Raw genomic sequence first — 45964 nt, 5'->3', positions numbered from 1 at the left:
GGCCGGGGGAGAGGGAAACGGGGGCGTTTTCGATCCCGTTTGGCGCGGATGTGGCGTGTGGGTGGGGTGCGGGACGGGAAAGGGGCCGGGGGAGAGGGAAACGGGGGCGTTTTCGATCCCGTTTGGCGCGGATGTGGCGTGCGGGTGGGTGCGGGACGGGAAAGGGACCGGGGGTGCGTGCGGGAGGGACGAAAGTGATCCCGCACGCACTAGAGGGGGATGGGGGTACCGGCGCGGGACGCGGACTCCTGCGCGGCCTTCACGATCTCGACGGTGCGGATGCCGACTCCGGCGTCGGGCTGAGGCTGACGGCCCGCGCGGACAGCCTGCACGAACTCCTCGAGCAGCAGGGCGTCGAGGTCGGCCCCGACCGGGGTCCAGGTCTCGCCGTGGGCATCGTGTCCGGCCACGCCCTTCGCGAAGGGGCTCACGGTCACGGTCCCGCGCTCGGCCACGACCTCGAGGGTGAGGCCGCCCCAGGTCGGCGAGCTCAGCGGCCAGCTCCACGAGCAGTCGATCGTGGCGATCACCCCGCTCGGGTACTGGATCGTCACGAGGCCCCCGGTCTCGACCGCGAGGTCGCGCTCCCCGTGCAGGATGCTGTTCGACACCGCGCGGACGGTCTGCGCCCGCTCACCCAGGAGCTCGTCGAGGAGGTCGGCGCAGTGCACGACGTGGTCGACCAGGGCACCGCCGCCGGCGAGCGCGGGGTCGGTGAACCAGGCCCGGTCCTGCGGGAGCTTGCCGTTGTTGATGCCGGTGACGCCGAGGATCTTCCCGAGGCGTCCGCTGCGCAGCTCGGCGACGGCGTCGCGCACCGCGGGGGAGAATCGCACCGGGTACGCCACCATGAGCAGCACGCCCGCCCGGTCGCAGGCGTCGCGCATCGCGATCGCGTCCTCGACCGTCGTCGCCAGCGGCTTCTCGCACAGCACGTGCACGCCGGCCGCGGCGGCCTGCTCGACGAGGGCGCGGTGACGGGAGTTCTCGGCGGCCACCACGACCGCGTCCGGACCCCAGGCGAAGGCCTCGTCGTAGGTCTCGACGTACGCCACCCCGAGCTCCGCGGCCAGGGTGGCACCGCGCGGAGCGTCGTCCGGGGCGGAGGCGCCGTCGGGGTCGGCCGCGATCAGCTCGACACCGGGCATCTGCTGCAGCGCGTGCACGTAGCTGAGGGCGTGCGTGTGCGCGAAGGACAGCACGGCGATCCGCAGCGGACGGGGAGCGGTCATCGGGTGGCCTCCTCGGCGACGGCGACGGCGGGGGACGAAGCGGGGAGGGCGACCGGGGCTCCGGAGGCGATCGAGGCGTAGGCGGCCTCGGCGACCGCGACCGCCTGGATCCCGTCGTCCGGGGTGACGGCGGCCTCGCGTCCTTCCGCGATGGCGGCCACGAAGTCGGCGATCTCCGCGTAGTACGGGCTCTCCTCCGGCGACATCGGCGGCAGGTAGTCGGTCGCGCCCTCGACGAGCACGGCGTCGGTGCGCAGCGTGTGGTCCTCGGCGCTGTCGTAGCGCAGGCGCCCCTCGGAACCGGCGACCTCGACGCTCGTGCGGAACGGCATGCCGGGCTGTACCCAGCTCGCGTGCACGTGGCTGATGACCCCGTTGCGGTGGGTGAGCACGACATGCGCCGTGACCGGGGCGGGCACGCGGTCGTCGACCGTCGGCGGGTTCTGCACGGCGTAGACGCTGTCGACCGGCCCGGCGAACCACAGCGCCTGATCGATGTCGTGGATCATGAGGTCGCGGATGACGCCGCCGCCCGCCGGCTCCGAGAAGAACCAGGGGGCCTGGGGTGCAGCGCCCAGGCGACGGAAGCGCTGCACGGCGGGGGTGCCGATCTGCCCGGCGTCGATGCCGGCCTTGATCCGGCCGTACTCCCCCATGTAGCGCACGACGTGGGCGGGGAACAGCCGCACTCCCGCGGCGGCTGCGGCGGCGGTCACCTCGGCGGCGGCCTCCGCGGTCGCGGCGAGCGGCTTCTCGCAGATCACGTCGACCCCGCGGGCGATGGCCCGAAGGGCGAAGTCGGCGTGGGTGCTGCTGGGGGTGACGATGTCGACGACGTCGACCAGCTCCAGGAGCGCGTCGACGTCGGCCACGACCTCGAAGCCGTACTCGGCGGCGATCTCCTCCGCGCCCTCCTTCGAGGTGACGAAGCCCTGCACGCCGAGCGCCCGCCAGGCGTCGGCGTGCACGCGGGAGATCCCGCCCGCGCCGATGAGTCCGACCTTCAACGTGCTCACTGCTTCTCCTCGGGGTCGTCGCCGGCCGCGGGGTCGTGCGGCAGGGGGGTGATCGGTGGGGCGGGCATGTCCTCGATGCCGTAGATGTCGCCCGGATGCCGCTGGAACGCGTGCACGACGGCGCCGTGGGCGGCGGCTTCCGCTCCCAGCCGCGCCTCCGCGACGGGCACCTGGAACGGCAGACCGAGATGGCCGGGCAGGGCGGCGCGCAGGGGGTCGAGCAGCTGCTCGTGCGCGGCCGAGAGCCCGCCGCCGATCACGACCATGGCGGGGTCGACCGTCATGATCAGCGTCGCGATCCCGTGGGCGAGTTCGTCGATGAAGCCGTCGAGCTCCTCCCTGGCGGCCTGCTCTCCGCTGCGCGCCAGGGCGAACACCTCGGCGGCGGTCGGGGCGGTGCGCCACGAGATCTGCCCGGTCTCGGTGTTCAGGCCCCGGAAGGCGAGGCGGCCGATGTCTCCCGCCGCGTTGTGGATGCCGCGCCGGGGGCGGCCGCCGAGGATGAGGCCCATGGCGATGCGGTTGCCGACCGAGAGATAGATCACGTCGTCGACGAGCTGCGCGACGCCGAGGTGATGCTCCGCGACAGCCGCGAGCCGCACACCGTTGTCGACCGCCACGGGGCAGCCGAACGCCTGGCGCAGCTGCGAGCCGATGTCGATGCCGGACCACTCCGGGATGACGACCGAGGTGGTGACCCGTCCGTCGTCGTCGACGATGCCGGGCAGGGAGACGCCGATCGCCCGCAGACCGGTGCGCGGCAGCGAGAGCCGGGCGAGCGTGCGTCGCACGTCGTCGATCACGGCGGCGAGCTTGGCCGGGCCGTCTGGTTGCTCCGCGACGCCGGGGAACGCCCGCTGGGCGATGACCACGCCCGCGAGGTCCGCGACGACGACGCGCACGCTCGCGACGCCGATGTCCACGCCCACCACCACACCGGCCGCGGCGTGGAAGGAGTAGCGGCGGGCCGGGCGCCCCGCGCCGCCGCCGACCTGCGCCGGGGCGTCGACGAGGAGACCGGAGTCGGAGAGCACCGCCACGGCGTTCTCGACGGAGGTGCGGGAGACCTCGAGCGAGCGGGAGAGGTCGCTGACCGTCGCCGGTCCGGCGTCGCGCAGCCGGAGTGCGGACCGCGCCACGATCGAGAGCGGACTGGTCGCGCCCATCGGGTCCCTCCTTCGTCTCCGCCGTTGGTGCGATCAAATTAGCACACCCGATTCTCAGATCGGGGATTGTTGTTCACGGCCGAGAAACACGGCCGAAACAAGGCTCTGAGAACTTGTGCTTGACGAATTATCCAAAGCCAATGTCATAATGAACCGTACTCAGCACGGTTTACGCAAAGGAGCACCATGCGCGTCAGCAAGATCACCGGCGTCGTCGCGGGAGTCGCGGCCGCCACCCTGTTGGCCGGATGTTCGGCCGGCGGAGGCAACACCGCAGAGGGCGAGCAGGACATCACGGTCTGGCTCTACCCCGTCATCGCCGACGAGGCGGTGCACAAGGACTTCTGGGACTCGACCATCGAGGCGTTCGAGAAGGAGAACGAGAACGTCAACGTGAAGTACGAGATCTTCCCGTGGGCGAACCGTGACGAGGCCCTGCAGACGGCGATCGCCGCCGGCAAGGGACCGGACGTCGTCTACCTCATCCCGGACCAGCTCGCGGCGTACCAGAAGTCGATCGCCCCGCTGAACGACCTGCTCAGCGAGGAGCGTCAGGGCGACCTGCTCCCCAACGTCAAGGAGTCGGTCACGCTCGGCGGCGACATCCTCGGCGCCCCGATCCTCACCAGCGCGCAGCCGCTGATCTGCAACGCGGCCGCGTTCGAGGCCGCCGGGGTGACCGAGTACCCGGAGACGTGGGACGACATCGCCGAGATGGCTCCGGCGTTCATCGACAAGGGCATGTACGCCCTCAACTACCCGGCGTCGGCCGAGAACACCCTCAACCTCACCTACTACCCGCTGCTCTGGCAGGCCGGCGGCGAGGTCTACACCGAGGACGGCGAGGTCGGCTTCGACAGCAAGGCCGGCGAAGAGGCGCTCACCTTCCTGACCGACCTGGCCGAGGAGGGCGCGCTCGACCCGGAGGCCCTCACCACCAACGTCCCGCTGGAGCAGACCGCCATCGCCCAGGGCAAGGTCGCCTGCACCTGGAACAACGCCGTGACCGAGGTCGCGCCGTTCTGGGGCGAGGAGAACGTCAAGGTCCTCGCACCGCTGACCGACGAGGAGTCCGTGGCCTACGGCACCGTCGGCTCGCTGTCCGTGCTCAAGGGCTCGAAGGCCCCCGCGGCCGCAGCCGCGTTCGCCGAGTTCGCGACCGGCGCCGACGTCGTCGAGCCGTACCTCAAGGCCGCCGGCTACTTCTCGGCGCTCAGCACCACCGAGCCGCTGTACGCCGACGACCCGCTCCTCGGCGAGGTCGAGAAGTACGTCCCCGACACCACGGTGGGCGAGCTCGACGCCAGCTCCCGTGCGCTCATGGGCGTGCTCTCGCCGGAGATCCAGGCCGCCCTGCTCGGCCAGAAGTCGCCGGCCGACGCCCTGAAGGACGCCGCGGCCGCCGCAGCCCCGCTGCTGCAGAAGTGACACCCCGGGGGCGTGCGGGTACCCGCCGCACGCCCCCTCTCTCCCGCCCCCCACGTGAGGAATCGACAATGACGACGGCCACCACGGCGCCGAAGCCCGCAGGACGGGTCGCCCGGGTGCTCGCCCGACGGGAAGCGCGCGTCGCGTTCCTGTTCGTGCTCCCCGCCTTCCTGCTGTTCATCGCCTTCCGCTTCGGCCCGAGCATCGCGGGTGTGGCGCTGAGCTTCTTCGACTACGACATCTCCGGCGAGATCGCCTGGCGCGGCCTCGACCACTTCCAGCGCCTCGTCGCCGACCCGCTGTTCTGGCGGGCGCTGGGGACCACCCTCATCTACACGGTCTTCGCGGTGCCGATCGCGCTCGTGCTGTCGACGATCATGGCCCTCGGCGTGCGCCGCGCCTTCCGCGGCGCCCGGTTCTTCCGCTCGATCTTCTTCCTCCCCGTCATCACCTCGCTCGTGCTGGCCGGCTCGATCTTCGTCTGGATTTTCTCCGCCAACGGTCCCTGGTCCGCGCTGATGACCCCGCTCGGCCTCGGCGGCTCCTGGCTCGGCAGCACCGTGCTCGTGATCCCCGCGATCGTCGTCGTGGGGGTCTGGTCCCGGTTCGGCTACGGGATGATGATCCTCATCGCCGCCCTGCAGGACGTACCGCGCGAGCTGGAGGAGGCGGCGCTGGTCGACGGCGCGAACGCCTGGCAGCGCTTCCGGTGGATCATCCTCCCGCACCTGCGCCCGACGTTCTTCTTCCTCGCGGTGATCGAGACGACGGCCGCCTTCCAGGTCTTCGACGTCATCTACGTGATGACCCAGGGCGGGCCGGCGAACGCGAGCTACTCGCTCGTCTACATGCTCTACGACCAGGGCTTCCGCTACTTCGACTACGGCTACGCGGCCGCGGTGGGCGTGGCCCTGTTCCTCATGACCCTCGTGGTCGCCCTCATCCAGCGCCTCGTGATCGGAAAGCAGAAATGACCGCCCTCCTGCAGCCGCCGACGCAGACGACGCCGCCCGCGACCCGTCCCGCCGCGCGGAAGCGCCGTTCGTTCCGCGCGCTCGAGCCGACCGGCTGGGGTGTCGCCGTCCGCTGGATCTGGCTGAGCATCGCCGGCATCCTCAGCTTCTTCCCCTTCTACGCCATGGTCGTGCTGAGCTTGAAGCCCGGCATGCTCGTCGAGCTCCCCGGCTCGCTGCTCCCCTGGAACGACATCTCGTTCGAGGCGTACGAGCAGGTGCTCGCCGGGCAGAACATCCTCGTCTGGCTGTTCAACACGCTCGTCTACTCGCTCGTGTCGGTCGTGGCGGTGCTGTTCCTCTCCGCGCTCGCCGGATACGCCTTCGCCAAGAAGCGCTTCCGCGGCAAGGAGGTCATGTTCTGGTCGTTCCTGGCGATGGTCATGGTGCCGTTCCACGTGACGCTGATCCCGACGTTCATCCTCATGGCGAACCTCGGCGGCATCGACACCTACTGGGGCCTCATCCTGCCGACGCTCGCGAACGCGCAGGCCGTCTTCCTCATGCGCCAGTTCATCCAGGGCCTTCCCGACGAGCTCTTCGAGGCCGCCCGCATCGACGGGGCCGGCGAGTTCCGCATCTTCCTGCGGATCGTGCTGCCGCTGTGCAAGCCGATCCTCGCGACGCTCGGGATCTTCGTCTTCCTCTGGCACTGGAACGACTTCCTCTGGCCGCTCATCATCGCCAAGTCCAACTCGATGTTCACCCTCACCGTGGGCATCTCGTCGCTGCAGCAGCAGGATGTGCCGCTCAGCACCATGCTCGCCGGCTCCGTCGTGGCGCTGCTGCCGATCTTCCTCGCGTACCTCATCGCTCAGCGGTACGTGCAGGAGGGCGTCACCGGCACCGGGATCAAGGGCTGAGAAGAAGGGAACCGCACGACCATGACGCAGTACGCATTCGCCTCCGAGGCCGAGCTCGAGGAGGCGCTGGCCACCCCGAGCGACGGGCTCGTGGCCGACCTCGCCCAGGGTTCCGGAGACCTCGTGATCCTCGGCGCCGGCGGCAAGATGGGACCGACCCTGGCGATGCTCGCCCGGCGCGGCCTGGACGCCGCCGGCCGCACGGACGACGCCGTGTACGCGGTCTCCCGCTTCGGCGACGCCGCCATCCGCGAGCGCCTGGAGTCCGCGGGGGTCCGCGTCGTGCCGTTCGACCTCATCGAGAACGACGACCTCGCCGGTCTCCCCGATGCCCCGAACGTGGTGTTCATGGTGGGCGCGAAGTTCGGTGCGGCGACCAACGCCTCCTGGGCGTGGGAGGTCAACGCGGCTCTTCCCGACCGCATCGCCCGCCGCTACCGCGACAGCGCGATCTCGGTGCTCTCCACCGGGAACGTGTACCCGTTCGTCCCTGCCACCTCGGGCGGTGCCGCCGAGGAGACCATGCCCGCGCCGATTGGCGAGTACGCGCAGTCCTGCCTCGGTCGGGAGCGCGTGTTCGAGTTCGGGGCGCAGGAGCGCGGCACCAAGGTCGCGATCATCCGCCTGAACTACGCCGTCGACCTCCGCTACGGGGTGCTCGCCGACATCGGCAGCGCCGTGCACGCGGGCGAGCCGGTCTCGGTCGCCACCGCGAACGTCAACGTGATCTGGCAGGGCTACGCGAACGAGGTCGTGCTGCGCAGCCTCGTGCATGCCTCGACCGACCCCTTCGTGATCAACCTCACCGGTCCGGAGCTGCTCAGCGTCTCCTCGATCGCCCACCGCTTCGGCGAGCTGTTCGAGCGGGAGGTCGAGATCGTCGACGAGCCGCAGCCGACGGCGCTGCTCAGCGACGCCCGCCGCTGCATGGCCCTGTTCGGCTACCCGTCCGTCTCCGCCGAGGAGCTCATCCGCATGCAGGCCGGCTGGATCCGCGACGGGTTGCCGATGATCGCCAAGCCCACGAAGTGGGCCGTGCGGGACGGGAAGTTCTGATGACCGACGCCGCTACGCGGACGGCGACCGTGCCGTCGCTGCGCCCTGAGGCCGCCGCGACCCTCGCCCGCGGTGCCGTGATCCCGGCCCATCCGCTCGCCCTCACCGCCGCGCGCACGCTCGACGAGCGGCGGCAGCGGGCGCTCTCCCGCTACTACCTCGACGCCGGGGCCGGCGGCCTCGCCGTCGGCGTGCACACGACGCAGTTCGAGATCCGCGACCCGGAGCACGCGCTCTTCGAGCCGGTGCTCGCGCTGGCCGCGGAGGAGATGGACGCCCGCGACGATGCGACCCTCGTACGCATCGCCGGAGTGGCGGGCGACACGGCCCAGGCGGTCGCCGAGGCGGAGCTCGCCCGCTCCCTCGGCTACGACGCCGTGCTGGTGAGTCCCCGCGTCGCGGGTGCGGACGAGCGTGCCCTGCTCGACCGCGCCCGCGCCGTCGGCGAGGTGCTGCCGCTGGTCGGCTTCTACCTGCAGACCGCGATCGGCGGTCCCGTGCTCGACCGCGAGTTCTGGCGGGAGTTCGCCGCGATCCCGTCGGTCGTCGCGGTGAAGGCCGCGCCGTTCGACCGTTATCGCACGCTGGAGCTCGTGCGGGGTGTGGCCGCCTCGGGCCGCGCCGACGAGATCGCGCTGTACACGGGCAACGACGACGCGATCGTCGCCGACCTGCTCTCCGAGTTCCATGTGGACTCCCCGTCCGGCCGGCGCACCCTCCGGTTCGTCGGCGGGCTGCTCGGCCAGTGGGCGGTCGGCACGCACGCGGCGGTCGCGCTGCTGGAGCGTGTGCACCGCGCGCTGGCGGGCGACGCGGAGGCCTACCGCGAGGTGGGCCGCCGTGCCTCGGACATGGTGGACGTGAACCAGGCCGTGTTCGACCCGGGCAACGACTTCCACGGGGTCATCGCCGGGGTGCACGAGATGCTCCGCCAGCAGGGCCTCCTCGAGGGCATCTGGTGCCTCGACCCGGCCGAGGGCCTCTCCCCGGGACAGGCGGAGGAGATCGCCCGCGTCCGGCAGGCGTACCCGGAGCTCAACGACGACGCGTTCATCGCCGAGAACCTCGAGGCCTGGCTGCGATGACCGCCGGGACGAGCGCTCCGACCGTGGTCGCGGCCTGCTCCGCGGAGCTGTTCGCCGAGTTCTTCTCGCCGGATGACGCAGCGCGGCTGGAGGCCGTCGCGGCGCGGCTCGGCGGGACGTTCGTGCGGGTGGACTGGCTCACAGATGCGGTGCTCGACGAGGCACGCGTCGTGGTGACGAGCTGGGGCGTGGGTCCCTTCGACCACGCGGTGCTCGCCACGCTTCCGAAGCTCGAGCTCATCGCGCACACCGGGGCCACGATCAAGCCGTTCGCGACCGACGCGCTCTTCGACCGCGGCGTGCGGGTGACGCAGGCCGGGGCGGGGATGGCCCGGTCGGTGGCGGAGGTGTCGCTGACCTTCACGCTCGCCCTGCTGCACCGGGTGCCGGAGATGCACGACGCCCTGCGCGCCGGCGACGGCTGGTGGGACGCGGAGGCCGTCGGGGTGCAGCACGAGATCCTCGGCGCTCCCATCGCGGTCATCGGCGCCTCCCGGACCGGGCGGGCGTACCTCGACCTGCTCCGTGCGCTCGGCGCACAGCCGCTGCTCGTCGATCCCACGCTCGACGCGGCCGAGGCGTCGTCCCTTGGGGCGGAGTTCGTGACGCTCGACGAGGCACTCCGCCGTGCGCAGATCGTCGCGGTGCACGCCCCGACCCTGCCGGAGACGCATCACCTGATCGGTGCGCGCGAGCTCGCGCTGATGCCGGACGGTGCGGGCCTGGTCAACACGGCGCGTTCCTGGCTGGTCGACGAGGCCGCCCTGCTCGCCGAACTGCGTCGTGGCCGGTTGAGTGCCGCGATCGACGTGTTCGACGAGGAGCCGCTGTCCGCGGAGAGTCCCTTCCGTTCGGCACCCCGCGTGCTGCTTACCCCGCACCGCGCGGCCGGGACCAGGGAGGGCCGGCTGCGGCAGGGGCGGATCGTCGCCGACGAGCTCGACGCCTTCGCCGCGGGGCGGCCGCTCGCACACGCCGTCGACCGCGCCCAGCTCTCCTCGATGGCATGAGCGCCGTGGTCGTGCGGTCGGCGCGGGCGGAGGACCAGTCCGCCCTCGCGGCACTGTGGGCGGCCGCCTTCACGCCGCCCCTCGCGCCGGACCAGTGGCTCGTGGACGACGAGAGGCTGAGCCACACGCTCGTCGCGGAAAACGACGAGGGCGTGTGCGGGTCGATCTACGGACTGCCGAAGCGCCTGCGGGAGTCGGACGGGGCGGTGGCGCGGGTGCACGCGATCGGCAGCGTCGCGGTCGCCGAGCGGGCTCGGGGCCGGGGCCTGGCCCGCCGGCTCGTGGCCGCCACCTTGGACGCGGCGGGTGACGCCGACTGGGCCCTGCTGTTCACCGGAACCCCCGAGGTGTACCGGTCGAGCGGCTTCACGACCTTCTCGATGCCCCGCACGATGGCAGGACCGTGGGCGGCGTCGGCGACGGCCGTGGAGCCCGCCTCGGTCGTGCGCGAGTCCGTGGGACTCGGCGTCCTCGGCCCGCTGCGTGCGGTCTACGAGCGCTCCCGCACCGGTGTGGTCGTGCTCGCCCCGGTGCGCGGCGACCGCGACTGGACGATGGCGGAGGTGCGACTGCGGGGCGCGACGCTGTACCGGCTCGCCGAGGCGGACGCGACGGTCGGGTACGCGGTGGCGGAGGTGCGCGACGGCGTCGGGCTGCTGCACGAGAGCGCGACCGATCCCACTGCGGCCGATCCGGCCGGGGTGCGTCACGCGGTTCTGGAGGCCGTGGCCGCGGACTGGGCCGCGGCCGGCGTCCGCACCTGCGAGCTGGCCGTCCCCGCGCTCGCCGCGGAGGAGCGCGCCGTCCGCGCGTTCGCTCCGGCGGCCGTGCGGCAGGACGACCGCACCGGGATGATCCGCCCGCTGCGCCGCGAGGCCCGGGTGGACGGCATCCGCCACTTCACGGCGGGCGACTACTTCTGAGCATCCGCTCGGAGAGCGCTGGGGATCGGGGACTGATCGGTGACCGCGATCCGGCCGAGGGCCGGACGCCTGACCGCGGCGAGGATGCCGCAAGGAGGATGAGCATGACCCAGCTGGACACCACCACCGAGACCGCGGCGATGCGCAGTCGACGGATGCTGCTCGCCGGTTTCGGCGCCGCCGCCCTGGGCGGGGTCGCCGCGATCGGCGCCCCCGCCGCGGCTCAGGCCACCGGACCCGTCGTGCCGCAGGAGTCGTCGGGCTCGAAGAACGTCGCGCACGGAGGCGTCGCCACCGCCCTCGCGACGCGCAAGGGCAAGGACGGCGACCTCGTGCGCACGAGCGGCTACGCGACCCCCGGCGACGGCGGCGACGGGCTCTACCGCTTCGTGAAGAAGGACGCCCCCGCGGCCAACGGCGGCACTGTGCTCGCGGGGCCGAAGGGCGGAGCCTGGGTGCTCGTGCACGACGGCACGGTCGACTTCCGGAAGTTCGGCATCATGGACGCCTCCGCGCCCGCGGACGACGCGCTCGATGCGATGGTGGGCGACGCCCGGGTGCGGCGCGTGGAGGCGCACACCGACCTCAACTTCGTCCGTCGTCATACCTTCTCCCGGTCGAACATCGCGTTCGACTTCGGGAATCACCTGATGACGACCGAGGGCATCGAGAACGCCGGGAAGGACGACCCCTTCGCGGCCGTCATGTTCTTCCGCGGCGAGGTGACCGACGCGGTGCAGGAGGCGAAGCTCGGCGAGGACGTGCCCGACCTCGCCGACATCTTCCCCGTCGCCGACTCGTCGTTCTTCGCGGTCGGGGAGTGGTACGCCGCCGAGGTCAACGCGCTGTCCGGTCGCTGGGAGCGCGAGCTGCAGCGGCTGGTCCAGGTGACCCAGATCGTCGACGGTCGGCACATCCGCGTGAACTACAAGAACGGCTGGCCGCTCGGCAAGGACCGCACGATGACCTGGCGGCACGTGAAGCCGGTGCAGGACGTGACGGTGTCGAACCTGAAGTTCCTCGGCAAGGGCACGGACGAGTACACGGGATCGCACCCGCTGGCCTTCGAGTACGCGGTGCGCTGCGACGTGGACCACATCGACGGCACGGCGACCTTCTGGCCGCTGATCCAGCGCCGGTGGAACACCTACTTCACCACGGAGAGCTGCACGCTGAAGAACCCGACCTCCGTCACGTGGGGCGGCGCCGGCTACCTGACGCAGCAGATCTACTGCCTGTACGGGTACGTCGCCAACTGCCACACCGCCAACGCCCGGCACCTCAACGACTTCACCGCGAGCGCCTACTGCCTCGTGGAGAACTGCCACGGCGACGGCGACGACCAGGGTCCCTTCGTCACGCACGGCCAGTACGAGCACGACCTCACCTACACGGGCAACTCCGGTCTCATGACGTTCGCGAACTCCGGCGCCGCCTGGGGGTCGGCGGCCAAGCGCATCACCGTCCGCAAGCACGTGTGCTCGTGGTTCGTGGCGCGCGTGCGCATCACCGACCTGACGCTGGAGGACGTGCAGGTGATCGGCAAGCCCTCGCTCTCGGGCTCCGGGATGCTGTGGATCAACGCGGACGGCGCGCAGCTGCGCGGCTGCACCGCGTCGGACACGCTCATCATCACCCAGGCCTCCGACAACTCCGCCCGGCCGACCGTGATCGCCGACTCGCACTTCACGTTCGTCGTTCCCGGCGAGCTCACCAACGCGACGGTGACGACGCCCGTGACCTTCGTCGACACGGTGCTGGACCGGGTGGGCGGCATGAAGATCAACGGCCCGGGTGCGGTCACCTTCCGTGGCTCGACCCTCACCGCGGCGGACGATGCCGCCCCCATCGCCTCGGCGACGGCGAAGCTGCGCGTCGAAGGCTCCACGCTCCGCAACGCCCGCATCGCGGCCGCCGGGAAGGACCGTCAGGTCGTCGAGATCGCGGGGTCCGAGGTGTCGGCGAAGGGCGGGACGACGGTGTCGCGGTCGGGTGCGGGCGAACTGCACCTGACGCTCGCCGACAGCACCTTCCGGGCCGAGGGGGCGACCACGCACGTCGCCGTGACGAGCGGCGCGACCCACTACCGCGCGGTCGGCAACCGGTTCGAGGGCGGTTCCCTGGAGCTCCGCGACGATGCCTTCGGGGCCGGCTCGACGCTGCTGCACACCGGCAACGTGGAGGCCGGCGTCACCCGCACGGCGTTCCCCGCCGAGGGCGACCGCGTCGTCGACACCGCCAACCTCGTCGTCGGCTGATCCCGCCGGGCACGACTTCGGAGCTGCGGCGCGACCCGCCGCCTCCCCGGCCCCGTCTACGGCGTGTCGCCGGGGGTCTCCGAAGTCGTGCCCGGGCGGTGCCGGGGGCTGTCCGGGTTCAGGAGCGAGTGCCGACGGCTGTAGGCGAAGTACATGACGAGTCCGATCACGAGCCAGACCCCGAACCGGAGCCACGTCTCGGGGTGGAGCTGCGAGATGAGGAAGAGCGAGAAGCCCACGCCGACGATCGGGACCACGGGCATGAACGGCAGCCGGAACGTCCGGGGCGCATCCGGCTTGGTGTAGCGGAACACGATCACGGCGATGCAGACGACGACGAAGGCGGCGAGGATGCCGATGTTCGTGAGGTCGGCGACGGCGCGGATGGGGAACACGCCCGCGAAGAACGCCGCGCCCAGCCCCGCGATCCAGGTGACCCGCTGCGGGACGCCGCGGCGGTCGACCCGCGCGAACCAGCCGGGGAGCAGTCCGTCGCGGCTCATGCTGAACCACACCCGGGTGGCGCCGAGCAGGAACGTGAGCATGACGGTGAGGATCGACACGACGGCGAACACCGAGATGACGGAAGCGACGACCGGGAGCCCCACACCCGTGAACGCCGAGGCGAAGCCCGCCTTCGGATCGACGTCCTGGTAGTTCTGCATGCCCGTGAGCACGAGCGTCGCGGCGACGTAGAGCACCATGGCGATCACCAGGGACAGGATGATCGCCTTCGGCATGTGCCGACGCCCGTCCTTCGCCTCCTCCGCGGCCGTGCTCATCGCGTCGTAGCCGAACACCGCGAAGAACACCGTCGCGGCACCGGTGAAGACGGGGCCGAAGCCGTTCGGCAGGAAGGGGTCGTAGTTGGCGGGGTCGATGAAGAAGACGCCGAGGACGACGATGAACACCACGAGGAGGATCTTGATGGCCACGGCGACGAGTTCGAAGCGGCCGAACGTGCGGGTGCCTCGGCTCAGCAGGAACGTCACGAACAGGCAGATGAGGATGGCCGGGATGTTGACCACGCCGCCTGGCTGGTCGGCGGTCTCCGTGATCGCGGTCGGCAGCTCCAGCCCGAATCCGGAGAGGAACGCGTCGAGATAGCCGGAGATGCCGATCGCGACGACGGCGACGATGGCGACGTACTCCAGGAGCAGGTCCCAGCCGATGAACCAGCCGACGAGTTCGCCGAGCGCGACGTAGCCGTAGCTGTAGGCGGAACCGGCCCGCGGGATCATGCCGGCGAACTCCGCGTACGACAGCGCGGCCGCTGCCGACGCGAGCCCGGCGATGAGGAAGGAGAGGACGACGGCGGGGCCCACGGCGGGAGTCGTCGCATCGCCGTGGGCGACGAGCCCGGCGAGCGAGAAGATCCCGACGCCGACGATGCCGCCCACGCCGATCGCGGTGAGCTGCCAGAGCCCGAGCGTCCGGAACAGACCGCTCCCGCCCGACTCCTCCGTCATGTCGCCGACGGGCTTGCGGCGCCACACGGACGTCGTGGAACGGGGTCGATCTGTCCGGGGCATCGTCGCCTTCTCTCGTCAGGAACGGGAGAACGTTACCTTCGCCGACGCGCCGTCACAAGACCGTGGATCCGGCGGCGGACGCGGTGCAGCAGCGGCATCTCCAGGTAGATCACAAGGGGGACGGCGATGGTGACGAGCACCAGCGTGCGCACGACGATCGGGAGTCCGGAAAGCGGGGCGGCGAGGACCAGGTTCAAGACGGTGAGGGTCGGGAAGACGGCGATCCAGATCATCAGCGCGAGCTGATGCTGCGTGGGCGGGGGAACGGGGGTCGCCGTCGGGGCGGGTGCTGCGGACATTGCTGTGTTCCTTCTCTCTCGGGGGTCAGGCACCGCGGTGGGTCGCGAGCTGGGCGGCGAGGTCGTCGTCGGTGAGGTCGGCGTTGAGGGCGATCGCGGCGGCGGAGCCCTGTCCGGCCGCGGTGATGAGCTGCGCACGCGGATCGGCGACGTTCCCGGCGACGGAGACCCCTGGCACGCTCGTGCGCCCGCCGGCATCGTGCCGGACCCATCCGTTCTCGTCGGTCTCGCAGCCGAGAACGTGGAGGAGGGCGTCGTGAGCGCGCATCTCGGGGCGGACGAACACCGCGGCGCGCTGGACACGGGTGCCGTCGCTCAGCTCCACGCCCTGGAGGCGGTCGGCCTCGACGATGAGGCGGGAGACCTCACCCGGATGCACCCGGACGCCGCGCGCGTCGAGACGTTCCCGCTCGTCGTCCGTGAGCGGCCGGGTGTGGGGGAAGTAGACGACGTCGGCGGACCACTGGGCGATGAGGAGCGCGTGGGCGACCGACGCAGCCGTGCCGCCGATCACCCCGAGAGCGCGATCCCGCACCTCGTAGCCGTGGCAGTACGGGCAGTGCAGCACATCACGCCCCCAGCGCTCGCGCAGATGCGGGATGTCGGGGATCTCGTCGCGCAGGCCCGTGGTGACCAGCACCCGACGGGCCTCCAGCCGTCGCCCGTCGTCGAGGGTGGCCGTGAAGCCCGGGGACAGCTCGGCGACGCGTCCGTCGATGATCGTGCCTCCGTAGCCCGCGACCTCGTCGCGACCGCTCGCGAGCAGCGCAGCGGGTGCGGCGCCGTCCCGGGAGAGGAAGCCGTGCAGGTGCGCCGCGGGGGCGTTGCGGGGCTCCCCCGCATCGACGATCGCGACCGTGCGTCGAGCGCGGAGCAGGACCAGGGCGGCGCTGAGGCCGGCGGCACCGCCGCCGACGATGAGCACATCGAATCTCTTCATGCCACGAGAGTCGCCCCGGAGGTGCCGGGGCGGCAAACTTCTTTGCTGCTCCTGGGAAATGCGGCCAGACTGAGGACGTGCAGGGGGACGAGATCGACGCGACGCTCGACGGCGTGGGCCCGCGGTTGCGGTGGCTCCGGAAGCAGCGGGGGATGACGCTGACCGCCCTGGCCGACGCCACGGGGATCTCCACGAGCACGCTGTCGCGGTTGGAGACCGGGCAACGCCGACCGAGCCTCGAGCTTCTCCTCCCGCTCGCCCGCGCCCACCGGGTGCCGTTGGACGACCTCGTCGGGGCGCCCGACGTCGGCGATCCGCGCGTGCGATTGAAGCCGCGCCGCGTGCACGGCCGGATCGTCGTGCCGCTGACCCCGCACGCCGGTCCGGTCCAGGCCTGGAAGATCCTCATCCCGGGGAGCCAGGTGACTCCGCGCCCCCGGGCGCACGAGGGGCGCGAATGGCTCTACGTGCTCAGCGGCACCATGCGGTTGATCCTCGGCACGCGCGATCTGCGCATGGCAGCCGGTGAGGTCGCCGAGTTCGACACGCACGTGCCGCACTGGTTCGGGAGCGCGGACGGGGAGCCCGCCGAGGTGCTCAGCCTGTTCGGCCGACAGGGCGAACGCGTCCACGCGGGCGAGTCGGGCGCGCAGCCCGAGGGATGACGGCGGACGCCCCCGCCTCGGGGGCGATCAGCGGACGAGCTCGGCGATCCAGTCGGTGGCGATCACCGCTTCCCGGCGCTGGAAGTCGCGGAGCGTCGTCATCCCGTTCGGCGCGGGAAGACGGCACTTCTCGAACCAGGCGCCGCCCGCGGCGGACAGGAGGGCGATGTGGTCCTCCGTGGTCGACCCGGCGAAGACGGGGTGATCGAGCAGGGGACCGACCTCGGCCGCGGCGTCCTCCACGCGGAGGTCGAGCAGGTACAGGAGGGCGTCCTCCCACCCCGCGCCGCGGGCCGCCCACGGCCAGTCGAGCAGCCGTGCGCGGCCGGAGTCCTCGATGAGGATGTTGTCGGCCCGGAGATCGGCGTGCAGGAGCCGGTCGCCCGCGACCGCCGTGCCCACGCGTTCCGCCGCCGTGCGGAGGAGGTCGACGTTCTGCGCGCACCACGGCGTGGTCGTCTCCAGGAGCCTGGCCTCCTCCAGCCGTCGCCAGGATCCGGAGTCGTCGTGCAGCTCGTCGGCGAGGCGGGGAAGCGTGCGCGGCGCCGGGGCGGTGGCCAGGGCGGCGATCGCATCCAGGACGTGCGCGGTGTCGGGCGCGGTGGCCGAGCGTTCCGGATGACGACCCTCGACGTCTTCGATGAGAAGCACCGCCCACCCGTCCGCCGTGAACGCGTCGACGAGGTGCGCGGCCGGGAGGGAGCGGGGGATCGCACCGAGCACCTCGGCCTCCCGGGCGTAGAGCGCGAACGTGCCTTCCGCCGACTCCTGCACCGCCTTGACGAACAGCCGCCGTCCGTCGGCGAAGGTCAGCCGTGAGGCCAGCCCCGCGGAGAAGCCGCCGTCCTGCGACTGCGCCCGTGCCACCGGGGAACCCGCGAAGTGCTCGACCCGGGCTCGGAGAGCGGGAGGGAGCTGGGTCCAGTCGAGGCGCGCCATCGCCCCAGCGTAGACGGCGAGAGCTCAGCCCCCGGACACGCCGACGAGCGCGGCGCTGCGCTGCCAGAGGGCCTCGGCGAGAGCGGGGTCGTGCACCTGCGGGTTCACGCGGGTGCTGAGGACGCGCTCGTCGTAGTAGCCGCCGGAGATCCAGGTCTCGCCCGGCGTGCCTTCGAGGAACCAGCGCAGCGTCGCGCCGCCGCGGTCGCTGCCGATGAGGACGAGGCGGCGCAGCGGGGTGCGGTAGACGAGGCGCATGATGCTCGACGACTCGGCGGCGAAGTTCGTCGCCACGGTGCCGGGGTGGAAGGCCACCGCGCTGAGCCCCTGCGCATGGAACTTCTCGTGCAGGCTCTTCGCCATCAGGACGTTGGCGAGCTTGGCGTCGCCGTAGGCCTTGTTCGGGGAGTACCGGCGGGTGTTGTCGAGGTCGTCGACGTCGAGATGCCCGAACAGGCGGTGAGCGACGCTGGAGGTGTTCACGACCGCGCCGCGGGCGGCGAGCAGCTGCGGGAGCAGGAGGTTCGTCAGCAGGAACGGGGCGAGGTGGTTCACCTGCATCGTCTTCTCGTGCCCGTCGACCGTCGGGGTGCGGTCGCCGAAGATGCCGCCGGCGTTGTTGGCCAGCACGTCGATGCCCGCTGCACCCACGGTGTCCGCGAGCTGGGGGGCGAGCGCGCGCACGTCGTCGAGGCGCGCGAAGTCGGCGGTGAACCACTCCGCGCCCGTCTCGTCCGCGACGGCCCGCATCTTGTCGGGCGAACGGCCCACGAGGAGCAGGCGGTGCGGGGATCCGGCGAGCTGGCGGGCGGCGGCGGCTCCGATCCCGTCCGAGGCTCCCGTCAGGACGATGGTGCGCGCGGCCACGGCGCTCACTCGGCCGACGGCGTGATGCGGCGGACGGCCCTGGTCACGTGCTCGGCGATCACGGCGCGTGCCTGCTCCGGATCGCCGGTCGCGATGGCGTCGACGATCTGCTGGTGGCTGCGCACGTGCTCCTCCTGCTCGGCGGGGTCGAGGGCGGAGTTGGCCGCCTGGATGAACCCGGCGATCCGGCCGCGGAGCTGGGCGCTGAGCTCGTCGAGGAACCGGTGCTCGGCGAGGTCGGCGAGGGTCTCGTGGAAGAGGCGGTCCTGGCGCAGGACCTCGGCCACATCGCCCGGCGCCGCCGCCGCCATGGCCTGGATGATGGCTTCCAGCCGCGCCGCCGACTCGTCGTTCCACCGCTCCTGCACCCGGATCGCCATGAACTGCTCCAGCACGATCCGCAGGCTCGAGATCTCCTCCAGGTCCTGCGCGCTGAGCTGGGCGACGCGGGCACCGCGCCGGGGCTCGCGGGTGATGAGGCGCTCCTCGGCGAGCCGGGTCAGGGCCTCGCGCACGGGGATGTGGCTGACGCCGAGTCGGTCGGCGAGCTTCCGCTCCACGAGGCGCTCGCCGGGGGCGAGCTCCCCGGAGTGGATCGCCGCCCGGAGCTCGTCCGCGACCTGCTCGGCGATGTTCTGATCCGACACGCTGCGCATCCGGGGCCCTTCTCGGTCTCGCGCGGCCCGGTGCTCGTCGAGCGGGGCTCCCTCGCTCGGTCGATGCTATGGCATACGGCCGGGACTAGACAGGAACCGTGCGGTGCTACATGCTATAGCAAAACCCGTAACCGATGACGAAGGAGTTGTCATGTCCGGCAGAGAGACGCTCGCGCAGGCGCGCGCCGCGGAGGAGGCACGGGGAGCCTCCGCCATGAAGAAGGCGATCTGGAGACTCGGTCCGTTCCTCGGCCTGCTCTACCTCGTCGCCTACATCGACCGGAACAACGCCGGCTTCGCGAAGCTGGAGATGACGGCCGCCCTCCAGATCACCGAGGCTGCCTTCGGCTTCGCGGCGGGCATCTTCTTCATCGGCTACCTGCTGTTCGAGGTGCCGAGCAACCTGCTCCTGGAGAAGTTCGGCGCCCGCAAGTGGATCGCCCGCATCATGATCTCGTGGGGCATCGTCGCGGCGCTGACCGCGTTCGTCCAGGACGCGACGCAGTTCGCGATCGCGCGCTTCATCCTCGGCATCGCGGAGGCCGGGTTCTTCCCCGGCGTGCTGCTCTACCTCACGCTGTGGTTCCCCCGGCAGTACCGCACGCAGGTGCTCGCCGTCTTCGTGCTCTCGAACCCGATCGCCAACGCGGTCGCCGCGCCGCTGTCCGGCTGGATGCTGGAGCTGCACGGGCTGTGGGGTCTGGACGGCTGGCAGCTCGTCTTCCTGCTGCAGGGCATCCCGGCGGTGCTGCTCGCCTTCGTCGTGTTCTTCTGGCTCCCCGACCGCCCGCAGGACGCGCGCTGGCTGACCCCCGCCGAGCAGCGCTGGATCACCGACACGCTCGCCGCCGAGACCCAGGCGACCGAGCAGCGGCACGGGCGCCTGCGGCTGGGCGAGGTGTTCCGCAACGGGCGCCTCTGGACGCTCATCGTGCTCTTCTTCGGTGTCGTGTTCGGTGCCTACGGGCTGGGGATGTGGCTGCCGACGATCGTGAAGAGCATGGGCGACTTCTCGAACGCCACCACCGGCTGGCTCGTGGCGCTGCCCAACCTGTGCGCGGCCCTCGTGATGCTGCCGTGGGAGCGCGCCGCCCGGAAGCAGGGCAACATCCCGCTGCAGATCGGCATCACGCTCAGCATCACCGCCCTGTCGCTCATCGCGGCGGTCGCGGCCCAGGGCACGCCGGTGCTCGCCCTCGCGGCGCTGTGCGTCGGGATGTCGGCGCTCTTCTCGACCACCCCGCTGTTCTGGAGCCTGCCGCCCATGGTGCTCACCGGCACGGCGGCGGCGGCCGGCCTCGCCTTCATCAACTCGGTCGGCAACCTCGCCGGCTTCGCGGGACCCTACGCGATCGGCTGGATCAGCCAGACCACGGGGTCGGCGGTGTGGGGCCTGCTCCTCATCTCGGGGCTCACGCTGCTCGGGGCGACGATCGCCTTCGTGCTCAGCCGCCGGGCGGACTTCACCGTCCCGGCTGCGCTGCGCGACGCGGCAGAGACCGACTCGGCGCGGCGGGAGAGGAGCACATCGTGATCGATGCATCGACGACCGACGGCCCTGTGAACGCCACGGAAGCGGCGGATGGTGCGGAGCGAGTGCGGTCCACCGGCCGCCGCGCGCTCATGGCCGGGCTCGGCGCGGTCGCGCTCGGCACGGCAGGCGCTCTCGCGAGCACGGCACCGGCGCAGGCCGCCGCGGTCGTCGCCGGCGCCAAGGACGTCACGCGAGCGGAGTCCGTCGCCGACCTCGGCCGTCTCCGGGCCCGCGACGGCGAGGTGGCGGTCGTCGCCGGGTACCGGAAGCCCGGCGATGCCGGGCTGCTCGTGTACGTGGGCAGCGAGAACGCGAAGACCACGCCCAACGGCGGGACGGTGATCGCGGGGAAGCACGACACCCGCTGGGTCCTGCAGCATGACGGGACGGTCGACTTCCGCGTCTTCGGCATCACGGGACCGGAGAAGCCAGCCGACGACGCGCTCGCCGCGATGGTGAACGATCCCCGCATCCGCCGGATCGAGGCGAGCACGGATCTCCTGTTCCAGCGCCGGCACCGCTTCACCCGGTCGTACGTCGAGATCGACTTCGGCGGACACCTCATCACGACCGACGGCATCGAGAAGAACACGCACGACAACCCGTTCGGCGCCGTGATGTTCTTCACCGGGGTGTCGAAGGACGTGACGGTCGAGCATGCGCTGGCCGAGGCCTGGCCCGAGTTGACCGACGCCGTCGCCGTGCCGGATGCCTCCCGGTTCCCCGTCGATTCCTGGTGGGCCGTGCAGTGCGATCCCGTCGCCGGAGGAGGGGCGGACGAACGTGAGCTGCAGCGGTTCGTGCAGGTGACGCAGCAGATCGACGGCACCCACATCCGCATCGACTACCTCAACGGCTGGCCGCTGGACACGGGGCGAAAGCTCGTCTGGCGGCAGATGGAACCGGTCGCGGGCGTGCGCATCGCGAACATGCGGTTCCTCGGCGCCGGACCCTTCGACGGTCCCACCGACGGCTCCTTCCCCGACTCCCGTGAGCTCACCGGCTCTCACCCGATCGCCTTCGAGTACGCGATCCACTGCGACGTCGCCGACGTGCACGCGAGCCGCACCTGGTGGCCCGTGATCATGCGGCGCTGGAACACGCACTTCACGACGGAGCGCTGCTCGGTGGAGAACCCGCCGACCGTGTTCTACGGCGGCGCCGGCTACCTGACGCAGCAGATCTACAGCCTCTATGGACGGGTCAGCGACTGCACCTCGTCGAACGCCCGGCACCTGAACGACCTCACCGCCAGCGCCTACTGCCTCGTCGAGAACTGCCACGGCGACGGCGACGATCAGGGCGGCAACCCCTTCACCACGCACGGGCAGTACGAGCACGACCTCACCTTCATCGGCAACTCCGGGCTCATGGACATCGCCAACTCCGGCGCGCAGTGGGGCACCGCCGCCAAGCGCATCACGGTGCGCGACCACGTCTGCTCCTGGTTCGTCGCCGGCACCAAGATCAGCGATCTGACGCTGGAGAACGTGCGGGTCATCGGCCGCTCGACCTTCGACCCGCAGGCGACCATGACCATCAACGCGGACGGCGCCCAGGTGCGCGGGTGCACTGCGGGACTGCTGGCGATCGGTCAGCGGTCGCAGCGCTCGTCGCGGCCGACCGTGATCGCGGACTCCACCTTCGCGCTGCCGAAGGACCAGGTGCTCGTGCAGACCCCGGTCACGGCCCCCGTGCGCTTCGTGGACTGCACGATCACCGGGATGGACGGGGTGAAGGCGCGCGGGTCGGGTCCGGTCGAGTTCGTGGACTGCCGCCTCAGCGGCCCGGCGGCGGGTGCGCCCTTCGAGCTCGGCGCCGCCACGGTCGCCATCCGCGGCGGTGCCGTGCGCGACGTGCGCCTGACCGCGACCGCGGTGCGCGATCAGCTCGTCGCTCTGGACGGCGTCGAGCTCTCCACGGAGCGGACGGACGGCGCGCTGCTGAGCAGGGCCGCCGGTGCCGGCGTCGTCACCTGGCGGGTGAGCGGCGTGACCTCGACCGTGCCGAAGGGCGCGGCGCACCTCGACATCGGGACCGGCGTCAACCACGCCCGCGTCACCGGCAGCCAGTTCGTCGGGGGACGTGTACGGCTGGCGGACGGGTTCGCCGAGCCGTCGACGCTGCTGTACAGCGACACCGTCGAGCGCGGCGTCGAGACCGCGCTGCCGGAAGCCGGACCGCGCGTCGTCATCGCGGACGTGCTGGCGAGCGCGTGACGGACGGCATCATGGACATCAGGGAGGACCACGCGTGAACGACACCGCAGCGGCGACGCACCTCGGAGACCGCATCCGCATCCCCCGCACGCGGGCGCGCATCGGCGTCGCCCGGCGCGACATCACACCGCCCGTCGGCATCCGCGCCAAGAACTGGGGCCCGGCCGACTGGGAGCGCTCCGAGGGGGCGCACCGGCCGTTCGCGTTGACCGCGCTCGCCGTGGTCGCCGCGGACGAGCGGCCGCGGGTGCTGCTCGCCGTGGACGGCACGTGGTGGCGCCGAGTCGCCGATGAGCAGGGCGTGCGCGGGGCGATCCTCGACGGCCTGGGCCTCGAGCCCGATCAGCTCATGCTCTCCCTCTCGCACACCCACGCGGGGGCCGTGCTGTGCGCCGCGGATGCGCATCTGCCGGGCGGGGAGCTCATCCCCGGGTATCTGGAGGCTCTTGCTGCCGCGGGCATCGCGGCCGGGCGGGAGGCGCTGGAGGCAGCGCGACCGGGACTCATCGAGTGGACCACGGGTACCTGCACCCTCGCGGCGGAGCGGGAGCTCGACCTCGACGGCCGCGCGCTCGTCGGCTACAACCCCCAGGGCACCGCTGACGACACGGTGACCATCGGCCGGATCAGCATCGACGGGGAGGTGCGGGCGACGCTGGTGAACTATGCCTGCCACCCGACGACCCTGGCCTGGCAGCACCGCGAGGTGTCTCCGGACTACGTCGGCGCGATGCGCGAGATCGTGGAGGCCGCGACCGGCGCACCGTGTCTGTTCGTGCAGGGGGCCTCGGGCGAGCTGGCCCCTCGGGAGCAGTACACCGGCGACGTGGCGGTGGCCGACCGGCACGGACGCTCGCTCGGGCACGCGGTGCTCGCGGCGCTGGACGGGCTCCCGGTCCCCGGCGAGGAGCTGACGCTGGACGGGGTCGTGGAGTCGGGGGCTCCGCTCGCGATCTGGACCGGGACCCCGGCGGACGGCGGCGACGGGGCGGCGGGAGTCGTCTCGGCGGTCGAGCTGCCGCTGCGCAACCTGCCCACCCTGGACGAGCTCGCCGAGGAGTGGAAGGACATCGACCCCCGGTCGCGGGAGGAGCGCCTCGGACGGGCGCGGAACCTTCGCGACGGCTACATCGAGGGGCCGACCGTGTCGCATCCGGTGTGGGCGTGGCGGCTCGGAGACGCCGTGATCGTGGGGCATCCGGGCGAGGCGTACTCGCGGCTGCAGACGACCCTTCGGGAGCGGTTCCCGGAGACGCCGATCGTGGTGATGAACCTCACGAACGGCCCGGGATTCGTGTATCTCCCGACCCGCGAGGCCTACGACCGCGGTGCCTATCAGTCCTGGCAGACCCCCTTGGCTCCCGGTGCCCTGGAGCTCCTGGAGTCCCACGCCGTGTCGGTGGTTGCCGGGTTGCTGGGGTAGTCCCCGTTCGAATCGCCCACTTTGCTCCATTTCCGGCCGAAATCGAACCAGGTGCGCGATTCGAACCGGTGTTGCCCTACCGGTCCCCGACCTCGAGGAGTTCGGGCATGGGTTTGCGCGTGCGTGCGCGCGTCACGAGCCGGTTGCGCACGGAGAGGACGAGCACAACGCCCAGCAGTGCATAGAGGGTGAGGCTGATCGGCCCCTGGACGAGGACGGAGAAGTCGCCGTTCGCGCTCATCGCGGCGTCCCGGAGACTCGTCTCCGCGAGCGGTCCGAGCACCATCCCGATGATGAGCGGCGCTAGAGGGAAGTCGAGCGCGCGCATGAGGAAGCCGAGCAGCCCCACGCCGAGCAGGAGGAGCAGATCGAAGGGCGACCCGGAGGTGGCGTAGATGCCGAGGCCGCAGAACACGGTGATGCCCGCGTACAGGTACGGCCGCGGGATGAGGAGCAGCTTCGCCCACAGCATCGCGAACGGCAGGTTCAGGATGAGCAGAACGACCATGGCGATGAAGAAGCTCGCCAACAACGACCAGACGAGATCGGGGGCGCGGTCGAACAGCAACGGGCCGGGCTGGAGACCGTACTGGCGGAACGCGGCGAGCATGATGGCCGCCGTGGCGGAGATGGGCAGGCCGAGGGCCAGCAGCGCCCCCATGGCCATGCTCGTCGTGGAATTGCCCGCGGCCTCCGGAGCCGCGAGACCACGGATCGCCCCGCGACCGAACTGGGGAACCTTCCGCCGGGCATCGAGCCGCTTCTCCAGGCCGTACGCGAGGAACGTGGGGATCTCGGACCCTCCGGCCGGGATCACCCCGAACGGAAGGCCGATCGCCGTACCTCGTAGCCACGCGGGTGCGGCTTCCTTGAGCTCTGCGCGACGCAGCCAGGGCCGGCCGGAGGGGGCGATGAGCTTCGAATCCGAGGAGTGCCGCTGGAGGCAGGCGACGTAGATCACCTCGCCGAGAGCGAGCAGCCCCACGGTGACGGTCACGAGCGACACGCCGTCGAAGAGCTGCGGCGAGTCCATCGTGAACCGGGGCGCGCCGGACACGCCGTCGATCCCGATCACCGCGATGCCCAGTCCGAGGAACAGGGCGGTGAGGCCCTTGACCGCGCTGTCGGAGACGACGGTCGAGGTGGCGGCGAAGGCGAAGACGGCCAGGGCGAAGAACTCGGCCGGGCCGAAGCGGCTTGAGAAGTCGGCCAGTGCAGGGGCGAGGAAGACGACGACGATGGAGGCGATGAAGCCGCCGATGAAGGCGCCGATCGCGGCGGTGGCGAGAGCTTGGGCTGCTCGGCCGTTCTTGGCCATCCGATGCCCCTCGAAGGTCGAGGCGATGGCCGAGGCCTGACCCGGCGTGTTCATGAGGATCCCCATCGTGGAATCGCCGAACAGACCGCCGAAGTACACCCCCGCGAACATGATGAACGCGGCTGTCGGGTCGAGGGAGAAGGTGACCGGCAGAAGGAGCGCGACAGCCATGGAGGACCCGAGGCCGGGAAGCACGCCGACGGCGGTGCCGAGCACGCACCCGATGACCACCCACAGCAGGTTCGCCGGAGTCAGAGCGCCGAGGAAGCCCTCGCCGAGCAGCTGGAGAACGTCCATGTCAGAACCCCCCGAGGACGCCGGACGGGAGCGGGAGCCCGAGCAGCATGTCGAATCCGATGTAGGCCGTCGCGCTCACGGTGAGCCCGACGGCGAGCGTCTGCAGCGGCTTGCGCGCGCCGAAGCCCCGGGCGACGCACCAGAACAGGAGACTGGCGGCGATCAGCCAGCCCAGGACGTTCAGGGCGAGCGCGAACACGGCGAAGGAGACGACCACCCACGCCATCGATCGCACGTCGATGCGCACAGCGCGCTCGGCGGTCGGGGCGTCGATCTCGCCGGTCCCCTCGGCGCGAGCGGTCGCCGTGGCGGGCGCGGCCCGGAGTTCGCGCACGGTCCCGACGACGAGAAGCGCCGCGAGGGCATACAGGCCGGCGGCGATGATCGCCGGGAAGAACTGCGGGCCGGGGAACGTGGTCCCCTCCGGCACCCGCATGGTGAGGATGCCGACGAGGAGGTAGGTCGCGAAAGCCACGAGAAGGGCGGGCATCGTGAGACCTTTGAGCACGGTGGCGACGCCGGGCCCCGACACCAGTCGGAGACGGTCTCCGACCACGGCTGAGGCGGACGTGGGATTGGCGGGGAAGGTCATAGTCCCATCTCCTCGTACAGGGCGCGGATGCGGTTCTCCTCGTCGTCGAGGAAGACCTGGAGCTCGTCCCCGGTGATGACGCGCTCCGTCCAGTGGTAGCGGTCGATGGCGTCCTGCCACTCCGGGGTCGCCACGCTGTCGACCACCAGGTCGGTCAGTGCTTCGACGTCGCCGTCGTCCAGGCCCGACGGTGCGGCCAGCATCCTCCAGTTGGAGAGGGAGATGTCGTAGCCCTGCTCGGCCGCGGTGGGGATGTCGATCCCGTCGATGGGTTCCTTCGCGACGAGGGCGAGCGCCCGGAGGCGTCCGGCCTCGATCTGATCGATGTTGTCGGGATAGCCGCCGGCGGCCGCGTTGGCCGTGCCGTTGAGCAGGGCCTGGATGGCTTCGCCGCCCCCGTCGGACGAGATGTAGGTCGTGTCGACCGGATCGATGCCGGCCGAGAGCGCGAGGTCCGTCACCACGAGCTGATCGAACGACCCTCCTCCCGTCCACGGAACGGACTTCGGGTCCTTCGTCCACGCCTCCACGAGGTCGTCGAGCGTCTCGTACGGCGAATCGGCGGCCACGACGATCACGTCGTACTCCTCGACGATCACGGCGAGGGGAGTGACGTCGTCCAGCGTGGCGGCCGAGCCGAACTGGATCGTCGCCGCCAGCAGGCCGGTACCCCCCACGAGGAGGTTGTTCGGCTGACCGCTGAGGACGGACACATTACCGAGCGCGATCGTCCCTCCGGCGCCGGGCATGTTGACGACCTGAACGTTGTTGACGAGTCCGTTGGCCTTCTGCGCCTGCTGCAGCTCGCGGGCCACGCCGTCCCAGCCGCCACCCGCGGCGGCGGGGGCGATGATCGTCATTGAGGCGTTGATCTCCTGACCGCTCGCCGCCGAGGTGATCGACCCGATGGCCGCGACGGTGACGGCGGCGACCGTGATCGCGCCCCCGATGACACGACCGACGACCTGTCGCGCGGCACCCGGACTGCGCGGACCGGCCGGTCTGGTGAGATGCTTCATTGCTGCTCCCTTCGCGCGGACGCCGTCGTCGCCGCGGGACTGACCTAGGCTGACATCACGGGCACGCACGCGGGGTGTCGAGGCGAATTGTTCTCATAAACCCACGCGCGGCGCGCCGCGGCCCGTCTGGACCCGATCGCGAGGAGGCGACCGACCATGGCCCTGTCCCCGAGCCCGCGCGTCATCCGGCTCACGCTGCTCGTGCTCCCGTCGCTGATCACCCTGTCGTCCCTGTGGATCACGGTCGCGGTGGCGCTGTCGGCGCAGGCCGGCAGCATCAGAGACGCCACCGTCGACCGGGTGCAGGGGGTGGCGTCGAGCCTCGCCGAGCTTCCGGACGTGCGGGCGACTGTGGAGGCGGCATCGGCCGCCGGCACGCCCGACGACCTCGCGGATGCCGCCGACCTGGCGCCGGCGACGGCGCAGCTGCAGCCGGTTGCCGAGTTGATCGCCCGTGCGGCCGACGTGTACTACGTGGTCATCACGGACGACGAAGGGGTGCGGATCACTCACCCTCTCGCGTCCGAACGCGGTGTGCAGGTCGCGACCACGAATCGCTCCGTCCTGGAGGGGACACCGTTCCTCGGAACCGAGACCGGACCCTCCGGCCCGGCGCTGCGGGCCAAGATTCCGGTACGGGATGACGCGGGCGCCGTCGTCGGAATGGTGGCAGTCGGGGTCCGCGAGGCCGACATCGCAGCGAGACGGGAAGAAGCGCTCGAAGACCTGTTGCCCTGGGGCATCGGTGCGCTGATCGTGGCCACGATGGCCAGCTCCTTCCTCACGGCCGCCGTCGAACGGCGCTTCCGCCGACTCGACGGACTCGCGCTGGAGCATGCGCAGATGAGTCGCACGACCCGCGGCCTTGAAGGAGCAGTCGCACGAGTTCACCACCCGGCTCCACGTGATCCACGGGCTGGTCTCGCGAGGAGACGCCCCGACGGCGCTCTCGTACATCGAGGACGTCGTCCCGGTTGGCGTTCCGCGGCCCGACACGGGCGGGAGTGTCGCGAGCGGCGACGCCGTCCGTGATGCGGCCGTGCACGCGATCCGTGCGGACCTGCTCGACCTCGGCGCCCAGGTCGAGTTCGACCTCGACACGAGGACCGGCTTCGATGACGAGCTGGTGTCGGTGCTGGCGAACCTCTGTCGCAATGCGGGCGAGGCGGGAGCCACCCGGGTGCGCTGCACGCTGCGAGAGTACGGCGGTCGCCTTCAAGGGGCCGTGGAGGACGACGGGCCAGGGGTCGATCCGCGCCTGGCCCCACGGATATTCCTGTCCGGGTACTCCTCCAAAGCCGGATCGCGCCGGTCGGGAGTGGGCCTCGCGCTGGTGCGCCGGATCCTCCACTCCCGCGACGGCATGATCGAGGTCGGGTCGTCGCCGTGGGGCGGAGCACGATTCTCGTTCGAGATGGCGGGCACGCGATGACGGCGCCGATCCGCGTCCTCATCGTCGACGACGACCGCGGGGCCCGCGCGCTGCACGGGGCGTTCGTGGCGGAGACACCCGGGTTCGTCGTCGGGGGAACCGCGGCCACGGGCGAGGAGGCGTCTGCACAGGGCTCTCGCGGCTTCGATCTGATCCTGCTGGACATGCGTCTTCCGGACATCAGCGGTGTCGAGGTCCTCCACCGACTCCGGACGCTCGGGGAATCCGGTCCGGACGTCCTGGTCATCAGCTCCTCGCCGGACAGGACTACCGTGCGGCAGGCGATGTCCGCCCATGTGATCGGCTACCTGCTGAAGCCGTTCGCTCAGGAGGCTCTGCAGGAACGCCTGGAGCGCTACCGTGCGAACCGTCGCTCGGGAGGGGACCCGGGGCGGGAGAGCCCCCTGGGGCAGAGCGAGATCGACCGGCTCCTGGCCACCGGGGGGATCGAGGTGGGCGGGCGTGCCGTCCGCACGCCGTCGCCGCACACGCCGGCGCTCAGGGGAGCGGCTCGGCTGCCGAAGGGACTGGCCGAGCCGACCCTCGCGCGCGTGGTCGCCGCTCTCGACCCTGTGGACGCGCGTTCCGCACGGCAGATCGCCGCCGCCTGCGCGCTGTCGCCGGGCACGACGCACCGGTACCTCTGCTACCTCCTCGATGCCGGGGTGCTCGACGTCGCCCACCGCTACGGTCGGCGTGGTCGCCCGGAGATCATGTACCGGATCGTTCCCTCAGGGCCTGCCGGAGTGTGCTGACGGCAACTCTCCCCTACTATTGCTATAGCAAATCCCCGAGGTAGAGGAGAGACATGACCGCGCGCCCCGTCGCCATCGTCACCGGAGGCTCGGCCGGCATCGGCTGGGAGATCGGACAGCGGCTCTCCGCGGACGGGTATCTCGTCGTCGCGACCGACCGCGTCCCCGGGCTCACCGCGGGCGAGAACCCCGCCGGCATCCTGTGGCGGGAGCTCGACGTCACCGACCATGCCGCCGTCGATCGGGTCTTCGGCGAGATCGAGGCGGAGCTCGGGCCCATCGAGGTGCTCGTGAACAACGCCGGCATCCAGCGGCATCGCGGGATCGAGGACCTCACGTGGGATGAGTGGTCCGCGGTCGTGGACGTGAACCTGCATGGGGTGTTCTCCGCGCTCCAGGCCGCAGGGAAGCGAATGCTCGACCGGGGTGAGGGCCGCATCGTCAACATCTCCTCCATCTCCTCGCGAGGCTCCGCAGGGCGGGCGCCGTATGCCACGACCAAGGCCGCCGTCATCGGACTCACCTCCACGGCCGGAGCGGAGTGGGCGTCGCGGGGCGTCCGAGTCAACGCGGTCGCGCCCGGCTATGTCGACACCGGGGTGTTCCGTCAGGGTGTCGAGCAGGGCACGCTGAGCCTCGACACGATCCTGTCCCGCATCCCCGCGAAGCGCCTAGCCGAGGCGAGTGAGATCGCCGCGGCCGTGAGCTTCCTCGTGTCGGACCAGTCGCGCTACATGAACGGGCAGACCCTGTACGTCGACGGCGGGTTCATGGTCGACTACGGCGTGCCCCTCGCGAAGAAGCCCGAATGACCGCCGTCGCCCGGATCGACACGGCCACGGCGGTCCTCCCCCTTCCGGCACCGCTGCAGCTCGGCGCGATGACCGTCACGCGGCGGGAGTACTCCGCGGTGCAGGTGACGGCGGACGACGGCACCACCGGGATCGCCTACTGCCTGTCGCGCGAGGCCCCGATGGCGGAGATCGTCGACCGCCTGGTGGCTCCGCACGCGGTGGGGCTCGACGCCGACGACCCGGCGGCCGCGTGGGACCGGATGCTCCGCGGCAGCGCGATCGTCGGACGGGTGGGACTCGTGCGGCGGGCGATCGGCCTGGTCGACATCGCCCTGTGGGACATCGCGGCCGGTCGCGCCGGTGTGCCGCTGTGGACCCTGCTCGGCACCGGTGACGCCCCGCGGGAGGGGATGCTCGTCGCCGCGTATCCGTCTCCGCAGCGCACGCCGCGGGAGGTCGCGGACGAGGTGCTCGCGCAGGCGGAGGGCTGGGCGCAGGTGAAGATCTCGCGCATTCCCGATCCGGCATACATGCGCGAGCTGCTCGCGATCCTCGGCGCGGAGCTGCCGTCGTCGACCGGACTCGTCGTGGATGTCGGCTTCGGTTGGCCCGACGCGGAGGCCGCCGTAACGGAGGTCGCGCAGTGGGGCGACCCGCGCCTGGCCTGGCTGGAGGACCCGCTGCTCCCCGAGGATGCGGCCGGCGTCGCCCGCATCCGCCGGGAGACCGGACTGCCGGTGGCGGTGGGAGACGAGGTGACCGACCCCGCCGTGCTCCGGGCTCTCGTCGACATCGGCGAGGTCGACGCGCTGCGCCTCGACGTCGTGGCGATCGGCGGCATCACCCCCGCGCGCGAGCTCATCGCCTGGGCGGCGGAGCGCGGCGTCCCGGTGTCCGGACACGTGTACCCCGAGGTCACGGCCCACCTCGGCATCCAGGTGGAGACCTTCGCCCGCGGGGTGAATCCCTACGACCCCGCGCCCTCGTTCGTCACGGGCGGGCCGCAGTTCGCCGGCACCGTCACGCCCCCCACGGCTCCGGGGCTCGGCTTCGGCCTCGATCCCGCCGTCTTCCGTTTCGAGAGGGACTGACATGACACCTTCCCCGCGCAGCGTCGTGGTCACCGGCAGCGGCAAGGGCATCGGCCGCGCGGTGGCCGCGCGGCTCACCGCCGACGGCTGGATCGTGGTCGGGCTCGAACGCTCTCCCGGCTCCGGGACCGTGGAGGAGGGCATCGTCGCCGAGGTCGTGCTCGGCGACGCCTCCGACCGCACGGCCCACGAGCGTGCCGCCGCCGCCGCGCGCGCGAGGGCTCCGCTGGCCGGTTGGGTCAACAACGCCGGCATCACGAAGCGCACGCCGCTGCACGAGCTCGACGAGACGGTCGTGCGCGAGATCGTCGACATCAACGGCTTCGGGTACCTCTGGGGCTGCTCGACAGCCGTGTCCGCGTTCCTCGATCAGAGCGTCGCGGGGGCGATCGTGAACATCGGCTCGATCCACGGGCGGTCGAGCTTCGTGGACCACGCGGCCTACGAGTTCACCAAGGGCGGCATCGACGCCCTGAGCCGCAGTGTCGCCGTGACATATGGCGGAGTGGGCATACGCGCGAACACCGTCGCGCCGGGCGGCGTGCGCACTCCGCATCTGGAGGCGCAGATCGCGCGGGCGGCCGACCCTGAGGCGGAGGAGCGCCTGCTCGCGGAGGGGCCGCCGATGGGACGCATCGCTCGTGCGGAGGAGGTCGCCGCGGTGACGGCGTTCCTGCTCTCCGACGAGGCCCCCTACCTCTCGGGGCAGTCCATCGCGGTGGACGGAGCGTGGACGGCGTCGTTCGGCGACATCACGCTCGACCCCGCGGTGCGGGAGCGGTTCGAGGCGCCCCCGGCCTCCTGAACTCCGCCACGCGGATGTCCCCGGTCCGTGCGACGATCCGCTCGTCGACGGGAGAACGGGATGCGCGGGGAAGCGACGGTTCTGCACGCCGATCTCGATGCGTTCTACGCCTCGGTCGAGCAGCGTGATGCGCCGGAGCTCCGCGGGCGTCCGGTGATCGTCGGCGGCGGGGTCGTGCTGGCCGCGAGCTACGAGGCGAAAGCGCGGGGCGTCCGCACCGCGATGGGCGGCCGGCAGGCGCGGGAGCTGTGCCCCGACGCCGTCGTCGTGCCGCCGCGGATGGAGGCCTACTCCGCGGCCAGTAAAGATGTCTTCCGCATCTTCCGCGACACCACCCCGCTCGTGGAAGGGCTCTCCATCGACGAGGCGTTCCTCGAGGTCGGCGGGCTGCGACGCATCGCCGGCAGTCCCGAGGCCATCGCCGTCCGGCTGCGGGAGCGCGTGCGCGCCGAGGCGGGCCTGGCGATCTCGGTCGGCGTTGCCCGCACGAAGTTCCTCGCGAAGGTCGCGAGTGCGGTGAGCAAACCCGACGGACTCCTCGTCGTCGAGCCCGATCGGGAGGAGGAGTTCCTCCTGCCGCTCCCCGTCGAGCGGCTGTGGGGAGTCGGCGCGGTGACGGCGGAGAAGCTGCACCGTTACGGCATCCGCACGGTCGGACAGCTCGCGGAGCTCGAGGCCGCGACGGCGGAGCGCATGCTCGGAAAGGCGACCGGAGCGCATGTCCATGCTCTCGCCCGCCTGCGGGACCCCCGCCCCGTGGACACGACCAGGCGCCGGGGATCGATCGGGTCGCAGCGGGCGCTCGGCGTCCGTCCGCGGTCGCCGGAAGAGCTCGACGTCATCCTCACCCAGATCGTGGACCGGCTCGCGCGGCGTCTCCGCGACGGTGACCGCGTGTGCCGGACAGTGGTGCTGCGGCTGCGCTTCGGCGACTTCGCGAAGGCCACCCGTTCGCGGTCGCTGCGGGCGCCGACCGACCGCACCGCGCTGCTGCTCGCCGTCGCCCGTACGCTCCTCGCCGCGGCGCGGCCCGAGATCAGCGGCCGCGGCATCACCCTGCTCGGTCTCTCGCTCACCCAGCTCGACGCGGCGGACAGCGTCCCGCCCGAACTGCCGATCGACTGCGGCGACGAGTCCCGGCTCGACACCGTGCTCGACACGCTCCGCGACCGCTACGGCTCCGCCTCGGTCTCCCGCGCCGCCCAGCTCGGCCGCGACCCCGGTTGGTCGTCCCCGGTCCTCCCGGAGCACCACTGACCCCTTTCGAATCGCTTGACTGGTCCCATTTCGGCCGGAAATACAGCCATTCGGGCGATTCGAAGCGGGTCAGGCCTTGAGCATCGACGCCCGCGAGATCACGCCGTCGACCACGTCGAACGTCGCGATGGTCTCCGTGGCGACGCCGGCGTTGATGACCCGCTCCTGTGCGACGACCCAGCGGGAGCCGAACAGGACGCTCGTGTCGATCACGCAGGAGAGCTCCGGGTTCTGCAGCCGCGGCTCGTAGAAGGCGCGGATCGCGGCCGACCCGACGAGGGGCTCCGGCGCGACCCCGGTGACCACGGCGTCGTCGGCATAGGTCGCGACGAAGGCGTCGAGGTCGTGGGCGTTGAAGGCGTCGAGCTGCGCCTGCACGGTGTCGAGGGCAGAACGGTCCTGGGCGGTGCGGTCAGTCAATGCGAACTCCTCCGTTGACGTCGTAGGTGGCTCCGGTGATGAAGCGGGCCCGCTCCGAGGCGAGCGACGCGATGATCCAGGAGACGTCCTCCGGCTGCCCGAACGCGCCGAGGGGGATGCCCGACTCGAGCTTGGCGCGGCCCTCGCCCTGGAGCTGATCCGTGATCGCGCTGGCGACCGGGCCGGGCGTGACGGCGTTGACCCGGATGCCCTCGGCGGCGAGGTGCCGGGCGAAACTGCGGGTGATCGCGAGGATCGCTCCCTTGCTGGCCGCGTAGTGGATGCCCGTCTGCAGCGCGCCGACCTGGCCGGCGATCGAGGCGATGTTGATGACGGAGCGGTCGCCGCCCGCGGCCCGGAGCAGGGGGAGCGCCGCGCGGGTGAGCAGGAAGGTGCCGCGGGCGTTCGTCTCCAGGACGAAGTCCCACTCCTCGATGTCGATCTCGGGGTACGGGGTGTAGGGGCACACCCCGCCGTTGTTGACGAGGACGTGCAGGTTGCCCCAGGCGTCCGTGATCTCGGCGATGAGCGCCGCGATGGAGTCGGGATCGCGGAGGTCGAGGCGCGACACATGGACCTCCGGGGAGCCCGCCGCGCGACACTCCTCCGCCACGCGTGCGGCTTCGGCCTCCCGTCCGGCGTAGGTGATCCAGAGGGCGACGCCCTCGCGGGCGAGTTCGAGGGCGGCGGCGGTTCCGATGCCGGAACTGGAGCCCGTGACGAGTGCGCGGCGAACAGTCATGACTAAACGCTATAGCAAGAACCAGCTCTCCGGACAGCGCTGTACGAGAGTTTGCTAGATGCTATAGCATCGCATCCATGACCGCGCCGCTCATCCTCGTCACCGACTGCGACCTCCCCGGGACCGTCATCGAAGACACCCTCCGCGCCGCCGGCCTCCGTGCGGAACGGGCCGTCTCCGGGAGCCCCGACGACATCGCCGCGGCCGGAGCCGACGCCGAGGCCCTGGTCGTGCAGTGGGCGCGCATCGACGGCGACCTCATGGACCGCCTGCCGAACCTCCGTTTCATCAGCCGTGTCGGCATCGGCTACGACATGATCGACGTCGAGGCCGCCACGGCCCGCGGCATCGCCGTCGCGAACACGCCGAGCTACTGCATCGAAGAGGTCGCCGCGCACACCGTCGCGATGATCATGACCCAGGCCCGCGGCCTCTCCGCCTACGACCGGGCCGTGCGGGAGGGCGTCTGGAAGGCCGTCGACGCCCGGCCGCTCGCCGTGCGGCCGTCCTCCACCACCGTGTCGGTGCTCGGCTTCGGGCGCATCGGATCGATCGTCGCCCGCGGGATTCGGGCGCTCGGCTTCCGCGTGCTGGTGGCCGACCCGTATGCCTCCGACGACGCCGTGCGCGACGCGGGCTGCGAGCCCGTCGACATCCCGTCGGCGATCGCCCGCGCCGACATCCTCACCCTGCACGTGCCGCTGACGGACGAGACGCGCCACCTGATCGACGCCGCGGCCCTGGCGACGATGAAGCAGGACGCCGTGATCGTGAACACCTGCCGGGGGCCGCTCATCGACGAGGACGCCCTGGCCGCGGCGCTCCGCGACGGCCGGCTCGCCGGTGCCGCTCTCGACGTCTTCGCGGAGGAGCCCCTCCCCGGCAGCTCCCCGCTGCGCGCGCTCGACACCGTGCTGCTCACACCGCACGCCGCCTGGTACTCCCCGGAGGCTCTGGCGGATCTTCCCGTGCACGCCGCCGAGAACGTGATCCGCTCGCTCGCCGGCGAGGCCGTGCCCATCGTCAACCCGGCCTTCGCCGCCGCGCGCTGAGAGGACTCCCATGGAACTGCTGCGACTCGGCGCGATCGGCCAGGAGCGTCCCTACGTCCGCGATGACGAGGGCGTGGTGCGCGATCTCAGCTCCCTGACCCGCGACATCGACGGCGCCTTCCTCGCCGCGGACGGCATCGCCCGCGTGCGGGCGGCACTCGCCGACGGCTCGCTTCCGGAGGCGGAGACCGCGGGACTCCGCGTCGGTGCCCCTGTGGCGCGGCCGACCGCGGTGATCTGCATCGGCCAGAACTACGCGGCGCACGCGGCGGAGTCCGGCGCCGAGCCGCCCGCACACCCGGTGGTGTTCTTCAAGCACCCGAACACGGTCGTGGGGCCGGACGACGTCGTGCTCCTGCCGCCGGGCGCCGAGAAGGTCGACTGGGAGGTCGAGCTCGCGATCGTCATCGGCCGGACGGCGCGGTACCTGCCCTCCGCGGAGGCCGCGCGCGACGTGATCGCCGGCTACACCATCTCGAACGACGTGTCCGAGCGGGCGTATCAGCTCGAGGTCTCCGGCGGACAGTGGTCGAAGGGGAAGTGCTCCGAGACGTTCAACCCCCTCGGCCCGGCACTGGTCCCCGCGGACGAGGTCGACCCCCAGGCGCTGCGCCTCCGATCCTTCGTGAACGGCGAGCCGCGACAGGACTCCTCCACCGCCGACATGATCTTCCCCGTGCTGCAGCTGGTGCACGAGCTCAGTCACTACCTCGTGCTCGAACCCGGCGACGTCATCAACACCGGCACCCCGCAGGGCGTCGCGCTGTCCGGCCGCTTCCCGTACCTGCAGGACGGCGACGAGATGACCATCGAGATCGAACGGCTCGGCCGCCAGCACCAGCGCACGGAGCGGGTCCGTCTCGGGTGAGGCCTGTGCCCGGGGCACGGTTCCTTTCGCTGAGTGCAACCGTGTCCCGGGTAGAGGTCTCTCCCGTGCGCCCGCGCGGGCTCAGGCATGCGCGTGGGCTCAGGCGGCTGGAGGGAGAGGTGCCTGCTTTCGCGCGACAGCCTGGTGCCGCGAGCGCCCGGCGGCTCAGGCATCCACGTGCACGCAGGCATCCGCGCGGGCTCAGGCGGCTGGAGGGAGAGGTGCCTGCTTTCGCGCGACAGCCTGGTGCCGCGAGCGCCCGGCGGCTCAGGCATCCACGTGTACACAGGCATCCGCGCGGGCTCAGGCGGCTGGAGGAGAAAAGTGCCTGATGCCGCGCGAGCGCCGGACCCCGCGCGCGGGTCAGCCGGCGAAGGGGAGGACCGGGAGGCCGTGCACCCCGGGACGCACCGCGAACACCGACCCCGCGGCGGTGCCGTGATCGGACGGCAGACCCTGTGCGGAGGTCGTGATGAAGAGCGTGCCGAGGTCGTCGCCGCCGAACGTGCAGGCACTGACCTGCGGCACTGGCAGCACGATGTCCTCGCGCACGGCCCCGGACGGCTCGAACCCCCGCACGCGGCTCCCGCCCCACAGCGCGACCCAGACACTGCCGTCCGCGGCGACCGTGAGGCCGTCGGGCACGCCGTCGTCTTCGGGGATGTGCGCGAACACCCGGCGCCCGCGGAGGTCGCCCTCGGTCACGTCGAACACGTCGATCCGGCCCGTGTCGGTGTCCACGTAGTAGACGCGGCGGCCGTCCGGGGAGTAGCTGACACCGTTGGACGAGGTCACGCGGGGGAGCACCGTGGTCACGTCGAGGGCGGCGTCGATGCGCAGCACGGTCCCGGCACCCGCGGTGGAGTCCGTGGACATCGATCCGGCCAGGAGTCGCCCTCGCGGGTCGCAGCAGCCGTCGTTCATGCGTACCGCGCCGTCGTCGAGCAGGGTTGCGACGGGACGGGCCTCCGCGTCGGGACCGTCGGCGAGGTACAGGGTGCGCGCGCCCACCGCCACGAAGCCCCCGGACGTCCGCGGGCGGAAGAACGCGAGGTACTCGTCGTCGATGTGCTGGCGGACGATCTCGTCGCCGCGGAGGGTGAGCAGGTCGCCCGCGTCTCCGTCGACCCAGCGCAGGCCGCCCCACCCGGGCCACCAGACCGGGGCCTCGGCGTGGACGGCGACCGGGCCGGTCACGTTCTCGGGAGTCATGCGCCCTCCGCCGTCCGTCGAGGGTCGGTCACGGGCAGCGGCTCCGGGACGGGGTCGGCATGATCCGCCGAGGCGGCAGGGGCGGACGGGAGCTCCTTCGCGACCTGCTTCTCGAGCACGGTCACGGCCTCGTCGGAGAGCAGGATGAGGCCGTCGAGCTCCTCGCGCACCCGCTTGTAGGCGATGTTCCGCTCCGATTGCGTCGCCGACTCGTCCACGGCGACCTTGAGGAGCTGCTGCGCGCGGTCGAGGCGCTTGCGCTCGACCTCGGTGAACGTCGAGTCGCGCAGGCGCCGGGCGTCCTTCTCCGCGATCTCGAACGCGACCGCGTAGTCGCCCACGGCCTGCAGGTACTCCGCGATCTGCTGCTCCGTGAGCTTCGCGTCGGCGGCGGCCGGACGCAGCGCGTCTGCCCTCTTCTTCGCGCGAAGGAAGGCGGCCGTCAGCGGCTGGCGGCCGTCGCTCATCGCGGGGAAGGCGATGAGCTTGGCGACGTCGAGCTCGTAGTCCAGCCATCGCGCGGTGATCTCGTCGTGCTCGGCGAAGAGGCGGGCGAGCAGGTCGTCGGGCGCCACGGAGGCCGTGGTGCGACGACGGTGGGACCCCCGTGCTTCGCCTGCCGGGCGGCCGCGCGCGCCTCGATCTCGGCGGTCTTGACCTGCGCCTTCATGCGCAGGGCTTCCAGCCGGCGCTCGTGCCGACGCTTGGAGCCGCGCTCCCAGGCCTTGGCGACCCCACCGGCCATGCCCATGATCGGGAAGACGAGCCACCAGTAGTCACCCGCGAAGTTCCAGAAGCCCCGGATGAACTCGTCCATGATGGGTTCAGCCTACTGCGCGACGGCGGGTCGCCGGGGGCCCGCACGAGAGGGAGGGCGGCCGCATGAAGAGCGTCGGCATCGTCGGGATCGAGAACAGCCACGCCACGGAGATCGTCCGCTTCCTGAACGTCGAGGCCACGGACGTGCCCGTGCGGATCACGGCCCTCGTGGCAGGGGAGCCGGAGCGCACGAGGGAGCTGGCGGCACTCGGGGGCATCGAACGCGTCGTCGACGAGGCGGGCGCGCTCCTCGGCGCGGTGGACGCGCTCATCGTGACCGCCCGCGACGGTGCCGATCACCGCGCCCTCGCCGTCCCCTTCCTGGAAGCCGGGGTGCCGGTCTGGGTGGACAAGCCGCTCGCCACAGGCGTCGTCGATGCCGACGCGATCCTGGCCGCCGCGCAGCGGGGGCGGGCACCCGTCACCTCATCGTCCACGCTCCGCTGGCTCGCCGACACCGCCGAACTCGTGGCGGAGGCGGGCCGCATCGGGGAGGTCCAGGCGGTCACGGTCACCGGTCCCGCCGATCCGGACAGCCCGTACAGCGGCATCTTCTTCTACGGCATCCACCTCGCCGATCTCGCCCAGGTTCTGCGGCCCGGCATCAGGGAGGACGTCGAGGTGCAGTTCCTGCCGGCGGGTGTCGTCGCCCGCTACCGGGTCGGCGGGGTGCCCGTGACGCTGGAGTTCGTGCGGCCGGATGGTGATCGCCAGGTGCCGTTCCGGGCGACCGTCGTCGGCCGGCGGGGCATCGCGAGCCGGGAGATCCCGATCGGCCCCGGGTATGTGCAGCCCGGCGTCCGCGCCTTCGCCCGGATGCTCGAGACCGGCGAGCCCCCGGTTCCCGCGTCCGAGATGCGCGCTCCGATCGCCGTGCTCGAACAGGTCACCGAGGCCCTCGCCTCCCGCTGACCCGGGCACAGCTTCGGAGATCGCACCCGGCGCGCCGTCGACGGGCCCTGCGCGGCGGCGTGTCGCCGGCGGTCTCCGAAGTCGTGCCCGGGTCGCGCGCGGAATCAGGCTGTCGTGAGGTCCCGGTCGTTCGCGACGCCGTGCACGGGGCGGCTGTTCTCGAGGTGATGGCCATGCCCGCGATTGTCCGGCGTCAGCGACCCAGCTTCTCGGCGCAGGCCACACAGTACTCCGCGAACGGTCGCACCTCCAGGCGCTCCGGGGGGATGGGCCGCCCGCAGTGCGCGCAGATGCCGTAGGTCCCGGCGTCCATCCGCATCAGCGCCTCGTCCACCTGGCGGAGCTCCGCCTGCGCCGCCTCGGCGAGCCCCGACAGCCGGGACCACTCCGATGAGAGCGTCACCCCCTCCGGGTCGTGCTCGTCGTCGTCGTTCGAGCCCTCGCGGTCGTGCATGAGCTCTGCGAGGGTGGCCGCCGTCGCCGTGACGCGGGTTTCGGCCTCGGCGCGGCGCTCTTCCAACAGCGCACGCAGGTCCATGAGCCCCACTCTAGGCCCGCCCTGCGACACGGGCGTCGTCGCCGGACCAGGCATCCGCGCGAGATCAGGCGACACCGGCTGCAGGTGCCTGAGCTCCCGCGCCTGCCTGTCCTCTCCCGACAGCCTGCCGCCGCGACCGCTCGCGCAGGATCAGGCGTCCGCGCGGCATCAGGCGACCCTGGTGACAGGTGCCTGAACCCGCGCGAACGCCTGTCCCCGCGAACCAGACTCAGCCGCGACGGGTACGCGGGGGCTCCACGGTGGGGACCGAGTCGGTGTGCACGCTGGGGTGGTCCCGCTCCAGCGCCGCGCCCTCCATGTCGACGTTCGGGATGATGCGGTCGAGCCAGGTCGGCAGCCACCAGGCCGAGCGTCCGAGCAGGTGCATGAGTGCGGGCATCAGCAGCATCCGCACCACGAACGCGTCGAGCAGCACGCCGAACGCGAGACCGAACCCGATGGACCGGATGATGGTCGACTCCGAGAACACGAACCCGCCGAACACCGACACCATGATGAGCGCGGCCGCGATGACCACCGAGCGCCCGGCCCGGAAGCCCTGCGCCACGGCATCGCGCGCGGAGGCGCCGTGCACATAGGCCTCCCGCATCCCCGACGCGAGGAAGAGCTGGTAGTCCATCGCGAGTCCGAACAGGATGCCGACGAGGATCACCGGCAGGAAGCTCAGGATCGGACCGGTGCTGTGCAACCCGATGAGGTCGGCGCCCCACCCCCACTGGAACACCGCGACGATGAGCCCGTACGTCGCGAACAGCGACAGCACGAACCCTCCTGTGGCGATGAGCGGCACGAGCAGCGAGCGGAACACGACGATCATGATGAGCAGCGACAGGCCCACGACGACCACGAGGTACAGCGGGAGCACGCTCGCCAGGGCCTCGGAGATGTCGATGTTGGTGGCGGCCTGACCGGCGACGCCGAGGGTGATGCCGCCGTCGATCTCGGGGAGACCCCGCAGATCCTGCACCAGCTTCTCGGTGGAGGCGCTGTTCGGGCCTTCGGCGGGCAGCACCTGGAAGGCGAGGAGCGTGTTGTCGTCCGACGTGGCGATGGGGGCCACTGCGACCACGTCGTCCTGCTCGGCGATCCTCTCCGCCACGGTCACCTGCGTGGCCAGCAGGTCGTCGTCGCTCACGGCATCGTCGAGGGTCGCGGTCACCAGGAGCGGCCCGTTCGCGCCCTCGCCGAACTGCTCGTCGACGGTCTGGAACGCGCGGTAGCTGGTGGAGTCGGCGGGTTCGCTCGACCCGTCAGGGAGGCCGAGGCGCATCGACATCGCGGGGATCGCGATCACGAGCAGCGCGACCACGCTGACGAGCGCGGTGACGACGGCGCGCAGCGTCGACATCCGGCGCACGGGCTTCCCGGCCGCGTGCTCCTGGCCGATGGTCGCGCGCGCCTTGCGGCCGAGCAGGCGGGTGCCGACGAGGCCGAGGATCGCCGGGGCGAGGGTCACGGCGACGAGCACGGCGACGGCGACGCAGACCGCGCCCACCGTGCCCATGAGGCCGAGGAACGGCACGCCCGTCACGTTGAGGGCGAGGAGCGCGACGATGACCGTGGTCCCCGCGAACACCACCGCGGTCCCGGACGTGCCGGTGGCCAGACCGATGGACTCGCGCACAGGCGACCCGGCCAGCAGCTGCTTGCGGTGCCGGTTCACGATGAAGAGGGAGTAGTCGATGCCGACCGCGAGCCCCAGCATCACGCCGAGGACGGGAGTGACCGAGGCCATGTCGACGACGCCGGAGAACGCGAGCGACGCCGTGACGCCCACGCCGACGCCGACCACGGCCGTGACGATGGGCAGGGCCGCACCGATCAGCGAACCGAGCATCACGATGAGCACGACCGCGGCGAACGCGAGACCGATGGCCTCGCCGACGCCGAAGATCTCGGGTACGCCCTGGGCGATGTCGGTGCCGAAGTCGACCGTGACGCCGTCGATCTCCTCGTCCTGGAAGTGGGCGATGGTGCTCTGCTTGGTCTCTTCGGCGAGCTCCAGCCGCGGGTCGACGAAGGAGACGTTGACGATCGCCGTGGAGCCGTCCTCCGAGACGACGCCGATGCCGTCCGCGAGGTCCAGAAGAGTCGTGCCGAGCTCCAGCTGCTCCGCGCTGTCGGCGAGCCCCGCGCGGTTCTCGTCGATGGTGTCCTGCTGCGCGTCGAGCTGCGCGAGCTGGGCGTTCAGCTGCGCGAGCTGCGCGTCGAGCGCGGCGGTCTGCTGCGGCGGCGCGCCGGCGGCCTCGGCCTGCGCGCGCGCCCCTTCGAGCTGGGTGATCCCGGCCTCGAGCTGTGCCCGGCCCTCGTCGAGCTGGGCCTGGCCGGCGTCGAGCTGTGCGCGGCCGTCGTCGAGCTGTGCCTGGCCGTCCGTCAACTCCTTCGCCTGCTCGTCCTGCTGCCGCTGGGCGTCGAACGGGTCGACGACGGAGGCGACGCCGTCGAGGTCTTCCGCGCTCGCGGCGAGGTCGGAGATCGCCTCCTTCTGTTCGTCGGTGAAGGGCTCCCCGTCGTCCGTCCGGTAGACCACCGTCCCGGTGCCGCCGGCGGTGTCGGGCAGCTTGTCGGCGAGCTGATCGGTGACCTCGCCGGAGGCGGTGCCGGGGATGTCGAAGCTGTTGCTCAGCGTGCCGCCGAAGGTGAGGAAGGCGCCGACGCCGAGCCCGAGGATCAGCACCCAGGAGACGATCACCGTCCACGCCCTGCGCGCAGCGAAAGAACCCAGACGGAACAGCAGTGAAGCCACGTGATCTCCTTCAGACGAAAAGAGCATACGGCACGTCTCGTCTAGGGATCTGTGGCTATCCTGAACGCATGGTGAACGAGCATCGCAGTGGCCCTGTGCGCAGCACGGCGGCCCGCGAGGCGATCCTCGACGCGACGGCCCGGCTCTTCCACAATCAGGGGTACGACCGACTCACGATCGAGGGCATCGCCAAGGAGGCCAGGGTCGGCAAGCAGACCATCTACCGCTGGTGGCCGTCGCGCGGCGCCCTCATCGGGGAGTGCCTGGCCGAGGGACGCCTCATCCCCGTGGACTTCGTCGTGCCTGACACCGGAGACCTCTCCGCCGACGTGGAGACCTGGCTGCGCAGCGTCCTGTCCATCCTCGAGAAGCCCCAGGGCGGCGTGCTGCTGCGGTCTCTCGTGGCCGCGGCCACCGAGGATGCCTCGGTCGGCGCACACCTCGGCGAGAGCCTCGGGGTGGAGAAGTATCTGTCGGAGCGTCTCCGCGGCGGCATCCGCGACGGTCAGCTGCCGGAGGACGCCCCGGTCGAGCAGCTCGGTCGCGCCATCCTCGGGGCCATCATCGTGGAGTCCCTCGGCCGCGAGGCCCACGATCCGGGTTCCGTCGTCGCCCTGACCCGCTACCTCTTCGCTCGCTGAGGTCGCGGATCCACGCGAGGTCGCACGGTTTCGTGGAATCCCTGCGACGCAGGTGTGAATCTGCGACGCGACGCCAGGTCAGCCGAGGAGCAGGGTGAGCACGGTCGCGCCGCCGCCACCGAGGATCAGTGCCACGATGACCGTCCACGCGATGATGCGGATGCGCCGGTTGCGCTTCTCGCCGAGGTCGCCGTAGTCCTCGCTGAGGCCGTCGTTGCTCATCAGGCCACCGGCTCCGTGACGGTCGGACCGAAGTACGACGGCAGCGTGGCCTGCGAGCGCTCGCGGAGCTCGGCGGCCGAGACGGTGAAGACGTCCTGCACCTCGAGCTGCGGCTCGCTGTCCGTGACGCCGATGCGGGCGACCGGGTAGCCGCGGCCCTCGCAGAGCCCGCGGAACTTCACGTCGTCCTCGCGAGGAACGGTCACGATCACGCGGCCGGTCGACTCGGAGAACAGGGCGGTCGCGGCGTCCACGCCGTCGCGCTCGATGATCTCGTTGAGCCAGACCCGGGCGCCGACGCCGAAGCGCATGACGCCCTCGGCCAGGGCCTGCGCGAGACCGCCTTCGGAGAGGTCGTGCGCCGAGGAGATGAGCCATTCGTCCCGGGCCGCGGCGAGCAGTCCGGCGAGGCGCTTCTCGCCCGCGAGGTCGACCTTCGGCGGGCGGCCGCCGAGGTGCTGGTGCACGACCTCGGCCCACGCGGAGCCGGAGAGCTCGGTCGACGTGGTGCCGAGCAGGTAGATGTTCTGCCCCTCGTCCTGCCAGCCGGACGGGATGCGGCGGGAGACGTCGTCGATGATGCCCAGCACGCCGACGAGCGGGGTCGGGTGGATCGGCACGTCACCGGTCTGGTTGTAGAACGAGACGTTGCCGCCGGTCACGGGAGTACCCAGCTCGTAGCAGCCGTCCGCGAGGCCGTCGACGGTCTGCCCGAACTGCCACATGACCTCGGGGTTCTCGGGAGAGCCGAAGTTGAGGCAGTCGGTGATGGCCGTCGGCACGGCACCGGTCACGGCGACGTTGCGGTAGGCCTCGGCGAGCGCGAGCTGCGCGCCCGCGTACGGGTCGAGCTGGCAGTAGCGGCCGTTGGCGTCGGTCGCGACGGAGAAGCCCAGGCCGGACTCCTCGTCCACGCGGATCATGCCGGCGTCGTCGGGGAAGCTCAGGGCCGTGTTGCCGAGCACGTAGTAGTCGTACTGGTTCGTGATCCAGCTGGTGTCCGCGAGGTTGGGGGAGGCGACGAGGGCGAGGAACTGCTCGCGCAGCGTCTCCGCGTCGTTCGCGCGCGGCAGGTTCTCGGCGGCGTCGGCCTGCAGGGCATCGATCCACGTCGGGTAGGCGACGGGGCGGTCGTAGACGGGGCCATCGACCGCGACGGTCGAGGGGTCGACGTCGACGATGCGCTCGCCCTGCCAGTCGATGATGAGGCGTCCGTCGCCGGTGACCTCGCCGAGCACGGAGGTCTCGACCTCCCACTTGTTCACGACGGCCAGGAAGGCGTCGAGCTTCTCGGGGGCGACGATCGCCATCATGCGCTCCTGCGACTCCGACATGAGGATCTCCTCGGCCGTGAGCGTGGGGTCGCGCAGCAGCACGTTGTCGAGCGAGACGTGCATGCCGCTGTTGCCGTTGGCGGCGAGCTCGCTGGTCGCGCACGAGATGCCGGCGGCGCCGAGGTCCTGGATCGCCTCGACGAGCTCGCCGCGGTAGAGCTCCAGGCAGCACTCGATGAGCACCTTCTCGGCGAACGGGTCGCCCACCTGCACCGCGGGGCGCTTGGTCGGGCCGCCGTCGGCGAACGTGTCGGAGGCCAGGATGCTCGCACCGCCGATGCCGTCGCCACCCGTGCGGGCGCCGAACAGCACGACCTTGTTGCCGACGCCGGTTGCGTTGGCGAGCTTGAGGTCTTCGTGCCGCAGCACCCCCACCGCGAGCGCGTTCACGAGCGGGTTCGCCTGATAGACGCTGTCGAAGACCGTCTCGCCGCCGATGTTCGGCAGGCCCAGGCAGTTGCCGTAGAAGCTGATGCCGCTGGTCACGCCGTGCACGACGCGGGCGGTGTCCGGGTGGTCGATCGCACCGAAGCGCAGGGCGTCCATCACGGCGACCGGGCGGGCGCCCATCGAGATGATGTCGCGGACGATGCCGCCGACACCGGTCGCCGCGCCCTGGAAGGGCTCGATGAACGACGGGTGGTTGTGCGACTCGGCCTTGAAGGTGACGGCCCAGCCCTCGCCGACGTCGACGACGCCCGCGTTCTGGCCCATGCCCACCATGAGGCGTTCCTTCATCTCGTCGGAGACCTTCTGGCCGAAGCGGCGCAGGTAGTTCTTGCTCGACTTGTAGGAGCAGTGCTCCGACCACATCACCGAGTACATCGCCAGCTCGCCCGAGGTGGGGCGGCGGCCGAGGATCTCCTTGATGCGCGCGTACTCGTCGTCCTTGAGCCCGAGGGCGCCGTACGGCTGCTCCTTCTCGGGCGTCGCGATCGCGTTCTCGACGGAGT

43 protein-coding genes are annotated in these 45964 nt (G+C 71.4%); 23 read left to right on the top strand and 20 right to left on the bottom strand.

The window, feature by feature from the left end:
* Positions 1-209 precede the first annotated feature (209 nt).
* From AUV07_RS01800 to AUV07_RS01790, 3 genes are read right to left on the bottom strand one after another with little or no spacing between them, the layout of a single operon-like run.
* Positions 210-1232, bottom strand: coding sequence for a Gfo/Idh/MocA family protein (locus AUV07_RS01800; RefSeq protein ID WP_062633356.1), 1023 nt, complete (start codon positions 1230-1232; stop codon positions 210-212).
* Positions 1229-2248, bottom strand: a complete 1020-nt coding sequence (locus tag AUV07_RS01795; protein ID WP_062633353.1) for a Gfo/Idh/MocA family protein — start codon at positions 2246-2248, stop codon at positions 1229-1231. The genes AUV07_RS01800 and AUV07_RS01795 overlap by 4 nt, the downstream gene beginning before the upstream one ends.
* The gene (locus tag AUV07_RS01790) at positions 2245-3414 is read right to left on the bottom strand and encodes an ROK family protein (protein WP_062633351.1); all 1170 of its coding nucleotides are present in this window, start codon (positions 3412-3414) and stop codon (positions 2245-2247) included. The genes AUV07_RS01795 and AUV07_RS01790 overlap by 4 nt, the downstream gene beginning before the upstream one ends.
* Positions 3415-3600: 186 nt before the next feature.
* Between AUV07_RS01790 and AUV07_RS01785 the strand changes: the two genes are divergently transcribed.
* The 8 genes from AUV07_RS01785 to AUV07_RS01750 all read left to right on the top strand — a co-directional run bounded on the left by AUV07_RS01785 (position 3601) and on the right by AUV07_RS01750 (position 13050).
* On the top strand, positions 3601-4842 hold the full coding sequence (locus tag AUV07_RS01785; RefSeq protein ID WP_062633350.1) for an ABC transporter substrate-binding protein: 1242 nt from the start codon (positions 3601-3603) through the stop codon (positions 4840-4842).
* 68 nt (positions 4843-4910) lie between these two features.
* Positions 4911-5816, top strand: coding sequence for a carbohydrate ABC transporter permease (locus AUV07_RS01780; RefSeq protein WP_062633348.1), 906 nt, complete (start codon positions 4911-4913; stop codon positions 5814-5816).
* Positions 5813-6718, top strand: a complete 906-nt coding sequence (locus tag AUV07_RS01775) for a carbohydrate ABC transporter permease (protein WP_025104151.1) — start codon at positions 5813-5815, stop codon at positions 6716-6718. The genes AUV07_RS01780 and AUV07_RS01775 overlap by 4 nt, the downstream gene beginning before the upstream one ends.
* 21 nt (positions 6719-6739) lie before the next feature.
* A complete protein-coding gene (locus tag AUV07_RS01770) occupies positions 6740-7774 on the top strand; it encodes an NAD-dependent epimerase/dehydratase family protein (protein ID WP_062633346.1) in 1035 nt (344 codons plus the stop codon).
* Positions 7774-8859: a dihydrodipicolinate synthase family protein gene (locus tag AUV07_RS01765; RefSeq protein ID WP_062633339.1), complete on the top strand. Its 1086-nt coding sequence runs from the start codon at positions 7774-7776 to the stop codon at positions 8857-8859. The genes AUV07_RS01770 and AUV07_RS01765 overlap by 1 nt, the downstream gene beginning before the upstream one ends.
* A complete protein-coding gene (locus AUV07_RS01760; RefSeq protein ID WP_062633337.1) occupies positions 8856-9869 on the top strand; it encodes a hydroxyacid dehydrogenase in 1014 nt (337 codons plus the stop codon). Before AUV07_RS01765 ends, AUV07_RS01760 begins: the two co-directional genes overlap by 4 nt.
* Complete coding sequence (locus AUV07_RS01755; protein ID WP_062633335.1) at positions 9866-10792, top strand: GNAT family N-acetyltransferase; 927 nt, start codon at positions 9866-9868, stop codon at positions 10790-10792. The genes AUV07_RS01760 and AUV07_RS01755 overlap by 4 nt, the downstream gene beginning before the upstream one ends.
* Positions 10793-10896: 104 nt before the next feature.
* The gene (locus AUV07_RS01750; RefSeq protein ID WP_082802813.1) at positions 10897-13050 is read left to right on the top strand and encodes a peptidase C14; all 2154 of its coding nucleotides are present in this window, start codon (positions 10897-10899) and stop codon (positions 13048-13050) included.
* Positions 13051-13106: 56 nt separating this feature from the next.
* Here the strand turns inward: AUV07_RS01750 and AUV07_RS01745 are convergent, their stop codons facing one another.
* Genes AUV07_RS01745 through AUV07_RS01735 form a run of 3 tightly spaced genes read right to left on the bottom strand, consistent with a single transcriptional unit; the run spans position 13107 to position 15821 of the window.
* A complete protein-coding gene (locus tag AUV07_RS01745) occupies positions 13107-14582 on the bottom strand; it encodes an APC family permease (RefSeq protein WP_062633333.1) in 1476 nt (491 codons plus the stop codon).
* A 32-nt stretch (positions 14583-14614) separates the two neighbouring features.
* Positions 14615-14881 carry a hypothetical protein gene (locus tag AUV07_RS01740; protein ID WP_060922902.1) on the bottom strand — a complete coding sequence of 89 codons (267 nt, stop codon included), beginning with the start codon at positions 14879-14881 and terminating at the stop codon, positions 14615-14617.
* Positions 14882-14906: 25 nt separating this feature from the next.
* Positions 14907-15821 (bottom strand): NAD(P)/FAD-dependent oxidoreductase, encoded by a 915-nt coding sequence (locus tag AUV07_RS01735; RefSeq protein ID WP_062633331.1) that lies wholly within the window; start codon positions 15819-15821, stop codon positions 14907-14909.
* Between the two features lie 77 nt (positions 15822-15898).
* Here AUV07_RS01735 and AUV07_RS01730 point away from each other — a divergent pair, with 77 nt between their 5' ends.
* Complete coding sequence (locus AUV07_RS01730) at positions 15899-16486, top strand: helix-turn-helix domain-containing protein (protein WP_231868170.1); 588 nt, start codon at positions 15899-15901, stop codon at positions 16484-16486.
* Positions 16487-16513: 27 nt separating this feature from the next.
* Here AUV07_RS01730 and AUV07_RS01725 read toward each other — a convergent pair whose 3' ends face one another.
* Genes AUV07_RS01725 through AUV07_RS01715 form a run of 3 tightly spaced genes read right to left on the bottom strand, consistent with a single transcriptional unit; the run spans position 16514 to position 18948 of the window.
* Complete coding sequence (locus tag AUV07_RS01725) at positions 16514-17425, bottom strand: phosphotransferase (protein WP_062633329.1); 912 nt, start codon at positions 17423-17425, stop codon at positions 16514-16516.
* A gap of 24 nt (positions 17426-17449) precedes the next feature.
* Positions 17450-18292: an SDR family NAD(P)-dependent oxidoreductase gene (locus tag AUV07_RS01720; protein WP_062633327.1), complete on the bottom strand. Its 843-nt coding sequence runs from the start codon at positions 18290-18292 to the stop codon at positions 17450-17452.
* Positions 18293-18297: 5 nt separating this feature from the next.
* Positions 18298-18948: a GntR family transcriptional regulator gene (locus tag AUV07_RS01715; protein ID WP_062633325.1), complete on the bottom strand. Its 651-nt coding sequence runs from the start codon at positions 18946-18948 to the stop codon at positions 18298-18300.
* A 151-nt stretch (positions 18949-19099) separates the two neighbouring features.
* On the opposite strand from AUV07_RS01715, the gene AUV07_RS01710 reads away from it, so the two are divergent.
* From AUV07_RS01710 to AUV07_RS01700, 3 genes are read left to right on the top strand one after another with little or no spacing between them, the layout of a single operon-like run.
* A complete protein-coding gene (locus tag AUV07_RS01710) occupies positions 19100-20482 on the top strand; it encodes an MFS transporter (RefSeq protein WP_062633323.1) in 1383 nt (460 codons plus the stop codon).
* Positions 20479-22701: a peptidase C14 gene (locus AUV07_RS01705; RefSeq protein ID WP_231868169.1), complete on the top strand. Its 2223-nt coding sequence runs from the start codon at positions 20479-20481 to the stop codon at positions 22699-22701. Before AUV07_RS01710 ends, AUV07_RS01705 begins: the two co-directional genes overlap by 4 nt.
* Positions 22702-22735: 34 nt before the next feature.
* On the top strand, positions 22736-24124 hold the full coding sequence (locus AUV07_RS01700) for a hypothetical protein (RefSeq protein WP_062633321.1): 1389 nt from the start codon (positions 22736-22738) through the stop codon (positions 24122-24124).
* A gap of 76 nt (positions 24125-24200) precedes the next feature.
* On the opposite strand, the gene AUV07_RS01695 is transcribed toward AUV07_RS01700, so the two are convergent.
* The 3 genes from AUV07_RS01695 to AUV07_RS01685 are packed head-to-tail and all read right to left on the bottom strand — an operon-like array spanning position 24201 to position 27350.
* Positions 24201-25739, bottom strand: a complete 1539-nt coding sequence (locus tag AUV07_RS01695; protein WP_062633319.1) for a tripartite tricarboxylate transporter permease — start codon at positions 25737-25739, stop codon at positions 24201-24203.
* Between the two features lies 1 nt (position 25740).
* Positions 25741-26331: a tripartite tricarboxylate transporter TctB family protein gene (locus AUV07_RS01690; RefSeq protein WP_062633317.1), complete on the bottom strand. Its 591-nt coding sequence runs from the start codon at positions 26329-26331 to the stop codon at positions 25741-25743.
* On the bottom strand, positions 26328-27350 hold the full coding sequence (locus AUV07_RS01685; RefSeq protein ID WP_062633315.1) for a tripartite tricarboxylate transporter substrate binding protein: 1023 nt from the start codon (positions 27348-27350) through the stop codon (positions 26328-26330). The genes AUV07_RS01690 and AUV07_RS01685 overlap by 4 nt, the downstream gene beginning before the upstream one ends.
* A 156-nt stretch (positions 27351-27506) precedes the next feature.
* Here AUV07_RS01685 and AUV07_RS01680 point away from each other — a divergent pair, with 156 nt between their 5' ends.
* Genes AUV07_RS01680 through dinB form a run of 7 tightly spaced genes read left to right on the top strand, consistent with a single transcriptional unit; the run spans position 27507 to position 33484 of the window.
* Positions 27507-28382 carry a hypothetical protein gene (locus AUV07_RS01680; RefSeq protein ID WP_231868168.1) on the top strand — a complete coding sequence of 292 codons (876 nt, stop codon included), beginning with the start codon at positions 27507-27509 and terminating at the stop codon, positions 28380-28382.
* A 7-nt stretch (positions 28383-28389) separates the two neighbouring features.
* A complete protein-coding gene (locus AUV07_RS17905) occupies positions 28390-28782 on the top strand; it encodes a sensor histidine kinase (protein ID WP_231868167.1) in 393 nt (130 codons plus the stop codon).
* On the top strand, positions 28779-29537 hold the full coding sequence (locus AUV07_RS01675; RefSeq protein ID WP_062633313.1) for a response regulator: 759 nt from the start codon (positions 28779-28781) through the stop codon (positions 29535-29537). The genes AUV07_RS17905 and AUV07_RS01675 overlap by 4 nt, the downstream gene beginning before the upstream one ends.
* Positions 29538-29590: 53 nt before the next feature.
* The gene (locus AUV07_RS01670; RefSeq protein WP_062633311.1) at positions 29591-30349 is read left to right on the top strand and encodes an SDR family NAD(P)-dependent oxidoreductase; all 759 of its coding nucleotides are present in this window, start codon (positions 29591-29593) and stop codon (positions 30347-30349) included.
* Entirely contained in the window at positions 30346-31422 is a 1077-nt protein-coding gene (locus AUV07_RS01665; RefSeq protein WP_062633309.1) for an enolase C-terminal domain-like protein, read from the top strand. Before AUV07_RS01670 ends, AUV07_RS01665 begins: the two co-directional genes overlap by 4 nt.
* 1 nt (position 31423) lies before the next feature.
* Positions 31424-32227 carry an SDR family NAD(P)-dependent oxidoreductase gene (locus tag AUV07_RS01660; protein ID WP_062633307.1) on the top strand — a complete coding sequence of 268 codons (804 nt, stop codon included), beginning with the start codon at positions 31424-31426 and terminating at the stop codon, positions 32225-32227.
* Positions 32228-32287: 60 nt separating this feature from the next.
* Positions 32288-33484, top strand: a complete 1197-nt coding sequence (dinB, locus tag AUV07_RS01655) for a DNA polymerase IV (protein ID WP_062633305.1) — start codon at positions 32288-32290, stop codon at positions 33482-33484.
* A gap of 69 nt (positions 33485-33553) precedes the next feature.
* Here the strand turns inward: dinB and AUV07_RS01650 are convergent, their stop codons facing one another.
* A complete protein-coding gene (locus AUV07_RS01650; protein ID WP_062633303.1) occupies positions 33554-33904 on the bottom strand; it encodes a nuclear transport factor 2 family protein in 351 nt (116 codons plus the stop codon).
* Positions 33897-34646: an SDR family NAD(P)-dependent oxidoreductase gene (locus AUV07_RS01645; protein WP_062633301.1), complete on the bottom strand. Its 750-nt coding sequence runs from the start codon at positions 34644-34646 to the stop codon at positions 33897-33899. Before AUV07_RS01645 ends, AUV07_RS01650 begins: the two co-directional genes overlap by 8 nt.
* Before the next feature lie 77 nt (positions 34647-34723).
* On the opposite strand from AUV07_RS01645, the gene AUV07_RS01640 reads away from it, so the two are divergent.
* Positions 34724-35698 carry a C-terminal binding protein gene (locus AUV07_RS01640; protein WP_062633298.1) on the top strand — a complete coding sequence of 325 codons (975 nt, stop codon included), beginning with the start codon at positions 34724-34726 and terminating at the stop codon, positions 35696-35698.
* A 10-nt stretch (positions 35699-35708) separates the two neighbouring features.
* The gene (locus tag AUV07_RS01635) at positions 35709-36566 is read left to right on the top strand and encodes a fumarylacetoacetate hydrolase family protein (protein WP_062633296.1); all 858 of its coding nucleotides are present in this window, start codon (positions 35709-35711) and stop codon (positions 36564-36566) included.
* 363 nt (positions 36567-36929) lie between these two features.
* Here AUV07_RS01635 and AUV07_RS01630 read toward each other — a convergent pair whose 3' ends face one another.
* Together AUV07_RS01630 and AUV07_RS01625 are read right to left on the bottom strand one after the other, a co-directional pair.
* Complete coding sequence (locus AUV07_RS01630) at positions 36930-37778, bottom strand: SMP-30/gluconolactonase/LRE family protein (protein ID WP_062633293.1); 849 nt, start codon at positions 37776-37778, stop codon at positions 36930-36932.
* Positions 37775-38353: a hypothetical protein gene (locus tag AUV07_RS01625; protein ID WP_331709272.1), complete on the bottom strand. Its 579-nt coding sequence runs from the start codon at positions 38351-38353 to the stop codon at positions 37775-37777. The genes AUV07_RS01630 and AUV07_RS01625 overlap by 4 nt, the downstream gene beginning before the upstream one ends.
* A 307-nt stretch (positions 38354-38660) precedes the next feature.
* On the opposite strand from AUV07_RS01625, the gene AUV07_RS01620 reads away from it, so the two are divergent.
* Complete coding sequence (locus AUV07_RS01620) at positions 38661-39509, top strand: Gfo/Idh/MocA family protein (RefSeq protein ID WP_062633292.1); 849 nt, start codon at positions 38661-38663, stop codon at positions 39507-39509.
* Between the two features lie 193 nt (positions 39510-39702).
* Here the strand turns inward: AUV07_RS01620 and AUV07_RS01615 are convergent, their stop codons facing one another.
* Together AUV07_RS01615 and AUV07_RS01610 are read right to left on the bottom strand one after the other, a co-directional pair.
* The gene (locus AUV07_RS01615) at positions 39703-40047 is read right to left on the bottom strand and encodes a TraR/DksA family transcriptional regulator (RefSeq protein WP_062633290.1); all 345 of its coding nucleotides are present in this window, start codon (positions 40045-40047) and stop codon (positions 39703-39705) included.
* A gap of 229 nt (positions 40048-40276) precedes the next feature.
* A complete protein-coding gene (locus AUV07_RS01610; protein WP_062633287.1) occupies positions 40277-42814 on the bottom strand; it encodes an MMPL family transporter in 2538 nt (845 codons plus the stop codon).
* 68 nt (positions 42815-42882) lie between these two features.
* On the opposite strand from AUV07_RS01610, the gene AUV07_RS01605 reads away from it, so the two are divergent.
* Positions 42883-43455 (top strand): TetR/AcrR family transcriptional regulator, encoded by a 573-nt coding sequence (locus AUV07_RS01605; RefSeq protein WP_062633285.1) that lies wholly within the window; start codon positions 42883-42885, stop codon positions 43453-43455.
* A 78-nt stretch (positions 43456-43533) separates the two neighbouring features.
* Here the strand turns inward: AUV07_RS01605 and AUV07_RS17715 are convergent, their stop codons facing one another.
* Together AUV07_RS17715 and purL are read right to left on the bottom strand one after the other, a co-directional pair.
* Positions 43534-43677 (bottom strand): hypothetical protein, encoded by a 144-nt coding sequence (locus AUV07_RS17715; RefSeq protein WP_168428964.1) that lies wholly within the window; start codon positions 43675-43677, stop codon positions 43534-43536.
* On the bottom strand, positions 43677-45964 hold a 2288-nt coding region (purL, locus tag AUV07_RS01600; protein WP_082802812.1), incomplete at its 5' end, for a phosphoribosylformylglycinamidine synthase subunit PurL. The genes AUV07_RS17715 and purL, both read right to left, overlap by 1 nt.

Source organism: Microbacterium sp. CH1 (assembly GCF_001595495.1).
Lineage (GTDB): Bacteria > Actinomycetota > Actinomycetes > Actinomycetales > Microbacteriaceae > Microbacterium.
The sequence above is the reverse complement of the archived record's forward strand: the minus strand, read 5'-3'. Positions and strand labels throughout refer to the sequence as shown.

What these genes read in the sequence shown, in the direction of transcription:
- AUV07_RS01800 (WP_062633356.1), bottom strand. Translation starts at nt 1,232, where the DNA reads ATGACCGCTCCCCGTCCGCTGCGGATCGCCGTGCTGTCCTTCGCGCAC.
- AUV07_RS01790 (WP_062633351.1), bottom strand. Translation starts at nt 3,414, where the DNA reads ATGGGCGCGACCAGTCCGCTCTCGATCGTGGCGCGGTCCGCACTCCGG.
- AUV07_RS01785 (WP_062633350.1), top strand. Translation starts at nt 3,601, where the DNA reads ATGCGCGTCAGCAAGATCACCGGCGTCGTCGCGGGAGTCGCGGCCGCC.
- AUV07_RS01780 (WP_062633348.1), top strand. Translation starts at nt 4,911, where the DNA reads ATGACGACGGCCACCACGGCGCCGAAGCCCGCAGGACGGGTCGCCCGG.
- AUV07_RS01775 (WP_025104151.1), top strand. Translation starts at nt 5,813, where the DNA reads ATGACCGCCCTCCTGCAGCCGCCGACGCAGACGACGCCGCCCGCGACC.
- AUV07_RS01770 (WP_062633346.1), top strand. Translation starts at nt 6,740, where the DNA reads ATGACGCAGTACGCATTCGCCTCCGAGGCCGAGCTCGAGGAGGCGCTG.
- AUV07_RS01765 (WP_062633339.1), top strand. Translation starts at nt 7,774, where the DNA reads ATGACCGACGCCGCTACGCGGACGGCGACCGTGCCGTCGCTGCGCCCT.
- AUV07_RS01760 (WP_062633337.1), top strand. Translation starts at nt 8,856, where the DNA reads ATGACCGCCGGGACGAGCGCTCCGACCGTGGTCGCGGCCTGCTCCGCG.
- AUV07_RS01755 (WP_062633335.1), top strand. Translation starts at nt 9,866, where the DNA reads ATGAGCGCCGTGGTCGTGCGGTCGGCGCGGGCGGAGGACCAGTCCGCC.
- AUV07_RS01750 (WP_082802813.1), top strand. Translation starts at nt 10,897, where the DNA reads ATGACCCAGCTGGACACCACCACCGAGACCGCGGCGATGCGCAGTCGA.
- AUV07_RS01745 (WP_062633333.1), bottom strand. Translation starts at nt 14,582, where the DNA reads ATGCCCCGGACAGATCGACCCCGTTCCACGACGTCCGTGTGGCGCCGC.
- AUV07_RS01740 (WP_060922902.1), bottom strand. Translation starts at nt 14,881, where the DNA reads ATGTCCGCAGCACCCGCCCCGACGGCGACCCCCGTTCCCCCGCCCACG.
- AUV07_RS01735 (WP_062633331.1), bottom strand. Translation starts at nt 15,821, where the DNA reads ATGAAGAGATTCGATGTGCTCATCGTCGGCGGCGGTGCCGCCGGCCTC.
- AUV07_RS01725 (WP_062633329.1), bottom strand. Translation starts at nt 17,425, where the DNA reads ATGGCGCGCCTCGACTGGACCCAGCTCCCTCCCGCTCTCCGAGCCCGG.
- AUV07_RS01715 (WP_062633325.1), bottom strand. Translation starts at nt 18,948, where the DNA reads ATGCGCAGCGTGTCGGATCAGAACATCGCCGAGCAGGTCGCGGACGAG.
- AUV07_RS01710 (WP_062633323.1), top strand. Translation starts at nt 19,100, where the DNA reads ATGTCCGGCAGAGAGACGCTCGCGCAGGCGCGCGCCGCGGAGGAGGCA.
- AUV07_RS01695 (WP_062633319.1), bottom strand. Translation starts at nt 25,739, where the DNA reads ATGGACGTTCTCCAGCTGCTCGGCGAGGGCTTCCTCGGCGCTCTGACT.
- AUV07_RS01690 (WP_062633317.1), bottom strand. Translation starts at nt 26,331, where the DNA reads ATGACCTTCCCCGCCAATCCCACGTCCGCCTCAGCCGTGGTCGGAGAC.
- AUV07_RS01685 (WP_062633315.1), bottom strand. Translation starts at nt 27,350, where the DNA reads ATGAAGCATCTCACCAGACCGGCCGGTCCGCGCAGTCCGGGTGCCGCG.
- AUV07_RS01680 (WP_231868168.1), top strand. Translation starts at nt 27,507, where the DNA reads ATGGCCCTGTCCCCGAGCCCGCGCGTCATCCGGCTCACGCTGCTCGTG.
- AUV07_RS01675 (WP_062633313.1), top strand. Translation starts at nt 28,779, where the DNA reads ATGACGGCGCCGATCCGCGTCCTCATCGTCGACGACGACCGCGGGGCC.
- AUV07_RS01670 (WP_062633311.1), top strand. Translation starts at nt 29,591, where the DNA reads ATGACCGCGCGCCCCGTCGCCATCGTCACCGGAGGCTCGGCCGGCATC.
- AUV07_RS01665 (WP_062633309.1), top strand. Translation starts at nt 30,346, where the DNA reads ATGACCGCCGTCGCCCGGATCGACACGGCCACGGCGGTCCTCCCCCTT.
- AUV07_RS01660 (WP_062633307.1), top strand. Translation starts at nt 31,424, where the DNA reads ATGACACCTTCCCCGCGCAGCGTCGTGGTCACCGGCAGCGGCAAGGGC.
- dinB (WP_062633305.1), top strand. Translation starts at nt 32,288, where the DNA reads ATGCGCGGGGAAGCGACGGTTCTGCACGCCGATCTCGATGCGTTCTAC.
- AUV07_RS01645 (WP_062633301.1), bottom strand. Translation starts at nt 34,646, where the DNA reads ATGACTGTTCGCCGCGCACTCGTCACGGGCTCCAGTTCCGGCATCGGA.
- AUV07_RS01640 (WP_062633298.1), top strand. Translation starts at nt 34,724, where the DNA reads ATGACCGCGCCGCTCATCCTCGTCACCGACTGCGACCTCCCCGGGACC.
- AUV07_RS01635 (WP_062633296.1), top strand. Translation starts at nt 35,709, where the DNA reads ATGGAACTGCTGCGACTCGGCGCGATCGGCCAGGAGCGTCCCTACGTC.
- AUV07_RS01630 (WP_062633293.1), bottom strand. Translation starts at nt 37,778, where the DNA reads ATGACTCCCGAGAACGTGACCGGCCCGGTCGCCGTCCACGCCGAGGCC.
- AUV07_RS01620 (WP_062633292.1), top strand. Translation starts at nt 38,661, where the DNA reads ATGAAGAGCGTCGGCATCGTCGGGATCGAGAACAGCCACGCCACGGAG.
- AUV07_RS01615 (WP_062633290.1), bottom strand. Translation starts at nt 40,047, where the DNA reads ATGGACCTGCGTGCGCTGTTGGAAGAGCGCCGCGCCGAGGCCGAAACC.
- AUV07_RS01605 (WP_062633285.1), top strand. Translation starts at nt 42,883, where the DNA reads ATGGTGAACGAGCATCGCAGTGGCCCTGTGCGCAGCACGGCGGCCCGC.
- AUV07_RS17715 (WP_168428964.1), bottom strand. Translation starts at nt 43,677, where the DNA reads ATGAGCAACGACGGCCTCAGCGAGGACTACGGCGACCTCGGCGAGAAG.